The 54699-nt window shown below is 29.1% G+C and carries 57 protein-coding genes, 1 tRNA gene and 1 pseudogene; 23 read left to right on the top strand and 36 right to left on the bottom strand.

Features of this window, described 5'->3' with window-relative positions:
* The 5 genes and pseudogenes from BGS40_RS00340 to BGS40_RS00320 form a co-directional block, all read left to right on the top strand.
* A pseudogene (locus tag BGS40_RS00340) lies at positions 1–688 on the top strand (hypothetical protein); the annotation flags it as partial.
* A gap of 13 nt (positions 689–701) precedes the next feature.
* Complete coding sequence (locus BGS40_RS00335) at positions 702–1526, top strand: hypothetical protein (protein WP_096738213.1); 825 nt, start codon at positions 702–704, stop codon at positions 1524–1526.
* Positions 1527–1955: 429 nt separating this feature from the next.
* A complete protein-coding gene (locus BGS40_RS09310; RefSeq protein ID WP_180753093.1) occupies positions 1956–2480 on the top strand; it encodes a hypothetical protein in 525 nt (174 codons plus the stop codon).
* Between the two features lie 206 nt (positions 2481–2686).
* On the top strand, positions 2687–2995 hold the full coding sequence (locus tag BGS40_RS09305; protein ID WP_180753092.1) for a hypothetical protein: 309 nt from the start codon (positions 2687–2689) through the stop codon (positions 2993–2995).
* A gap of 37 nt (positions 2996–3032) precedes the next feature.
* Positions 3033–3239 (top strand): hypothetical protein, encoded by a 207-nt coding sequence (locus BGS40_RS00320; protein ID WP_180753091.1) that lies wholly within the window; start codon positions 3033–3035, stop codon positions 3237–3239.
* Positions 3240–3387: 148 nt separating this feature from the next.
* On the opposite strand, the gene BGS40_RS09605 is transcribed toward BGS40_RS00320, so the two are convergent.
* The 11 genes from BGS40_RS09605 to pheS form a co-directional block, all read right to left on the bottom strand.
* Positions 3388–3588, bottom strand: coding sequence for a hypothetical protein (locus BGS40_RS09605; RefSeq protein ID WP_251819326.1), 201 nt, complete (start codon positions 3586–3588; stop codon positions 3388–3390).
* 970 nt (positions 3589–4558) lie between these two features.
* On the bottom strand, positions 4559–6490 hold the full coding sequence (gene abc-f / locus BGS40_RS00305; RefSeq protein WP_096738211.1) for a ribosomal protection-like ABC-F family protein: 1932 nt from the start codon (positions 6488–6490) through the stop codon (positions 4559–4561).
* 3 nt (positions 6491–6493) lie between these two features.
* The gene (locus tag BGS40_RS00300; RefSeq protein ID WP_096738210.1) at positions 6494–7783 is read right to left on the bottom strand and encodes a sensor histidine kinase; all 1290 of its coding nucleotides are present in this window, start codon (positions 7781–7783) and stop codon (positions 6494–6496) included.
* A complete protein-coding gene (locus BGS40_RS00295; protein ID WP_052781825.1) occupies positions 7777–8439 on the bottom strand; it encodes a response regulator transcription factor in 663 nt (220 codons plus the stop codon). Before BGS40_RS00295 ends, BGS40_RS00300 begins: the two co-directional genes overlap by 7 nt.
* Positions 8426–10009 carry a phosphoglycerate dehydrogenase gene (gene serA / locus BGS40_RS00290; RefSeq protein ID WP_096738209.1) on the bottom strand — a complete coding sequence of 528 codons (1584 nt, stop codon included), beginning with the start codon at positions 10007–10009 and terminating at the stop codon, positions 8426–8428. Before serA ends, BGS40_RS00295 begins: the two co-directional genes overlap by 14 nt.
* Complete coding sequence (locus BGS40_RS00285; RefSeq protein ID WP_052793844.1) at positions 10006–10494, bottom strand: hypothetical protein; 489 nt, start codon at positions 10492–10494, stop codon at positions 10006–10008. Before BGS40_RS00285 ends, serA begins: the two co-directional genes overlap by 4 nt.
* A complete protein-coding gene (locus BGS40_RS00280) occupies positions 10494–12164 on the bottom strand; it encodes a 30S ribosomal protein S1 (protein WP_096738208.1) in 1671 nt (556 codons plus the stop codon). Before BGS40_RS00280 ends, BGS40_RS00285 begins: the two co-directional genes overlap by 1 nt.
* 131 nt (positions 12165–12295) lie before the next feature.
* Positions 12296–13129 carry a 4-hydroxy-3-methylbut-2-enyl diphosphate reductase gene (locus tag BGS40_RS00275; protein WP_002867459.1) on the bottom strand — a complete coding sequence of 278 codons (834 nt, stop codon included), beginning with the start codon at positions 13127–13129 and terminating at the stop codon, positions 12296–12298.
* Positions 13119–14405, bottom strand: a complete 1287-nt coding sequence (gene aroA / locus BGS40_RS00270; RefSeq protein WP_052793843.1) for a 3-phosphoshikimate 1-carboxyvinyltransferase — start codon at positions 14403–14405, stop codon at positions 13119–13121. The genes BGS40_RS00275 and aroA overlap by 11 nt, the downstream gene beginning before the upstream one ends.
* Positions 14402–16723 (bottom strand): phenylalanine--tRNA ligase subunit beta, encoded by a 2322-nt coding sequence (gene pheT, locus BGS40_RS00265; RefSeq protein WP_096738207.1) that lies wholly within the window; start codon positions 16721–16723, stop codon positions 14402–14404. The genes aroA and pheT overlap by 4 nt, the downstream gene beginning before the upstream one ends.
* On the bottom strand, positions 16720–17712 hold the full coding sequence (gene pheS, locus BGS40_RS00260; RefSeq protein ID WP_096738206.1) for a phenylalanine--tRNA ligase subunit alpha: 993 nt from the start codon (positions 17710–17712) through the stop codon (positions 16720–16722). Before pheS ends, pheT begins: the two co-directional genes overlap by 4 nt.
* Positions 17713–17834: 122 nt before the next feature.
* Between pheS and BGS40_RS00255 the strand changes: the two genes are divergently transcribed.
* On the top strand, positions 17835–18200 hold the full coding sequence (locus BGS40_RS00255) for a histidine triad nucleotide-binding protein (protein WP_002852408.1): 366 nt from the start codon (positions 17835–17837) through the stop codon (positions 18198–18200).
* A 29-nt stretch (positions 18201–18229) separates the two neighbouring features.
* Here the strand turns inward: BGS40_RS00255 and BGS40_RS00250 are convergent, their stop codons facing one another.
* Together BGS40_RS00250 and BGS40_RS00245 are read right to left on the bottom strand one after the other, a co-directional pair.
* Positions 18230–18799 carry a DJ-1 family glyoxalase III gene (locus BGS40_RS00250; RefSeq protein WP_087692058.1) on the bottom strand — a complete coding sequence of 190 codons (570 nt, stop codon included), beginning with the start codon at positions 18797–18799 and terminating at the stop codon, positions 18230–18232.
* Positions 18792–18971 carry a hypothetical protein gene (locus BGS40_RS00245; RefSeq protein ID WP_010891894.1) on the bottom strand — a complete coding sequence of 60 codons (180 nt, stop codon included), beginning with the start codon at positions 18969–18971 and terminating at the stop codon, positions 18792–18794. Before BGS40_RS00245 ends, BGS40_RS00250 begins: the two co-directional genes overlap by 8 nt.
* 82 nt (positions 18972–19053) lie before the next feature.
* Between BGS40_RS00245 and BGS40_RS00240 the strand changes: the two genes are divergently transcribed.
* Positions 19054–19797, top strand: a complete 744-nt coding sequence (locus BGS40_RS00240; protein ID WP_002852595.1) for an amino acid ABC transporter permease — start codon at positions 19054–19056, stop codon at positions 19795–19797.
* A complete protein-coding gene (locus tag BGS40_RS00235) occupies positions 19790–20518 on the top strand; it encodes an amino acid ABC transporter ATP-binding protein (protein ID WP_022552288.1) in 729 nt (242 codons plus the stop codon). Before BGS40_RS00240 ends, BGS40_RS00235 begins: the two co-directional genes overlap by 8 nt.
* A gap of 27 nt (positions 20519–20545) precedes the next feature.
* Here BGS40_RS00235 and BGS40_RS00230 read toward each other — a convergent pair whose 3' ends face one another.
* The 4 genes from BGS40_RS00230 to BGS40_RS00215 all read right to left on the bottom strand — a co-directional run bounded on the left by BGS40_RS00230 (position 20546) and on the right by BGS40_RS00215 (position 24550).
* A complete protein-coding gene (locus BGS40_RS00230; protein WP_052781819.1) occupies positions 20546–22012 on the bottom strand; it encodes an alanine/glycine:cation symporter family protein in 1467 nt (488 codons plus the stop codon).
* A 103-nt stretch (positions 22013–22115) separates the two neighbouring features.
* Positions 22116–22583 carry a tRNA (cytidine(34)-2'-O)-methyltransferase gene (locus BGS40_RS00225; RefSeq protein ID WP_058000649.1) on the bottom strand — a complete coding sequence of 156 codons (468 nt, stop codon included), beginning with the start codon at positions 22581–22583 and terminating at the stop codon, positions 22116–22118.
* A gap of 2 nt (positions 22584–22585) precedes the next feature.
* On the bottom strand, positions 22586–23572 hold the full coding sequence (locus BGS40_RS00220; protein ID WP_052781818.1) for an alanine racemase: 987 nt from the start codon (positions 23570–23572) through the stop codon (positions 22586–22588).
* Positions 23573–24550, bottom strand: coding sequence for a L,D-transpeptidase family protein (locus BGS40_RS00215; protein WP_002870168.1), 978 nt, complete (start codon positions 24548–24550; stop codon positions 23573–23575).
* Between the two features lie 155 nt (positions 24551–24705).
* On the opposite strand from BGS40_RS00215, the gene BGS40_RS00210 reads away from it, so the two are divergent.
* The 4 genes from BGS40_RS00210 (at position 24706) to BGS40_RS00195 (ending at position 26694) form a co-directional block, all read left to right on the top strand.
* A complete protein-coding gene (locus tag BGS40_RS00210) occupies positions 24706–25176 on the top strand; it encodes a hypothetical protein (RefSeq protein ID WP_087692059.1) in 471 nt (156 codons plus the stop codon).
* An 85-nt stretch (positions 25177–25261) separates the two neighbouring features.
* Positions 25262–25681, top strand: a complete 420-nt coding sequence (locus tag BGS40_RS00205) for a copper chaperone PCu(A)C (RefSeq protein WP_002852580.1) — start codon at positions 25262–25264, stop codon at positions 25679–25681.
* Positions 25682–25684: 3 nt separating this feature from the next.
* Complete coding sequence (locus tag BGS40_RS00200; RefSeq protein ID WP_087692060.1) at positions 25685–26137, top strand: hypothetical protein; 453 nt, start codon at positions 25685–25687, stop codon at positions 26135–26137.
* Positions 26134–26694: an SCO family protein gene (locus BGS40_RS00195; RefSeq protein WP_052781815.1), complete on the top strand. Its 561-nt coding sequence runs from the start codon at positions 26134–26136 to the stop codon at positions 26692–26694. The genes BGS40_RS00200 and BGS40_RS00195 overlap by 4 nt, the downstream gene beginning before the upstream one ends.
* A 6-nt stretch (positions 26695–26700) precedes the next feature.
* Here the strand turns inward: BGS40_RS00195 and cysM are convergent, their stop codons facing one another.
* The 3 genes from cysM to ciaB form a co-directional block, all read right to left on the bottom strand.
* Positions 26701–27600 (bottom strand): cysteine synthase B, encoded by a 900-nt coding sequence (gene cysM / locus BGS40_RS00190; protein ID WP_052793837.1) that lies wholly within the window; start codon positions 27598–27600, stop codon positions 26701–26703.
* Positions 27601–27726: 126 nt separating this feature from the next.
* Positions 27727–28023: an HU family DNA-binding protein gene (locus tag BGS40_RS00185; protein WP_002859562.1), complete on the bottom strand. Its 297-nt coding sequence runs from the start codon at positions 28021–28023 to the stop codon at positions 27727–27729.
* A 101-nt stretch (positions 28024–28124) separates the two neighbouring features.
* Entirely contained in the window at positions 28125–29957 is a 1833-nt protein-coding gene (gene ciaB, locus BGS40_RS00180) for an invasion protein CiaB (protein WP_096738205.1), read from the bottom strand.
* A 61-nt stretch (positions 29958–30018) separates the two neighbouring features.
* On the opposite strand from ciaB, the gene BGS40_RS00175 reads away from it, so the two are divergent.
* Complete coding sequence (locus BGS40_RS00175; RefSeq protein ID WP_052797705.1) at positions 30019–30432, top strand: acyl-CoA thioesterase; 414 nt, start codon at positions 30019–30021, stop codon at positions 30430–30432.
* A gap of 39 nt (positions 30433–30471) precedes the next feature.
* Here the strand turns inward: BGS40_RS00175 and kcuS are convergent, their stop codons facing one another.
* From kcuS to BGS40_RS00130, 9 genes are all read right to left on the bottom strand, one after another.
* Positions 30472–30669, bottom strand: coding sequence for a KCU-star family selenoprotein (gene kcuS, locus BGS40_RS00170; RefSeq protein ID WP_096738204.1), 198 nt, complete (start codon positions 30667–30669; stop codon positions 30472–30474).
* Positions 30650–32761 carry a carbon starvation CstA family protein gene (locus BGS40_RS00165; protein ID WP_096738203.1) on the bottom strand — a complete coding sequence of 704 codons (2112 nt, stop codon included), beginning with the start codon at positions 32759–32761 and terminating at the stop codon, positions 30650–30652. Before BGS40_RS00165 ends, kcuS begins: the two co-directional genes overlap by 20 nt.
* Positions 32762–32926: 165 nt before the next feature.
* Positions 32927–33856, bottom strand: coding sequence for a ribose-phosphate pyrophosphokinase (locus BGS40_RS00160; RefSeq protein ID WP_052781811.1), 930 nt, complete (start codon positions 33854–33856; stop codon positions 32927–32929).
* A 107-nt stretch (positions 33857–33963) separates the two neighbouring features.
* Positions 33964–34623 carry an amino acid ABC transporter permease gene (locus BGS40_RS00155; RefSeq protein ID WP_002853290.1) on the bottom strand — a complete coding sequence of 220 codons (660 nt, stop codon included), beginning with the start codon at positions 34621–34623 and terminating at the stop codon, positions 33964–33966.
* Positions 34624–34633: 10 nt separating this feature from the next.
* Positions 34634–35386, bottom strand: coding sequence for an amino acid ABC transporter permease (locus BGS40_RS00150; protein ID WP_002853332.1), 753 nt, complete (start codon positions 35384–35386; stop codon positions 34634–34636).
* Between the two features lies 1 nt (position 35387).
* Positions 35388–36167: a bifunctional adhesin/ABC transporter aspartate/glutamate-binding protein PEB1a gene (peb1A, locus tag BGS40_RS00145; protein WP_002853252.1), complete on the bottom strand. Its 780-nt coding sequence runs from the start codon at positions 36165–36167 to the stop codon at positions 35388–35390.
* A 21-nt stretch (positions 36168–36188) separates the two neighbouring features.
* Positions 36189–36917: an amino acid ABC transporter ATP-binding protein gene (locus tag BGS40_RS00140; protein ID WP_002853259.1), complete on the bottom strand. Its 729-nt coding sequence runs from the start codon at positions 36915–36917 to the stop codon at positions 36189–36191.
* A gap of 135 nt (positions 36918–37052) precedes the next feature.
* Complete coding sequence (locus tag BGS40_RS00135) at positions 37053–37841, bottom strand: CheR family methyltransferase (protein ID WP_096738202.1); 789 nt, start codon at positions 37839–37841, stop codon at positions 37053–37055.
* A gap of 15 nt (positions 37842–37856) precedes the next feature.
* Complete coding sequence (locus BGS40_RS00130; RefSeq protein WP_002855874.1) at positions 37857–38411, bottom strand: CheB methylesterase domain-containing protein; 555 nt, start codon at positions 38409–38411, stop codon at positions 37857–37859.
* A 164-nt stretch (positions 38412–38575) separates the two neighbouring features.
* Here BGS40_RS00130 and rpiB point away from each other — a divergent pair, with 164 nt between their 5' ends.
* From rpiB to ychF, 6 genes are read left to right on the top strand one after another with little or no spacing between them, the layout of a single operon-like run.
* Positions 38576–39013: a ribose 5-phosphate isomerase B gene (gene rpiB, locus BGS40_RS00125; protein WP_002853308.1), complete on the top strand. Its 438-nt coding sequence runs from the start codon at positions 38576–38578 to the stop codon at positions 39011–39013.
* On the top strand, positions 39013–39345 hold the full coding sequence (locus BGS40_RS00120; RefSeq protein ID WP_002853247.1) for a membrane protein: 333 nt from the start codon (positions 39013–39015) through the stop codon (positions 39343–39345). The genes rpiB and BGS40_RS00120 overlap by 1 nt, the downstream gene beginning before the upstream one ends.
* A complete protein-coding gene (gene apt, locus BGS40_RS00115) occupies positions 39342–39890 on the top strand; it encodes an adenine phosphoribosyltransferase (protein WP_002859569.1) in 549 nt (182 codons plus the stop codon). Before BGS40_RS00120 ends, apt begins: the two co-directional genes overlap by 4 nt.
* A gap of 18 nt (positions 39891–39908) precedes the next feature.
* A complete protein-coding gene (locus tag BGS40_RS00110; protein ID WP_004316345.1) occupies positions 39909–40511 on the top strand; it encodes a DedA family protein in 603 nt (200 codons plus the stop codon).
* Entirely contained in the window at positions 40501–41952 is a 1452-nt protein-coding gene (locus tag BGS40_RS00105; RefSeq protein WP_096738201.1) for a leucyl aminopeptidase, read from the top strand. Before BGS40_RS00110 ends, BGS40_RS00105 begins: the two co-directional genes overlap by 11 nt.
* Complete coding sequence (gene ychF, locus BGS40_RS00100) at positions 41949–43052, top strand: redox-regulated ATPase YchF (protein WP_002854108.1); 1104 nt, start codon at positions 41949–41951, stop codon at positions 43050–43052. The genes BGS40_RS00105 and ychF overlap by 4 nt, the downstream gene beginning before the upstream one ends.
* Before the next feature lie 21 nt (positions 43053–43073).
* Here the strand turns inward: ychF and argH are convergent, their stop codons facing one another.
* From argH to BGS40_RS00075, 5 genes are read right to left on the bottom strand one after another with little or no spacing between them, the layout of a single operon-like run.
* Positions 43074–44456 carry an argininosuccinate lyase gene (argH, locus tag BGS40_RS00095; protein WP_087704672.1) on the bottom strand — a complete coding sequence of 461 codons (1383 nt, stop codon included), beginning with the start codon at positions 44454–44456 and terminating at the stop codon, positions 43074–43076.
* Between the two features lie 9 nt (positions 44457–44465).
* Positions 44466–46040: a phosphoenolpyruvate carboxykinase (ATP) gene (pckA, locus tag BGS40_RS00090; RefSeq protein ID WP_096738200.1), complete on the bottom strand. Its 1575-nt coding sequence runs from the start codon at positions 46038–46040 to the stop codon at positions 44466–44468.
* Between the two features lie 12 nt (positions 46041–46052).
* Positions 46053–47852, bottom strand: a complete 1800-nt coding sequence (locus BGS40_RS00085) for a biotin/lipoyl-containing protein (RefSeq protein ID WP_096738199.1) — start codon at positions 47850–47852, stop codon at positions 46053–46055.
* A 31-nt stretch (positions 47853–47883) separates the two neighbouring features.
* Positions 47884–49224: a sodium-dependent transporter gene (locus tag BGS40_RS00080; RefSeq protein ID WP_096738198.1), complete on the bottom strand. Its 1341-nt coding sequence runs from the start codon at positions 49222–49224 to the stop codon at positions 47884–47886.
* 12 nt (positions 49225–49236) lie between these two features.
* Positions 49237–50571: a sodium-dependent transporter gene (locus BGS40_RS00075; RefSeq protein ID WP_002858451.1), complete on the bottom strand. Its 1335-nt coding sequence runs from the start codon at positions 50569–50571 to the stop codon at positions 49237–49239.
* A gap of 233 nt (positions 50572–50804) precedes the next feature.
* Here BGS40_RS00075 and BGS40_RS00070 point away from each other — a divergent pair, with 233 nt between their 5' ends.
* The 3 genes from BGS40_RS00070 to BGS40_RS00060 all read left to right on the top strand — a co-directional run bounded on the left by BGS40_RS00070 (position 50805) and on the right by BGS40_RS00060 (position 52918).
* Positions 50805–51143: a F0F1 ATP synthase subunit C gene (locus tag BGS40_RS00070; protein ID WP_002853683.1), complete on the top strand. Its 339-nt coding sequence runs from the start codon at positions 50805–50807 to the stop codon at positions 51141–51143.
* 34 nt (positions 51144–51177) lie between these two features.
* Positions 51178–51263, top strand: a tRNA-Leu gene (locus BGS40_RS00065).
* Between the two features lie 752 nt (positions 51264–52015).
* Positions 52016–52918 (top strand): hypothetical protein, encoded by a 903-nt coding sequence (locus tag BGS40_RS00060; protein ID WP_002897585.1) that lies wholly within the window; start codon positions 52016–52018, stop codon positions 52916–52918.
* A gap of 133 nt (positions 52919–53051) precedes the next feature.
* On the opposite strand, the gene BGS40_RS09600 is transcribed toward BGS40_RS00060, so the two are convergent.
* Both BGS40_RS09600 and BGS40_RS00055 read right to left on the bottom strand, forming a co-directional pair.
* The gene (locus tag BGS40_RS09600) at positions 53052–53207 is read right to left on the bottom strand and encodes a hypothetical protein (protein ID WP_252366366.1); all 156 of its coding nucleotides are present in this window, start codon (positions 53205–53207) and stop codon (positions 53052–53054) included.
* Entirely contained in the window at positions 53204–53692 is a 489-nt protein-coding gene (locus tag BGS40_RS00055) for a hypothetical protein (protein WP_257841687.1), read from the bottom strand. The genes BGS40_RS09600 and BGS40_RS00055 overlap by 4 nt, the downstream gene beginning before the upstream one ends.
* 472 nt (positions 53693–54164) lie before the next feature.
* Here BGS40_RS00055 and BGS40_RS00050 point away from each other — a divergent pair, with 472 nt between their 5' ends.
* Entirely contained in the window at positions 54165–54392 is a 228-nt protein-coding gene (locus tag BGS40_RS00050) for a hypothetical protein (protein WP_096738197.1), read from the top strand.
* Positions 54393–54699 lie beyond the last annotated feature (307 nt).

Here is a 54699-nt window from a genome sequence, read left to right as displayed (position 1 = left end):
AAACGATACTTATTTAAAAGCAAGAAAAGAACTTTATAAAAGTATTGATGAATTTAAAAAACTTGGCTTTAAAGATTTAGAAAATGCTTATCAAACTTATATGAATTCTTTGATTGTAAATAAAGAAATAAATAGTAAAGACGAAACAATAAATAAAAATAAAAACAAAGAAATAAATAAAAATTTAAATCAAGATGAAAATTCAAATCAAGAAAGTGATACAAAAGAAAATACAAATAGCACAAAAGAACAAGATTTTTATCTTTTATCTTCTCATTCTAAAAACCTAAACCATTTCATCTTAGAAAATAAAGACAAAAATAAAAAAATTATCTTTTTAAATAATGCTTCATCGATGTCAAATTTAATCCATATTTATGATAGTCATTGCGATATTTTTATTAAAAATGAATCTTTACTTGACATTAAAAGAATAGAAAAAGAATATGATATTAAATTTAAAGAATTTAGCACAAGAGTATTTTTTTATGAAAAACTTCTTTTAGGTGCAAAAGAAAATAATGAGTTTTCATTTGAAGATAAAGAAGAAAATTTGCTTTATTATTTTAAATACGATAAAGAGGATTTAAATTCTCTAGGGGATTTGAATATAAAATATAACAATCATAATGCAAAGATTAAAAATTATTCTAGTAGTTATTGTAAGTATTATTGTAAAATAGCTTAATTTAGGATTATAAATGAAAAAACTTTTTTATAGACTTAAAAGATTTTATATACCCTGTATTATATTAATCATAATACTTGCCGTGCTTGCAAAATTACTTTATTCTCCTTTATATACGATTTATTGGGGAATGTATCATCATCCTAAGGCTCAATTAAATTTTAAAAATTTTGAAAAAATGACTTTAAATCCAAGTCCTAAAGATATGATTAAAATTGTAGATGATTATCAGCCTAAACTAGAAGACTTTAAAGATTTAAATGCAAAAATGCAAAAGGCTATTTTTGATTTTAAGGTGGCTAAATTCTTTGGATTTGAAGATAGGTATTGCCAAAATTTTATTCAAAGCAACATTGATATTTTTATCTTTCTACATGGTAGAGAGCAAACCTATTTTAATTATCTTAATTTCATAAGCGATTTAAACTCAAATGAAAAACAAAAATACCTAAACTTAAGAGCCTCTACTAAAGATTTAGAAAAACAAATTTTTGAAGAAAAACTTAAATTTATAAAGCACTATGAAGAATTTTATGATTATTTAGATAGTATAGGTTATTTGGATAAGGGAGCTTGGTATAAAGCTATGGCTCTTTACTCAAAAGTATCAATTCAAGGAATGTTTTTACTTTACAACACCCAATTATGTTCTTTTAAAGACAAATTGACAATATTCAAACAAGTGAAAGAAAGTTATAATATACTTAAAAAATTAGATACACTAGAATTTTCTAATGAAGAAATAAATAAAAAGTGGAAAAGTAATCATAAAGCAATAATAATCTTTATAGGTAATTATTTAAACAAAATCCAAAAGGCCTTAGATGAATGCAAATGAAAATAATACCACTATTAATATTAAAGAAAATATAAAAGAAGCCTTAAGAGAAGGGCAAGAAATTGTAGAAAGTGATATAAGGAATACGATAAATGTCTATTTATAAAGAATGTGAAGTTTGTAAAACAAAAATCAATAAATTACAAAATATTTGGAATATATTCTCAGGCAAATTAGAAATAAAATGCAAAAATTGCAAAAGTAAATATGGTGTTTCTAGTAAAGTTATAGATTGGGTGTATAGTATTTTTTGTGAAAACTTATTACTCTTTCCACCAATTGTATTTTTAAATTTCATATATTTAGGTAGATATTTTTCAAAATATGGATTATTTGAAATGATATGTTATTTATCAATAATCATTCTTTTTAGTAGAAAACTAATAAATATTGTTTTACTTCTTCTTTGCAAATTAAAAAGGATAGAAAATGAGAGATAAATTTTTAAAAAGAGTATTAAAATTATGTTTTTTTACATTTTTTATTTACAACACCGCTTATGCTTTGTGTACTGATGAGTTGAGCGATGAGGATTTAAAATTTATACAAAATACAAATTTCAATCAAGTTAATTTTAAATGTAATATAAACAATCAAACATACTATTACAACAATCTTACTCGAAAAGAATATTTACAAAACTTAGAAGAACTTAAGGCGATTTATTTTAATCTGAACAAAAAAGAATTAAAAACACTAAGCTATATCATCTATATTAATGAAGCACTTTTTTATCTAAAACTTGATTTGAATTTTTTTAAAAACTTTTTTTCTGTGCAAAAAAACGATATTTCAAACCTTGAAAGCTTAAGAAATTCTCATTATAAGCAAATAGAAAATAGTCTGACATTAAATCAGAAAGAAAAATTACAAAACTCTTTTGTTTTAGCAGATCAAATTTTGCAAAAAACGCAATTGCAAAGGATTATATTGATATTTCTTCCAATCTTATAGAGCAGAGCAAACAAGAAAATAAAGAAATTTTAAAGTATATTGAAAGTTCAAACAAAGATATCTTCTCTCTTAAAAATATCAATCAATTAACCTTTCTTTATAATGCAAATTTACTTATAAATGAGGCTAAAAATTATCCACAAAGATCAGCTCTTGCCTATGATAAAAATGAAGCATTAAAACTTTTAGAAACACTTTTAAAAACAATGAATAAAATTTCAAATAAAGAAGATAAACTCGTGCTTTTGCAAAATGCTTTAATTACTTACAATAAAGCAATATCGAGCTTAGATATTGATTTACCACTAAATGAACAAAAATATAAAAAAATAATCAAAAGAAAAGAATATATTATTTTAATGGGACGATTTTTTCAAAGCGATGCGTTTACTTATTTTAACACCAATCTAAAAAGAAAATTTGATTTTAAGGATGATTTTATTCAAATTTTTCCAAAAAGAACGAGTGAAATTTTAAAACTCATTGCAATTTACAATCAAACAAAAAAACTTTAATACTTACAAAAGAAGCTTTAAAATATAAGGAATAAATATGTCAGACAAAAATGACTTAATAATACCCGAAGAGATTAGACAAGCTTGGGATGAAATAGAACCTATTTTAGATTATGGAAATACTATTTTAGAAACTTTCAATTCTTGCGGATTAATTTGCAAAAAAATTCCTATTACTGGCGATATTATCAATTTTATTTTGGTTTGGGATGAAGAAAAAAGCGTATACTACTTTGCCTTATAGTCAAGGATATATTAACCAAGCCCATTTTTGAGGCAACTAGAGTGAGCTACATGCGGTACCAAACAAACTTACAACTAATTTCTCCTTTCTATAGTTTTATTTTTCTTTTTAATTAGTAGGTTTTCTTGTTAAATTCTCAAAATTGCTTTCAATTTTTTTGTATTTTTATAAAATAGTCTTGTATTTTATCTACATTAATACTTCCAATAATATCAGCAATAAATTCACTTAAATCTATTTTACTAAAATCTAACTTTTGAAATTCTTCTGGAGTAAATCCTCTATAATCAGGACTCTTTGGAGAACCCCAACCTCTTTTAATTTGTGGGCGTCCTTGCTCATTAAATATTCTTGCTAATTTTGAGTTAAAACAACAATATGTTTTTTATGCTGAATACAAGTTATGAATTTATTTTTTAGAGCAATATTCACCAACTTCTACACATCTATTTTACTTATTGAGTTTTACTAGCTTTTTTTATCTTCTTTGTAAGGTATAAGCCCTATAAATACTTTATCTTTATCGCAGCAACCACCTTCCTCTCTAGTTAAGCCAAAAAATTTGTCTTTAGAGCGACATCTTTTATCTTTTTTTTATTAAAGATAAAAATTTATCCTCTATAAGAACCATCATCTTCTCAACCATTATTATTTTCATCATTAATACCAACTTAAGTATCTTCATATTCAATATCGCTAGTGCTTTTTAAAACACAACTATTACATTTAGAATAGTTATTGTTTTAAACATACAATATCTTTACTAGCTTCTAAAACTATCTAAAGCATCGCATTCATATTTTATTTTGCCAACATAAACAGGATATAAAATAAAATATTTAATATAGCATAATGTAGAATATAGATATTAGAAAAAAATTAAATGGTAATGATTTTAAAAAATGTTTATAGCTTTGAAAAAAATAGCTAAAATTATACAAGAGGTTAAATCTTTAAAATGAGATTTAACCTACTTTAGCAATTCATATAATAACAAATATTCTATTTTAGAATTTAAATCCACAATATTCTTTCCTTGAAATTCACACTCTAAAAATTTTAATATATCACCTATTTAGCAAAACAATATCACTTTTTAACATTTTTACAATAAAATACAAAGTATGTGCAAATAAAAAAATATTTCATTAAAGTATAGATATTGATGAGTTTGGTTGGTAAATTATATGGCGACCTCGGGCACCACTTATTTTTTGCGGGAATAGCTCAGGGGTAGAGCACAACCTTGCCAAGGTTGGGGTCGCCGGTTCGAATCTCGTTTCCCATTCCATAGAATAAAAAATATAAAATCTCTTTAATTATAAATTCTCGCTTTTTTCTAATACTAAAAAATACTCATTTTCTAGAATTTCAAGTTCTTTTTGCATTACTTCAAGCTCTTGATAAAGCTTGTTAATACCTATTTCTTGATATACATTTGGATCGGATAAATCTTGATTTAATTTAGCTATCTTTTGCTCTAAAAAATCTATTTTTTCAGGATGGTTTTTTAATATCTCATTTTCTTTGTAGCTCAATTTTTTGGAACTTTTTTCTTTTTGGTTATTATTTTGCTCTTGGGTTTGAAGCTCTAAAGCAAAATTATCCAATTCTTCAATTTCTTTTTCATTTTCAAGATATTCAGTATAAAGAGTGTGTAAAATATTTATATATCCATTTCCCTCAAAAGCATAAAGTTTTGTTGCGATTTTATCAACAAAATATCTATCGTGTGATACTAGCAAAATAGCCCCTTCAAAACTAAGTAAGTATTCTTCTAATATATTAATTGTAGCTATATCAAGATCATTAGTTGGCTCATCTAAAATCAAAACATCATATTCTTTAATAAAAAGCAAGGCTAAAGCAACGCGATTTTTCTCTCCGCCACTTAAAAGATCCACGCTTTTATCTAAAAATTCCTTAGGAAATAGAAAATTTTTCAAATATCCATAAACATGCATATTTTTACCACGAACTTCAACCCTATCTCCACCATTGGGACAAAAAATTTCAAGCAAGCTTTTATCAGAATTTACCAAGCTTCTAGCCTGATCAAAATATCCTATCTTAAGCTCTCCGCGTTTTATTTCACCGCTATCTTGTTTTATTTGCCCTAGAAGAATTTTTAACAATGTTGATTTCCCACAACCATTTCTTCCTACGATAGCTATGCGTTCACCTTGTAAAACACGCGTTGAAAAATCTTTAAAAAGATTTTTATTGTTTATATTTTTGCTTATATTTTTAAGCTCAAAAAGCATTTTTTTACGATTGATCGTTTTTTCTCCATTAAAATTTAAAGCTGCTCTTGAAATTTCAAGTTTCAAGCGTTTGATTGCTCCAGGATTTTTTTTCGCTTCTTCACGCATTTTAAAAATGCGTTCTTTTCGTCCTTCATTTCTTTTAAGTCTTGCCTTAACCCCTCTTCTAAGCCATTCTTCTTCGTTTTTTAATTGCTTTAAAAGAGTTTCATGGCTCTTAGCAAGGCTTTGCAAAATTTGTGTTTTTTTCTCTAAATAGTTTGCATATCCGCCTTTAAAAATACTAAGCTTACCCTGCTCTACTTCTACACACTTGTGTGCTATAGCGTCAATAAAATATCTATCATGGGAAATAAAAATCACACACATCTTTGAATTTTTTAGCAATTCTTCCAAAAAGCTTGTCATATATACATCTAAATGATTAGTTGGTTCATCAAGCAATAAAATATCAGGATTTTTTAGTAAAAGTATGCAAAGCCCAACGCGGCGTATTTCTCCACCACTTAAAGTAGATATAATGCGATTTTCATACTCAAGTAAACTAAATTCTTTTAAAACGCGTATTATTTTAGATTCTATACTCCAAGCATCTTTACTATCAATCAAAGTCATAAGCGTATCTATTTTTTTAAGATAATCTTTATTACTAGGATCTTCTTCTAATTTTTTATGCAGTATTTCATATTCTTCCAAGGTATTGTAAATTTCTACAAGCTCTTGCTTGATGGCTTCTTTTACGCTTAAATTTGCATTAAAATCAACGGTTTGTGAAAGCATGGCTATGCTTTTTCCATTTTGTCTTATTATTCTACCGCTATCTAAAGGAAGTGTGCCTAAAAGCATTTTTAAAAAAGTAGATTTTCCTTCTCCATTTTTGCCTATAATAGCAATCTTTTCTCCCTCGTTTGCGCTAAAATTTACTTCATTTAAAACTATTTTGTCTCCAAATTTTTTTGAAGCTTCAATTAAATCTATAAGAGCCATTTTTTATCCTTGACTGAGTTTAAAGCTAAAACTAGAACCATAACCTAAAGTGCTAGAAATTTCAAGATAACTTTTATGTATATTTAAAATTTTCTTTACTAAAAAAAGTCCCAAACCAAAAGAATTATCACTTTTTACATCAATTTTATAAAATTTTTTTGTAATCAATTTTATTTTATCTTCTTCTATGCCTTTTCCAAAATCTTGCACTATTATCTTTTGATCTCTTGCCGTTAAAATGACTTCTTTTTGACTATATTTTAAAGCATTAGAAAGCAAATTTATAATCACTTGCTCGATTAAAAATTCATCGGCCTTAACTTTCGTGCTTTTACCTTGCAATGCAACTCTTTCAAAGCCTGGGTTTTTAGTGATTTTTTCACATAGAGAAAAAAGATCAAATTCTTGCATCTGCAAGGCTTCACTATTAAGATTAAAAACAAAATTAAGCTTATGGGTTAAAGCATTAAGTTTAACGCTTTGACGTGAAATTTTTTCTAGTAATTCCTTTTTTAATTTTTTATCTTCCAATTGCTCATCTTTTAGCATCTCTAAGCTAAGATCAATCACGCTTAATGGATTTTTAAGCTCATGAGAAATAGCAGAAATCACGCTAGCAAGCTGAGTATTTTTTAAAGTGATTTTATCGCTTTGTTTTTTATTTTTTTGGGTATTCTTTAGAATTTTATCTTTAGTTTTTAAAAGTTTCTCATTTAGTAAATTAAATTCTTTAAACATTCCTTTTTCTAATATAACAACTTTATGATCCCCTATAGAATCCAAAAAATCCAAAATTTTATTAAAATTTTTCTCTATTCTTCTACCTAACAACAACATTAAAATAAAAACAAACAGCAAGCATACTCCAAAACCGATTGCCATTTTTGTCCAAAAAAGCTCTAAATCTAAAAAACGAGGATAAACAATAATAATATATTTATATCCTTTGTAAATAAAGCTTTTAGTGAGAATTTTTTTTGAATCGAAATTTAAAATTTCTCCTTCTTTAAGATTAGAAAAAAAATCAGGATTTTTTACAGAACTTATTTTCATATCATTGTTTAGGATAATAAAATCAGCCCTAGTATCTTTAGCAAAATCCTTAATATTAGCATCATTTAAATGCTCTAAGAGGGAAAATTTTAAAACATCATCAAGGCTTTTGATTTTTTGTTCATATTGTTTTATAAGCAAGAAATTAAGATAAGAGTTAGTAAAAGTATAAAAAATAAACCCAAAAATCAAAGCCAATACAACAAAAAAAACTATAAAAATATTTTTAGTTTTTAGCATAATTTATAGCCAACACCCCTAACACTTATAATATGATCTTTTAGTTTTGGAAATTTATTTCTAAGTCTTGTTAGAGCTATATTGATTGTTTTATCACTTGTAGTATCATCTTTCCAAACGCTTTCGCTTAAAAATTGTCTAGTAAGCAAGGTATTTGGATTTTCAAAAAAATATTTTAAAAGCTCATAGTCAAGATTTGAGATTTCTAATTTTTGATTTTTGTAAAAGAATTCATAATTAGCCAAATCTAAAATAAAATCACCAAAAGATAGTTTTTCTTCTTCTTTTTTATGGCGTTTTAAAATTGCTTTAATGCGAAGCAAAAGCTCATTAAAATCAAAAGGTTTACAAACATAATCATCACAACCACTTTCAAAGCCTTCGAGCAAATCTTGATGCAAAGCCTTGGCTGTAAGAAAAATAACTGCTTCTTTATATCCTTGCTCTCTTAAATCTTGAATTTTTCCTAAAGAATCTCCACTGGGCAAATTTCTATCGACTATTAAAAGATCGATTTGCTCATTATCGAGCAAATCTTCAACTCCAAAAAAATCCGCTAAAGATATAACTTCATAACCACTAGATTTTAACTTTAAAACAAGCAGTTCGTTTAAATCTATATCATCTTCTATAATTAAAATTTTAAATTTCAACATATTGGACAAATACACACGCCTCTAATTGTTTTAGTTCATCTAATACTTCTTTTTGAACTTTTTCATCAATCAAAACAACAGCCAAAGCATACCCAAAACCATCTCTACCAAGCCTAAAATCAGCTATGTTGATATTTTTAGCTGCCAAAACGGAACTGATTTTAGCTATAACTCCTGGTATGTCTTTGTTTTTAAAAATAATCATTTTTCCCTTTGGCTTAAAATCAGTTTTAAAGCCATTTAATCCAACTATGCGTTGTTCATTTTCATTAAACACTGTTCCTGAAACACTGGTATTTGAATTTTCGGTGATAATTTTAACGCTAAGTTTATTATTATAACCACTATTTGGAAGAGTTTCGCAAGATAATTCAACTCCTTTTTCTTTGGCAACAAATTCTGCATTAACATAATTAATTTTCTCTCCTAAAATTCCACCCAAAGCACCAACAGCTGCAAAAGTTAGCATAGAATTTGCATACTCACCAATAATTCCTTCAGCCTCTAATTTAATACTTTTTATAGGATTTTTATCAATTTGAACAGCTAAAAAAGCCATTTTAGAAACAAGTTCTATATAAGGAGCTACAAAAGGTGGTAAGTCTTCAGTTTTAATTGGTAAATTTAAGGCATTAGGATAAGCCACGCCTCGTGCTGCACTTAATGCTTGCTCACAAGCTTCTCTTGCGATATTGTCTTGACTTTCTAAAGTATTTGCTCCTAGGTGAGAAGTAACTGAAATATTTTCAAAGTCTAAAAGAGGATGATTGGTCGCGGGTTCTTTATCGAACACATCTATACCAAGCCATGCTATTTTACCACTTTTTAAACCTTCATATAAAGCCTCTTCTGTGTATAATCCTCCGCGAGCACAATTTATTAATCTTATTCCATCTTTCATTTTTGCAATTTCTTGCTTTCCTATTATACCATTGGTTTCTTTGGTTTTTGGTGTGTGAATAGTAATAAAATCACTTTTTTCTAAAATTTCATCCAAATTTTTTGCTTGCTCCATATCTAAATCTGTAATCTTAGAAGCAGAAATATACGGATCATAGGCTAAAATTTTCATACCAAATACTTTAGCACGGATAGCTACTCTTGAACCTATATTTCCAAAACCTATAACCCCTAGCGTTTTATTCATCAATTCAATGCCATACCATTTTTCTCTTTCCCATTTTCTTTCAATTTTTAAAAAATTATGAGCATTGACAAAGCTTCTAGCTGATGTTAAAAGATGTGCCATTGTTAGTTCAACTGCGGCAATAGTATTTGCAGTTGGGACATTCATCACAATCACTCCTCGTTTAGAACACTCTGGAATATCAACATTATCTACGCCCACCCCAGCACGCACAAGCGCTTTTAATTTTTTGGCATGATTTAAAAAATTTACATCTACATCCGTAGAACTTCTAGTAATTGCAACTTCAACATCGCTTAGCATTTGCATAAGTTCATCTTTTGGAAATTTTGCAGCTTCTATAAGCTCAATATCTTCAGCTTTTCTTAGAATATCGACACCTTTATCCAAAATAGCATCACACACTATAATCTTTTTTTTCATAACCAAATTTCCTTTACTTCTGTATTTATTTTATATTTTTTTAATTCTTTGATAATATCATCTATAAGTTTTTCATTGCCTGTATCCAAGAAGATTTCTGGACTATCGCCAGATTTAAGAAGAAAATACTTCACATTAAAAGAATTTAAAGTCTGCCTTAAGCAAAACATAGAATAAATATCATATTTTCCAACTATAAGCTGATAATATTTATTTTTCTCCTTAAGCTCGCTAGTATCTACATCAAAATATAAGGTAAATTTTTCTGCTGCTGGGGTAAAATCTCTTGTAGGCCATTTTGCTAATTCTTCTTGCCATGAAAGATCTTGATTTTGGGTTTGAATGCTTGGCTGCGTATTTGTATCTTTAGCAAATTGTGGAATAAAATTTACATTAGCTTTAAATTGCCAAAGCAATGTAAAAACAACAGCAAGCAAAATGAGTAATAAAATACTCAAAATGCTTATTGTAATGTATTTTTTCATTAAGCTAGCTGATCTTTAATGATATCACCTAAAGTTACTTTATCATCATTATTGATTTCATTAAGAACTTCTCTTTCTTTCATTCTAACAAGATTTTTGACACTTAGGCGAATTCTATTTTTCTTTTCATCAATAAAAACTATAGCAGCTTCAATATCGTCGCCAATTTTTAAATTTTCAAGCATAGAAGTGCTTATATCTTCTTTATGAATTAAAGCATCAACATTTTTACTTAGCTCTACAAAAACACCAAAATCTTTAATATCACGAATAGTGCCTTTTACAATATCGCCGACTTTATGAATTTTGGCATATTCTTGCACTGGAGAACTGTTTAATTCTTTTGTGCTTAATGATATTTTTTGGTTTTCTTCATCTATTTTGATAATTTTTACCTTGATTTTATCCCCTTGAGAGAATTTATCTTTACATTTATCGTTTCTATCCCAAGAAGCATCTTCATTATGTAATAAACCTTCAATACCGCCAAGTTTAACAAACGCACCAAAAGAAGTTACCGAGGTGATCTCCCCTTCAACCACATCTGCAATTTTGTAAGATTTCATAAATTCATCAAAAGGTCTAGAAAGTAAATTTCTTAAAGAAACTCTTAAGCGTCTTTCATTTGGATTGATTTCAATTACTTCAACATCAATTTCTTGACCTTTGTTGATATAATCTTTTGGATTTTTAATATTTTTATCCCAAGAAATTTCACTGATATGTAAAAATCCTTCTATATCATTTCCTAAATCCACAAAAGCACCATAAGGCTCTATATTTGATACTATTACTTTAATGGTATCACCTACATCAAGAGTATCTTTTATCTCGCTCCATGGATCAGGTAAAGCCGCTTTTATAGACAAGGATAAATGTTTGCGTTCTTTATCATACTTTATAACTTTAACTGGAACCTTATCACCCTCTTTATAAAGTGTTCCAGGATTTACAGGTCCTTTGTAAGAAATTTCGCTGTAATGAACAAGACCATCAACACCTCCTACATCCACAAACATACCATAAGTAGTAATTTTTTTCACAATACCTTCAATTAAATCTTCTTGTTGTACTACATTATTGATCAATTCTTTGCGTTTTCTTCTCTCGTCATCTAAAGTTTTTTTACGAGAAACAATGATACTTTGCTCATCTTTGTCGATTTTAATAATTTTAACTTTAAACGTTTTGCCTATAATATTATTTGTTTCTTTGAAGCCATATTGAGATTTTGGTAAGAAAAATTCAACATCATTTTCATCAACAACTATCAATCCGCCTTTATTTTTTCCAACTACTTTTACGGTAAAAATATCATCTTGATTTTCTTGATAGTTTTTAATAAATTCGATAACTTTTTCTTTTCTCAAAGCTTTTTTATGAGAAAGTAAAGATCTGCCACCACGAGAACCCATAACAGCAACTTTAATACCATCGCCTACATTAAATAATAGCTTAGAATTGTCATCTTGTATTTCGCTAAGAGCTAAAATACCTTCAGATTTTTTACCTATATCTACATAAACTTCATCATTTTTAATCTCTACAATCACACCCTCTGTTGTAGCCTCTTCTCTTGATTTATCAAAAGCTTCTAAAAGCTGTCCAAAATCTTCTTCCTCAAGATAATCATCTACGCCGCCTTGAACTTTTTTGTTCACCTCGCTCATTATGGTCCTTTTAAATAATTTTTAGAAATTGATTGATTTTACCTTATTTTTCTTTAATTAGTGTTAAGTTTTTTTATTTTTGTTAATTTTTTTTAAATTTTTGACTTTTTTATGCTATTTGAAAACATTTTTTAATTAATTTTAAAATTTTTTATTTTGGCGATAACTTTTTGTATGATCCAATCAGGAGTACTAGCACCTGCACTAATGCCGCAATGTTTTTTATCTAAAAACCATTCTTTTTTTAACTCTTCTTCGGTTTCAATTAGATAGCTATCTTCACAATTGGTTTTTGCAATTAAAAAAAGTTGTTTTGTATTGGCTGAGTTTTTACCCCCTACAACAACCATAACATCACTTTTAAGCGAGAGTTCTTTAATGGCATCTTGATTTTTAAAGGTTGCATCACATATAGTGTTAAAAACTCTTACTTCTTTGGTTTTAAGTATTAAAAAATTTACTATCTCCATAAAATGCTCAGGCTTCTTAGTTGTTTGGCTTACTACAGCTATTTTATTAGGAAGTTTTATATTTTGAAGTTCTTTTTTATCCAAAACTACATAAGCTTTTGTACTTACATAACTTTTTACTCCTTTAACTTCGGGATGATTTTCATCTCCAAAAATAACAACTTCATAACCCTCCTTACTCATTTGCTCGCAAATTTGTTGTGGTTTTGTAACAAAAGGACAAGTGGCATCAAAAATTTCTATATCTTTTTTTCTCAATTCTTCTAAATCTTGCTTTGTAATACCATGGGTTCTTATAATAGCCTTTTTTTCATTACTTAAAGCTTGTATATTTTCCAAAGTTTTGACATTAAAATTTTTTTGCAAACGAGAAATTTCTTCGTTATTGTGAATAAGAGGGCCTATAGTTGCGGCATCTTTTATTTGTTCTGCTTTTTTAATAGCTCTTTTAACACCAAAACAAAAACCATAGTTTTTTGCTAATTCAATAATCAATCCTAGCTCCTAAATTTGATAAAATCTCTATAAAATTTGGAAAAGAAGTTTTTATACAATCACTATCATCAATCTCGATTCCACAAAGCAAACCTAAAATAGCAAAACTCATAGCAATACGGTGATCTCCATAGCTTTTAATTTTTGAAGATTTTAGTTCGCATCCACCTTCTATTTCAAAACCATCATCAAGTTCTCTAGCTTCAACACCACAAAGCTTTAGATTTTCAACCATCACAGCAATCCTATCGCTTTCTTTAACACGTAATTCTTTAGCATTTATTAAACTAGATTTACCCTTAGCCAAAGCAAAAGCTATAGCCAAAGCAGGCGCTTCGTCTATTAACCAAGCGATATTATCTTTAACTTCTATGCCATTAAGCTTGCTAGACTCCACCCTGATCTCACCAATAGTTTCAAAATCATTTTGAGTTATTGTCATTTCAAGCTTGGCACCCATTTTTTGCAAAATTTTATACGCCTCTATACGAGTAGGATTAAGCAAAATATTTTTTAAAATAATTTGAGATTTAGGCAAAATAATAGCTGCTAAAACAAAATAAAAAGCCGAAGAAGGATCATTAGGAATGATTATATTTTGAGCTTTTAAAGGTTTTTTTAAAGGATTTATTTCAAGACTTAAGCCATCATTACTAACCCTTATTGGAGCTTTCATAGCCTTTAGCATGTTTTCACTATGATTTCGACTAAGAGAAATTTCACTAAAAGTGCATACATTATCAGCTCTAAAAGCAGATAAAATCATAGCTGTTTTAACTTGAGCCGAAGAAATTTCGCTTTTAAAATTAAAAGCTTTTAATTTTTGACCTTCTATACAAAGTGGAGCTAAATTTGCCTCATTTCTTCCATAAATTCTAGCGCCTATTTGAGTAAGTGGTTTGCTTATCCTTCTCATAGGACGATTGTTTAAATACTTATCTCCACTTAAAACAAAAAAACCAGAAATTCCTGCTAAAAATCCTATCATCAAACGTATAGCAGTTCCTGAATTTCCACAGTCTAAAATACAATTTGGAGATAAAATTTCTTTAGGGGGTATAATTTTGACGCAAGAATCTTTTTGTTCAATTTTAGCTCCAAGATTTTTTATAATTTCAAGAGTGTTTAAAGTATCTTGAGCTAAGAGATAATTTTGAGCCTTATTTTCTTCTTGTGTTAAAAGCGAAAATATAGCAAAACGATGAGATATGCTTTTATCTGCTGCTATATTTTCAAGTATAGCATTTACAGGGGTTTGCAATTTGTAAATTTTCATCTTAAATCAAGACCCAAATTTTTAAGAGTGTTTAAAATTTTATCCATACATTCATTCACTTGATTATCTTCTAGAGTTTTATTTATATCCCTAAAAGAAAAACTTATAGTAATGCTATAAAATTCTTTAAGGTTTTCATCACTATAAATATCAACTAAACGAAAATTTTCAAGTATTTCTAAATTCAATTCTTCGATACAATTTTTAATCTGATTGTATTCAAAACCTTTAGGTATTAACACGCTAAGATCTCTAGTGATAGCTGGGAATTTGGAGTAAGGCTTAGCTATTTTAAAATCTTGCCTGATTAAATCTAAATCAAGTTCGCAAATATATGTTTTTGGTAAATCTCTCTCATTTTCTATTTTTAAATGCAAACGGCCTATAAAACCTACTTTAATATCCGATAGATAAATATCTGCTTGTTCATAAGGGCTTAAAATATTATATTTTGATGATTTTAGTTTAAAATCACCTATAATATTTTTAATGTCCAAAAGAAAATCATAAAATTGCACCGATTCAGGTTTGGCCTTGTTGGAAATTTTAGCTTCTTCTTTTAAGCCAGAATGGATAAATGCGATACGATTTAATTCTTGATTATTAACATTGAAAACAACCCCTAATTCAAAAAGTTTAATAATTTTTTTAGAATTTTTTGCATTTAAACTTGCTGCATTTAACAAATGATTTAAAAGGGTTGTTCTTAAAGTATTAAGTTCTGCTGTAATTGGATTGATTAGTTTTAATTTAACAGAATCAAAACCCAATCTTTTAAGTTCTTCTTCATTATCCAAAACATAATGTAAGCTTTCAAAATAACCACTAGCTACTGCTCTTTTCCTTAAATTCAAAAACTCAATATAATTTTTATATGCAGAATTTAAACGATTTTTTTCTATAAATTCTAAACCCTTAGAAGCAATATTATCAATACCTATAATTCTTACAACTTCCTCGCAAATATCTGATAAATTTTTAATATCAGGACGATGTAAAGGTGCTTTAACATTTATAAGCCCTTCACCTGAAAGTATGAGTTCAAAACCTAATTTTTTCAATATTTTTAATACTTCATCTTTATCAACATTTTGCCCTATTATATCGCCAATACTTTCAATGCTTATTGGTATGATTGGTAATTCTTTGTCGGTTAAAATTTGTTGAGAAGAACTATAAATAACAAGATTTGGAATCTGCTCAAAAATACCAAGCAAAAAATCCATTCCTAAATTTAATTTAGGTTCACTTCCCCTAAAACTTCTATAAAGCATTTTTTCATCTTGATCTTTATGATATATTTTAGCATCTGCAATTACCAATGGATCGGTATAATTAGCCTCAATAATAATTATTTTAGAATCATCTTTACATCTACTTTCATTATTTTGGAAAATTCCGCTAAAGCTTAAAAGTTTATCTTTGTAAGATACTTTTGTTTCTCCATGCACTTGCTTGCTTAAATTAATGGTAAATTCTTCATCTTTTTCAGAAAAACTACTTAAATCATAAGCATTAAAAAGAACACCAGTTGAATGCGTTGCATAATTTAATAAATTTTCTATGGAATTATTTCCCAAACCTTCAATTTGAGCAAGTCTTAAACTAAGCAATAAATTTGTTTGAATTTCTTCTTTTAGCTCTATGGCTCGATAATTATAAAGTCCATTAAGTTCTTTCTCAGCTGCTAAGCGCAAAATTCTACCGATACCTAAAACATTTTCACTTTCTTTAAATGGTTTTGGTTCTTTTAAATTTAAATTTAAAGCTGCGGCTAAATCACGAGCTATACCATAAATACTTAAACAATCACCCCTATTAGGAGTAAGTTCCACTTCTATTAGCTCATCATTAAAAATTTCATAAGTATTTAAAGGTCTCCCAAGTTCTAATTTCCCTATACTCTCATCTAAAAGCATAATTCCTTCATTGATTTTTTCAAAACCCAGTTCTAAACTAGAACAAAGCATACCACAAGAATCCACTCCTCGCAATTTTGCTTCTTTTATTTCCATACCGTTTGGCATGATAGCACCTTTAGTTGCAACAGCTACAAATTGTCCTACATCAACATTCGCAGCACCGCAGACAATTTGCAAGGTTTCACTTCCGATATCAACTTGACAAATGCTTAATTTATCTGAATTTTCATGTTTAATTTTTTCCTTAACATAGCCTACAACAACTTTATCTGGAGCCTTTAAAGCGCCAACCCTATCAACTTCTATACCTATAGAGTTTAAAGTTTTAGCTATTTTATCTGAACTTATTTCTTCAAGTTCTAACCAATCATTCAACCAACTTTTAGTAATTATCATCTAAACTGCTCCAATAATCTCAAATCACCTTCAAATAAAGATCTTAAATCTGGAATTTGATGCAAAAGCATTGCAAAACGTTCTACTCCCAATCCAAAAGCATAACCACTTACATTTTCATAACCAACAAAATTATAAACATTAGGATCAACTATTCCACATCCTAAAACTTCAAGCCAACCTGTATGTTTGCAAACTCTACAACCTTTTCCTTTGCAAAATACACAAGAAATATCAACTTCAGCAGAAGGTTCTGTAAATGGGAAAAAACTTGGACGAAAACGAACTTTCACATCTCCAAACATATAACGCAAAAAATCTTCCAATACACTTTTTAAATTTGCAAAGCTAACCTTTTGCCCTTCTTCCACCACAAGGCCTTCAACTTGATGAAACATAGGAGTATGCGTAATATCAAAATCTCTTCTAAATACAGCACCAGGGGCTATCATTCTAATAGGAGGTTTTTGCGCAAGCATTGTCCGTATTTGCACTGGCGAAGTTTGTGTTCTTAAAAGCCTTTTATCATCAAAATAAAAGGTATCTTGCATATCTCTTGCAGGGTGAGATTTAGGTAAATTTAACGCTTCAAAATTATGAAAGTCATCTTCTATTAAAGGCCCTTTTTCTATGCTAAAATTCAAAGCTATAAAATATTCTATGATTTTATCCATGGTGCTCATAACAGGATGCAAGGCACCTGTTGTAATACTTTCATCAAAATAGTTAAAATTTAAAGCATCTTGTTTCATTCTTTCTTCTAGAGCAAGATTTTCCAAATCTTTAAATTTGGCTAAATAAGCCTCATTAAATATTTCTTTTTGTGCATTTAGTTTAGCAGCAAATTCTTTTTTCTCCTCATCTTCTAACTCTTTAAGCTTTGCAAAGCCTTCTGTTAAAATACCTTTTTTTCCAAGAACGGAAATCCTAATGGCTTCCAAATCATTTAAATTCTCACATTTTTGAATCTGTTCTATAAAATTTTGCAATTTTCTTACCTTAAATAAAATATTTCAAGTTCTAATTCTATTAAAAACTATTTTAAATTCAGCATAAAAACCAAACTTTAAAGATATAATTGTATCAAACTAACAATAAAAAAGGATAAATAATGCAAGAAAAAACAATTTTTGAACTCATAGTTGAAGGTAAACTTCCATGTAATAAAGTGCTTGAAAGTGACGATTTTCTAGCATTTCATGATATTGCACCTAAAGCACCTATACATATACTTATAATCCCTAAAAAATATTTTAAAGACTTTCAAGAATTTGATCCTGAACTTATGGCCAAAATGACAAGTTTCATACAAGAACTAGCTGTTCTTTTAGGCGTAGATAAAAGTGGATATCGCTTGGTAACAAACTGTGGAAAAAATAGTGGACAAGAAGTTTTTCATTTGCATTTTCATATGCTTGGAGGTTTTGAACTGCCTAAGGAAAAAACTAAAAAAGAAAATCCTCAAGCTTTATTTTAATTTAAATGGTAGAAAAACTACCATTTAAACTATTTTGTCAAAGATAGCAACATTCCCTCATATAATTTTTGATAAATTTCATCACCGCATAACTTTTTAGCTAGTTCTAAACCAAAAAGAATTGCCGTAGCTGGACCTGCTGAAGTTATAACATTTTTATTTACAACTACAGCCTTGTTAACACGATTTCCATTAAGTCCAACTTCACAACTAGGATAACAAGCAAACTCGCCCTCTAAAACACCTGCTTCATTTAAAACTATAGGAGAAGCACAGATTGCGGCAACAATTTTATTTTTGCTATGAAGTTGTTTAATGATATTTAAAATAACATTTGAATTCTTAAGATTCATCATACCTTCAAAGCCACCCGCCAAAGCAATAGCATCTAAATTTTCTATATCAACATCCTCTATAGAACAATCTGCTTTTATACTAATGCTATTAGCACCTTTTACCAATAACTCACTGTTTAACGAAGCTATAACAACTTCCAAATCTGGATTTAATTCTTTTGCTCGTTTTAAAACATCCGCAATTCCTATAAATTCAGCTTCTTCAAAACCTTGAGCCAATGGAATTAATACTTTTTTACTCATTTTGTTCTCCTTTTTTATATTTTTTAAATCTTTCTTCTCTTTCTTTGTTTTTTTGCATCATTTGATGATTGAAACCTATGACCAAAACAATCATTAAAAACACAAAAATAACTATTAGAATGAAATCTAAAATTTCCATAAATACAACCTTATTTTTGGGAAATTCTAACACATTTTTTTAAATCTTTAGAGAAAATTCAAAGATATTTCTATAAAATCTTTTTTTAAATAATTTCTCTAAAAAGGTTTACAAATTGAATCAGAAAAATATAAGAATTTTTGTTTTTTTTGTTATTATTATTTTATGGGGCTATTTTTCTTTCCCAATAGAAATATTAAAAATTCAAGATCCTAGTGGAGTTGTAAGCTATGGCTATACAGAAAATGCAAAAGCTTATTTAAAAAGTTATCTTATTACACTTTTATTAACTGCTTGTGCTGTTATTATCGGAGTGATTATTGGTTTTAGTTTAGCTATTTTACACTTCTCTAAATTTAAAACGCTTAATTTTATTATAGATGAATATATAGACATTATACGAGGAACACCAGTAATTTTACAATTGATGATTTTTGCTTTTGTAATTTTTACTTTTATAGATAACCTTTATGCAGCCATTCTTGCACTAGGACTTAATAGCTCGGCTTATATAGCAGAAATTGTAAGAAGTGGCATTAATAGTGTAGATAAGGGACAAATGGAAGCTGCAAGAGCAATGGGACTTGATTACAAAACTTCAATGAAAGAAATTATTCTTCCACAGGCTACTAAAAACATTCTACCTGCATTAGCTAATGAATTTATTTCTTTATTTAAGGAAACTTCTGTTGTAGGATTTATTAGTGTTATTGATATTACCATGCAAAGTCAAAGCCTGCAAGCCGTACTTTACAATCCAAAACCTATTATTTTCACTGGACTTGTTTATTATGTAAGCGTAAAAATTTTTAGCTATTTTGCAAAAAAACTTGAACTTAGGATGAATAAAAATGATTGAAGTTAAAAATTTACAAAAAAAATATGGAGAATTAGAAGTTTTAAAAGATATTAACACTACAATCTCAAAAGGCGATGTAATAGCTATCATAGGTCCAAGTGGAGGCGGAAAAAGTACATTTTTACGCTGTATCAATCGCTTAGAACTAGCTGATAGTGGGGAAATTTTAATCAATAAGCAAAACATACTTGATAAAGAAATTGATATTAATAAGATCAGGCAAAAAGTTAGCATGGTATTTCAGCATTTTAATCTTTTTGCTAATAAAAATGTTATGGAAAATTTATGTTTAACGCCCATTAAAACAGGAATTTTAAGTCAAGAAGAAGCCATAAAAAAAGCAAAATTACTTCTTGCTAAGGTGGGTTTAGCAGACAAAGAAAATATAATGCCCCATAAGCTCTCTGGCGGACAAAAACAACGCATAGCTATTGCTAGAAGCTTGATGATGAATCCTGATGTTATTTTATTTGATGAACCTACTTCAGCTCTAGATCCTGAAATGATAGGCGAGGTTCTAAGCATTATGAAAGATGTTGCAAAAGAAGGTTTAACTATGCTTGTAGTAACTCATGAAATGGGCTTTGCTAGAAATGTTGCCAATCGTATATTTTTTATGGATAAAGGAAAAATTGCTGTTGATGCAAGCCCTAAAGAAGTATTTGAAAATCCTAGCAATGAAAGATTGAGAGAATTTTTAAACAAGGTTTTAAATCATTAATTCATAAGCCACTAAGGCTTATGAATTTTAATCCCAACATTCAGCGTTTTTAATTCCAAGTTTGCTAGCATTAAATTTAGGATCTATACCAGATTTTTGTTGCGTATTAAAATCTTTTAAAACTTTATTTACTATACCACCTAAAAGCAATAAAGATATAATATTTGTCGTTGCCATGAAAGCCATAGTCAAATCAGCCAAATTCCAAGCAAGTTTTAAATTCATTTGCGAGCCTATAAAAATCATAGCCACAGCTGTAATTCTAAACAAATTCATTACAAATTTGGAATTTGTTAAATATTTAACATTAGCTTGAGCATAATAATAATTTCCTATTAAAGAAGTTATTGCAAAAAGAACAATAGCTATAGTAATAAAATGGATTCCAAAGCTACCGTAATACTCACGCATAGCTTCTTGAACTAAAGGCATTCCACCATCAATTTTACTTTCTCCAAGTCCCAAATATGCCATAGAAAAAAGAACTAAAAATCCAGAACTTGTACAAACAACAACATCAATTAAAACTGAAAAGGCTTGTATAACACCTTGTTTAGCTGGATGACTTGTCAAAGCTGCTGCAGCTGCATTAGGTGCCGAGCCCATACCCGCTTCATTTGAAAAAAGTCCTCTTTTAATCCCTATAACCAAAGCAGAACCAGCAAAACCACCAAAAATCGCTTTAAAATCAAAAGCACTTTGTAAAATCATATGAATCACAGAAGGAATTTTATCAAAATTCATTAAAACAGCAATCACGGCAAGTAAAACATAAGCTAAAGCCATAAAAGGAACAATTAAAGAACTAATTTTACCTATTTTAGTATGGTGAGAAAAAAACATCCATGCACCAAAAATAGTTAAAACAATACCAATAATCATTGGCCAAGAACTTGATGCAAAATCTACAGTAGCATTTGGATTAAACATATCATAATAAACTTTAAAAGACGAAGTCATTGTTTGACTTTGAAGTCCATTAAATCCATAAGCATAAGTAATAATAAGAATAAAAGCAAAAAAAGCTCCAAAAAAATGTGAGCCTAAGGCTTTTTTTATATAATAAGCTGGACCACCTTTAAACCCGCCTGTATCATCTTTTGATTTGTAAACTTGAGCTAAGGTACTTTCAGCAAATGCTGAGGCACCACCAAAAAATGCCATAACCCACATCCAAAATAAAGCACCAGCTCCACCTGTAGCCAATGCCAAAGAAATTCCAGCAATATTTCCTATACCAACTCTAGAAGCAGTTGAGATCATTAATGCTTGAAAAGGTGAAATATGTTCTTTAGCGTGTCCTTCGTTTTTTTCTGTAAGAATTTTAAATACAGAACTCAACATACGAAACTGAACAAAGCGAGTTAAAAAACTATAATAAAGCCCACAAACAATAAGTAAAACTACCATAATAATGTCTGTATTTGGGACAATCTTATTAGCTATAATATCAGACGCTTTATTGGCAAAATCTAGCATAATATCTAAATTCATCCAAACTCCTCAAAAAATAATCTAAATTTTACTTTAACATAATTTTTATAAAAAGGACTTTATGATTTTATTTGTTTTAAGCTATTGTGTAAATTTGAAACTTTTAAGAAGCAAAATTTCTAAAATTTTGTCTTAAAGCTTCATAAGAGATTATACCAACGCTTGTAGCTAAATTTAAACTTCTTCCATAAGATTTCATAGGTATAGTTATAGCATTTTCCCAATTTAATTGCATTAATTCCATAGGCAAACCATAACTCTCACTTCCAAAGAATAAGAAATCATTTTTTTGAAATTCTACATCAAAATAAGCTTTTTGACTCTTAGTTGTTGCGAAAAAAAAGCGATTTTTATAAATCATATTTTCATTCAAAAATTCTTCAAGATTCTCCCAAATAATAGGCTCTAATTTATCCCAGTAATCAAGTCCTGCCCTTCTAACAGCCTTTTGTGAAATATCAAAAACAGTTGGTTTAACAATATGAAGTTTAAAACCAGCATTAAAGCACATTCTACCTATACTACCTGTATTTTGCGGTATTCTAGGGTGAACTAAAACTATATTAAACATATTTATACTAGAACTCTTGGAATATTAGGATTTAATTTTACTAAAATTTCATAGTTAATAGTATGAAAAAAATCAGCCCAAATATCAGCATCTTTAAACACGCAAATTTCCTCACCAGAATTTTCACAAGAAAAACTATCCATTGACATCTTTCCAAGCATTGTTTTTCCATTTCCAAGCACCAACTCCCCTTTTCCATTGTAACGGAAAAGACCATCAGCATAACCCAAATCATAAGTTGCTACTTCCATATCCTTTGCAGCAGTAAAAATGCCTCCATATCCTATGCTCTGTCCTTTTTGTAAATTCCTTTGACTTAATCTATGAGCATACAAACTTAAAACTCTTTTTAAATTTGAATCCCCATATCCAAATTGAACAAGCCCAACTCTACAATATTCATCTTCAGGAATTTTCCCTCTAAATAATGCTGCAGAATTATACGAATGAAATAATAAATTTGAAAAATATTTTTTTACTATTTTTTTAGCTTTTTGAAAATTTTCTTTTTGAACAAAAAAACTTCCATCCATTTCATCTGCACTAGCAAAATGTGTAAACATTCCAGTAAGTTTTAAATCACTACTTTGAATAAGATTTATAGCATGCTCTAAATTTTCTACACAAATTCCATTGCGATGCATGCCTGTATCTATTTTTAGATGTATTTTTATATCTTGCTTGTAATTTTTTACTTGAGAAATGTCATTTAAAGCATAAATAAATCGAGAATTTTCATTACCATGAGGACGATGTGATAGTATTAATATATTCTCAAAAAATTCTTCGATTTCTCGAGCTTCTTCTTCACTCTTAACAGCAACAAAAGAAACTCCTAAATTTTTGGCTAATGGAGCTAAAAGCTTAGCTCCATGTCCATATGCATTATCTTTAAAAACACAAATTAATCTTTGAAAACTCCCTATTTTTTTAGCAATATGTCTTAAATTGTATTCATAAGCTTTTTGATCAATTTTTATTAAAGACATTTATTGCTCTGCTAAAATTTTCATTTTACCTTTACTATCTATCTTAACGTATAAAATTTTATCGCCTCTAAACTGATAGTTTTTAGTGTAATAATCCTCATAAAATGAAATTCTATACATAGTTTCATTTTCTAAATTCGGATAAGGGCTGATATTAATATCTGAAAATTTAATCTTTTTATCTTCTTTACGAGAAAAAATAGATTTTTTCATGGAAGCAAACTGTTCAAATTTCATTTTATCAAAACGTTTAAATTCTTGCTCATCATAAAAACTTAAATAGGCATTAGTGTCACTATTTGTCCAAGCTAGTTTCCATGTAAAAAGATCAGCCAATAAACTAGCGATTTGATCCTTTTTAGCTCTAATTTTTTCTTTTTCTTCTGTCATAACAAAAACTTTTTTATCTTGCACAACTTTTGCAAATTTCTCCAAATTATTATTAAATAAAGCAATACACCCTCTTGTTTTAAATTCATCAAGTCTAGAACCATCTAAAGGATAGCCATGGATCCAAATACCACCACCTGTTTTTCCTTGTACTTTATCAAGTAAATTTGGATAAGTTGTGGCAAAAGCAAAGGGACCATAATAAGGATCACCTGGATTAAACTTACGGCCTAACTCATAAAAACCTACTGGCGTTTTCAAATCTCCTTCTATTTTTTTATCACCCATTAATCCAGTTATTATTTCTTTTTGTTCAAAATCTTTTCTTATTTTTCCGTCCTCGTAAGAATAAACACGGAGAATTTTATCTGTTTTATTTGTAAGCACGATAGCAACATTATCATCATAGTATCCAAGTGAAATATTTTTATCTCCTATTTCACTTAACCAAAAATCCTTTTGAGTTAATTCTTTTTCAATCGCTACACCAACAGCATCTAATCCTTGATTAAGATAAATTTTAACAAGATCTGAGGCATGCAACATCAATGAAGAAAGTGCAATTAATAAAGCAAGTCGTTTTAACAATGTTTTTCCTTAGGTATTTCAAATTTTTTAAGTCAAAAATGTTTGTGATTATAATATTTTTTTTCTTAAAAAATATTAATTATATTAACAATGCAGCCTTATTTATGATATAATTTTTACAAATCATAAAGGCTTGTTTTAAAAGGTTGTCTATAATGATAAGAAATTTTTTTATAGGAATGTCTTTTTTAGGCATTTTGTTTTTAGCTTTTTATACATTATATGATAAAAAGAAAGAAAGTATATTTAGCTTAAATACATGCCAACCTCTAACTTGTGACTTAAATTTACAAGATTGTGTTTTTTCTTTTAATAAAAAAAATATTGAAGTTTCAGCCTACCCAAAACCTATAAAAATTTTCAATAAAACTACTATAAAAATTAAGAATTTTCCTCATTATTCTAATTTAAAGATTAAAATTTATAGTTTAAATTCCTATATAGGCGATATCATTCCTAAATTTAATATAATTAATGGTGATATTCTTATAAATTTTATAGGTAGAAGCATTACCGATGATTCTAGATTTAGGGTTGAATTTTTAAACAATAATACTCCAACTGGTTTTTTCTTTGATTTTGATGTTACTATGCAAAAAAATTTTCAAACAGGTAACACACATTGAAAAATTTTCAAAATTTTATATTCAAATAAAAATATTTTTTGATATAATGAACAAATATTTAATATTATAAAAATAAGGATACAATATGAAAAAAATTCTTCTCTTAGGTGCTCTTTTTGCTGTAAATCTTTGGGCTGTTAATGATATAGAGGTAAAAAATGCCTTTGTAAAACAAACTCCACCTCATGCGCAAAATAGTGCTATTTTTCTTACTATTTTTAATAATACTAATAAGGATATTGCTCTAATAAGTGCCAAAAGCGATATCAGTGAAGTCAGTGAACTGCATACACATATACATAAAGATGGAAAAATGATGATGCAAAAAATTCCTGAAATTATTATAAAAGCTCATTCAAGCACAGAGCTTAAATCTGGAGGTTACCATATAATGCTTTTAAAACTAAAAAAACCTATTATTAAAGACACGAAGGTAAATTTAGATTTAAAATTTAATAATCACAAAACCATAGAGTTAAAAAATATTGATTCTAAAGAATTTTAATTAATGAGAAAAATTATTTTTATCCTAGCTTTTGCTTTTGTTATTGCTATTTTATATATTATTTTTGATTTTTATGTAATAAAAGATTCTCAAAAAATAACAAAAGCTGATTTTTCTACCCCATTGACTTGCGATCTTAATGTTAAAGACTGCACATATAGTTTTAACAATAAAAAAGTCTTAATTTCCCTAAATCCCAAACCCTTACAATCTTTAGATGTTACAAATCTAAAGATTGTAAATCTAGGAAATTATAACAACTTAGGAATTAAAATTTATGGATTAAATATGTATATGGGTGAAATTAAACCTAAAATACATCGATTAAATTCAACAGATTATGAAAGCAAAATAGTTCTTGCTACTTGTGTTTTGGATACTATGCGTTTTAGGGTAGAATTTATGGATAATAATAAACCCATAGGATTTTATTTTGATTTTGAGCTAAAAAAATGAAAAAAAATATTATTTTGTTTATAGTGATAGTTGCCATTATTTTAGGTGTAATATTTTTCCTTAAAAATCATCAAAATTCTTATGATTTTATCTTAAAATCAGATTTAAAAGAGGAAACCACCCTAAAAGATTTTAAAGGAGATAAGCTTATTATCTATTTTGGATACACTTATTGCCCTGATGTTTGTCCAGCAACTCTTAGTTTAGTAGGCAAAGTCTTAAAGCAAATCAATAATCCTAAAGCTCACATTCTTTTTATTTCTTTAGATCCAAATAGAGATAATAACTTAAGCAATACAAACGAATGGTTACGATACTTTTACCCAAAAGCAGATGCCTTAATTGCAAAAGATGAAAAAACTCTTCAAAAAATAACAAAACAATATAATGTTCAATATCAAAAAATAGATCTAAATGATTCTTTTATGGGTTATTCTATAGCACATAGCAATATGCTTTATCTTATTGATGAAAAAGGTCATTTTTATAAAGAAATTAGCGATTTAAATCCACAAGAAATTTTAAGAGAACTTAGAATTTTTCTAAATTCTCAATAATTATACTTAAGCAAAAAGATCAGTTGAAAGGTATCTTTCAGCCGTATCATTTAACATAGTTAAAATTCTTTTATCTGGAAATTTCTTTGCTAACATACTTGCGGCAAATACATTTGCTCCACTTGATATACCTACCATTAAACCACTTTTGGCAAGTTCTTTGGCTGTATTTATAGCATCTTCATTGCTTACCGTGATCACTTGATCTATAACTTCTTTATTTAAAATAGCAGGTATAAAATTCGCCCCTATTCCTTGTATTTTATGGCTTCCTGCTTCACCTTTACTAAGCAATGGAGAATTTAGAGGCTCGACTCCAACAATATGCACTTTTTCTAATTTTTCTTTTAGTATTTCCCCAACTCCACTGATAGTACCACCAGTTCCAAAACCAGCTACAAAAATATCAAGTTCATTATCCAAATCTCTTAAAATTTCTAAAGCCGTACTCTTACGATGTGCATTTTTATTTGAGATATTTTCAAATTGAGAAACCATAAAAGAATTTGGAGTATTTAATAATATTTCATTTGCTTTATCAACTGCTCCTTTCATTCCTAAATTTGCAGGAGTTAATTCCAACCTAGCACCAAAGAGTGTTATCATTTGCCTTCTTTCTAAACTCATAGATTCGGGCATTACAGCAATAAATTTAAGTCCCAAATCTGCACAAATCATAGCCAAAGAAATTCCAGTATTTCCACTAGTTGCTTCAACTATTGTAGCATCTTGATTAATTTTTTTGCTATCTAAAGCATCTTTAATCATTTCAAAAGCTGCTCTATCTTTTATAGAATGACTAGGATTTAAAAATTCACATTTAGCAAAAACATTAATACCAAATTTTTTCAAATGTATAATAGGAGTATTTCCTATAAGCTCACTTACTTTTTCATATACTTTCATAATTTTAATATCCTTTTTTATTTAATAATGATAGTTTTATAAAAGTTTAAAAAAATAAAGTAAATAAAAGATATAAAATATCTGGATCAATTAAGAAAGAAGGCTAGAATTTATCTAGCCGAAGTTTTATTTTTTCTTTTTGCCGCTTGCTTTTGCAACAGCTTCTTTAAGGTTTTTACCTACCTTAAATTTTGCAACTCTTGTAGCAGGAACTTTGATTGTTTTTCCTGTGCTTGGTACTCTAGCTTCTCTAGCAGCTCTTTCTTGAGTTGAAAAAGTACCAAAACCAATAAAACTGATGCTATCACCTTTAGCTAAAACATCAGTAATAGTAGAAATAACTGCATCAGTAGCAGTAGTAGCGTCTTTTTTTGTTAGCCCAGCTGTTTGAGCAACTAATGAAATAAAATCTGCTTTAGTCATAAAAGCTCCTTTGTTTTAATTGAAACGCCTAATTTTAGCATATTTAAAAAACAATATCAAGTAAAAAACAGCTTTTTTTAAGTTTTTTTCAAAAAACTTTATTATTTTTTCTTATATCTTTCAAATTCTCCACTATTATCAATTTCATTACCAATTTTCTCGTATAAATCATAATAAAATTTAACAAATTCTTTACACTTAGGCATAATAGGAAGAAAAATATTATCTTCAATTTCACAAAATCTACTTAAAAACTCTTTTGCATCAAGTCTTAAAACATAGTGTTTTGCCAATTCATGATAATTTTTTAAAGTTAGCTCTTTAAATTTTTCATAATGCCCTAAATCAAAATTTATCTTCAAATTATTATTTTCAAAAATCAATACTTCGCTTTCAAAAAGCAAGCTAAGATGAATAAGTCCTTCCGTATAATAAGGTCTAACTTCATCAACCCTTTGCCAAGAAATAAGTCCAATAGCTCTTTTTATAAGTTCATGAAAAACAGGCATTATCAAGTCATCTTGTTCATGATAAAAGAAATTTATAAGTCCACCTGTAGTAGCTTTATATTCTTCTATATTTTTAAAAAAACCACTCTGATTCATTGTTTTTTCGGTATCATTAGCAATAAAAAATATATGACCAAATTCATGACCTATAGTTGATACTTCATAAACCCTTTTCCAAATTTTTTCCTGATAAAATAAAATATTTCTTCCAAAATCCAAAAATTCTTTATCAAAAACCTCGCTAGAAATTTTCATAAAAGGCTTTGTTTTAGCATTTTCATATACAAAATTTATAAAGGCAAATATTTTTTTACCTGCCTTAGAACTTACAAACTCATCATTTGGAACGACTTGAGCTGAGAATAAACCTTTAAGTTCAGCACCATAAAATATCATCGGAGTGCAAATATAAAGTTGAGTTTTTTCTATATTAGATAAAACTTCTTTTTCTAATTCACAATCTTCAAGTCCTATATTTTTATAAACATGTTCAAAACTTTCCTTAATTTCACTACCAAATTTCAAAACATCAAAATCATTCTCATCTTCTATTCTTATATCCCATTCTAATGCTACCGCATGAGTATAATTATCTTCATAATATTCTAAAGGATGTCCCACTTGCAAAGGTGATTTTACTTTCATCCAAGCAAATTCAGCTTCTTGCCAAGTTTTTATAACTCTATCTTCATCTTTTTCACAAAACGCTAATTTTAATTTTTCAAAATATTCTATATAAGCTTTTTCCTCTTCGTTGCTAGCAAATATTTTAAGCTGATCAATCATATTTTCAAAAGCAAATTCTAATTTTAAAATTTCATTTTCAAAAAATCTCGCATAAGGAACAAATTTCCATAAATTTCCTATTCTAACTAAAACACCATAGCTTCGCTCACAAATTTCTCCTTCTGGAGTTTTTTGATATAAATGATTTTTACGTAAAAATTCCATTGCATCATCTAAATTTGGAAATTGAGTAGATAAAATTTTATTATTTTTTTCTATAATTTCTTTAGTCCAAGAAATTTCAAAAATATTCATAATTAAACCTATATTATGCACTCCTTGTATTAAAGACTGATAAAAATTATTTAAAAGTTTTTTCTCTTTTATTTCATTAATTAAATTTTGATGTTCTTTTTCATAAAACTTTCTAACCTCTTCATAGAACTTATGTTTTAACTCTATAATCTTATCTTCCTTAAAGTTGTTTTTTTTCCACTCTTGAACTAAATTTTCTTCCTTTAAATCAACCAAACGCCTAAGTATGGCTAGCATAGTTGTTTTATCTTGTTTTAATTCACTTAAAGAAATCGAAGATCTAAAATACTCACCCACATCTTCTTTGTCTAAAAACTCATATAACGCATTATTTCTTTCTTTATACTTTCTAACCAATTTAGCTATTTCTTTAAAATTATTCATACTTTTGTTCTCCTTTTTAACTTTTTTAATTATAATTCATTTTTTAAAATAAGGAGTAAAAATGAGAGATATGGGAGAACCAAAATTAAAAATTGTAGCTATGCCGAGCGATACAAATCCAGCGGGAAATATTTTTGGCGGATGGATACTTTCACAAATCGATTTAGCAGGAGCTATCGCAGCAAGAGAACTTTCCCCTGAACGCGTTGTAACCATCTCTATGGATAAAGTAGTTTTTAAAGAACCTGTTTTTATAGGCGATATAATTTCTTGTTATTCTAAGATTGTAAATGTGGGCAATACTTCAATCAGCGTTGAAGTAGAAGTCACAGCTCAAAGAGTGGATTCTCAAGGTTGTACTTCTTGCATTAATGTAACTTCGGCTTTAGTAACCTATGTAAGTGTTACAAGAGATGGAAAGAAAAAGCCTATTAGTGAAGAACTTAAAAGAATTCATGGCTTTTTAAATGCTTAAAGCTTATTTTGTATGATAAAACTTTATCCTTTAAACTTATCAGCATTTATTTAAACCGCCGCTATTGTATTTTTTATCTAGACATTCTTTGAAAAATTCCCCTCTGGTTTTTGGAATTTTTCCTGGATGTTTTTGTTTCATGTGTTCTAAATACTTATCATAACTAGAAAGTCCCACCAAGGGATGAAAAAACCTTTCGGCTTTTTCATAAAAATACTTAAATTTTTTGAAATTCATCAATCTTAATATACTTAGTTTCTTTAAGAGGAATTTTAATTTTACCTAAACAAATTCTTATACAAGAAATTATAACAAATAAGGTAGCTATCATAAAGAACACACAAAGAATTACATTAAGCAAATTTCCAACTTTACTTTGAGTGGCTATTGAAATTTCTTTTTTAATTGTAGAAATTTCTTTTTCATCTTTAGTATTATTTAATTTAAATTCTAAATCTTTAATTTTTTGACTTTGTATGCTAACGGCGGCTACATGACTTACCGCATTTGCTATTTTATTGCCTTCTTCATAAGGCATAATTTTTTGAATTCCTCCATACAGAGTTGCCACTAAGACAAATACCGCAGGTACTAAAGTAACCCAAGTATATCTTGCCTTGCCCATTTTTACAAGTATAGTTGTAGCAAGAAGCAAAGCCATACCCGCAAGCATTTGATTGCTCACGCCAAAAAGAGGCCAAAGTGTATAAATTCCTCCCTTAGGATCAATGGCGCCTTGATAAAGAAAATATCCCCAACCTACAACACTTAAAGCCGTGGCCAAAAGTCCAGCTGGATAATTATGAATATCTCCTAAAGGTTTATAAACATTACCCAATATATCTTGCACCATAAAACGACAAGCCCTTGTTCCAGCATCTACCGCTGTTAAAATAAATAAAGCTTCAAACAATATAGCAAAATGATACCAAAAAGCCATCAAATCCACGCCGCCAAAAAGTTCATGCAAGATCAAAGCTACACCTATAGCAAAAGTTGGAGCTCCACCTGTTCTTGAAAGTATAGTATGCTCTCCTATATTTGTGGTTAAAGTAGTAATTTCTTCAGGAGTAATACTAAATCCCCAACTTGAAATAGTTTGTGCTACATTTACAACATCTGTTCCTATCAAAGCAGAGCTTGAATTTATAGCAAAATAAAGACCTGGATGTAAAATACAAGCACAAATTAAAGCCATAATCGCCACAGCACTTTCAGCAAGCATAGAGCCATATCCAACAGTCAAAGCATGAGTTTCGTTTTCAAGCATTTTAGGAGTAGTTCCGCTAGAAATCAAAGCATGAAAACCACTGATCGCACCACAAGCAATGGTAATAAATAAAAATGGAAACACTCCACCTGCAAATACTGGACCTGTTCCATCAAAATACTGAGTATTTGCTTTTGGCATTTGCAAATCAGGAGCAACCAAAACAATAGCTATAGCCATTACCACAATAACACCGATTTTCAAAAAAGTTGAAAGATAATCTCTTGGAGCAAGTAAAAACCACACAGGCAAAACAGAAGCAATGAAACCATAAGCCATCATAACAATTGCCAAAGTTGGAGCTTCTAAAGTAAATATTTTAGCCAAATAAGGATCAGCAGCTATAACGCTACCATAATGAATAGCCAAAATTAAAAGCACAAAACCTATTATAGAAGCCTCCCCTACTCTACCTGGACGGATAAAACGCATATAAATTCCCATAAATATTGCTATAGGAATAGTCATTGCGATAGTAAATAAACCCCATGGAGATTCTGCTAAAGCTTTTACAACCACCATAGCTAAAATGGCAATAATAATAAGCATAATGCCAAAAATCGCCACCATAGCAACTCCACCTGTAAATTTACCCATCTCATCCTTAATCATCTCGCCAAGACTTCTACCTTTTCTACGAGTAGATATAAAAAGAACAACAAAATCATGCACAGCACCTGCTAAAACTCCTCCTACTAAAATCCAAAGCATAGAAGGCAAATATCCCATTTGAGCAGCCAAGATAGGTCCTACCAATGGACCTGCTCCTGCAATAGCAGCAAAATGATGTCCAAATAATACAGCTTTATTTGTAGGCACAAAATCATGTCCATCATTTTCTACAAGTGCTGGTGTTGCACGATTTTTATCAAGTTCTAAAACCTTATAAGCTACAAAACGCCCATAAAATCTATATCCTAACATATAAATACATACAGCAGCAACCACCAAATAAATGGCTGATACACTTTCGCCATTTTGCAAAGCTAAATAACCAAAACAAATAGCGCCTAAAGTTGCAACAAACAACCATAAAATTTTAGTACTTAACTGAGTCATATTTCTCCTAAGAAAATAAAATATTTTCAAAGAATAGCAGATTTATAAATTAAATTATGTAAAAGATGTTTAGTTTTTTCACATTTTTAAAAAAATATATGCTTTTTGTTTCTTTAAGTAGCATAAAAATGAAAAGCTTAAAAATAATCTTTAAGCTTTTTTAATCTAAATAAAGAGAGAATTTACACTTTCGTTATGATAAACACGACGTATTACTTCAGCAAAAACAGGTGCAACGCTTAATACTTTAATATTTGCTAATTGCTCTTTTAAAGGTATAGTATCTGTTACCACAAGCTCATCTAAAACTCCGCTTGCTATTCTCTCATAGGCTTTTCCGCTTAAAACCGCATGAGTACAGCAAGCCATAACAGATTTTGCACCTTTTTCTTTTAAAGCTTCTGCAGCTTTAACTATAGTGCCAGCAGTATCAATAATATCATCCACTAAGATAACTTCTTTATCTTTTACATCTCCAATAATATTCATTACTTCACTTTCATTAGCTTTTTCGCGACGCTTATCAACTATAACTATATCAAGTCCTAAATGCTTTGCAACACTCCTAGCTCTTGCAACACCACCTATATCCGGACTTCCTATAATAGTATTTTTAAAATGTTTGGCTTTAATATAATCATTAAAAACTATACTTCCATAAAGATTATCTACTGGAATATCAAAAAAACCCTGAATTTGGCCTGCATGCAAATCTATCGTAGCTACACGATCAATCCCAGATGCTTGAATCAAATTAGCCACAAGTTTAGCAGTAATTGGTACTCTAGGGTTTGCTTTTCTATCTTGTCTCGCATAGCCAAAATATGGTATAATAGCCGTAATTGAATTTGCACTTGAGCGACGTAAAGCATCTGTAAGAATTAAAAGCTCCATTAAATTATCGTTTGTAGGAGCACAAGTACTTTGAATAATAAAAACATCCTTTCCGCGTACACTCTCATCAATTTGAACACTAATCTCTCCATCACTAAAACGTTTTACTCCAGAATCGCTTAAAGGTAGGGAAAGATACTTAGAAACTTGTCTTGCAAATTCCACATTAGCTGAGCCTGAAAAAATTTTATAACCTCGCATAAAAAACCTTAATCAATAAAATTCTGAATTTATACAAAAGATTTTAATAAAAAAAATGTTAAAAACTGCTGTAAATTTAAAAAGCTTATATAAAAATATAAGCTTTTTTAAGAAATATAAGCTGTCTTTTTAGCATAATATCTTACCAACATAGAAAGTGAAAAACATATTATAAAATAAATTCCCGCAACAACACCTATCATCGCTAAAATTTCTTCAAAACTTGTTAGTTTAGCCAATATAGTTTTAGAATTATAAGTAAGTTCAGCTATACCTAGACCTGCTAAATAAGCTGTATCCTTTACAGTGGTTACAATTTGAGATAATAAAGCAGGTATTATTTTTCTAAAAGTTTGTGGTAAAATAATATAAAAAAGAGTAAAAAATTTACCAAAACCTTGTGAATAAGCTGCTTCAAACTGACCTTTTGGTATAGAATTTAATCCGCCTCTAATAATTTCAGCCATAACCGAACTCGTATAAAGTGAAAATCCTATAGTACCCCAAAAAGCTTGAGGAAATTGTCCAAAAAATACAGGCAAAACAAAACAAGCTGCGAGCATCCATAGCAATAAAGGAGTATTTCTAAAAATATCTATATAGCAAGCTGCTAAAAATTTACTTAATCTATCTCCATAATTTTTAGTTATAGCTAAAAAAGTTCCAAAAACAATCGAAATAATACAAGTTGCCAAGGCTATTTTTAATGTCAGAAATAAACCTTGCATTAAAAATTCAATATTTTGCGCATTAAAAACATTTTCCATTAACAACCCTTTATCTCGTTAAATGTGCTTTTTTTAATTTATTTTCATAAGCTTTTGCAAAATAAGCCAAAGGATAGCAAATTATAAAATATAAAACCGCTGCAAATATATAAGCTGGCGCATAATTTCCATAATCAGCTGCATAACTATCAGCAGAATGCATTAACTCAGCTCCACCTACAATAAGCAATACAGAGGTATTTTTAATTAAATTTACCATTTGATTTGTCATCGGTGGTAAAATGATTCTAATGGTTTGAGGTACTATAATATAACGCATTTGTTGAATATAAGTAAACCCTTGAGACGCAGAAGCTTCAAACTGACCTCTTGGCACAGCCAAAATTCCACTTCTAACCACCTCGCTTACATAAGCTCCGTGATACGCCCCAACACCCAATACACCAATAGTAAATATATCAAGCCTTATACCTAAAACAGGCAAGGCATAAAACAAAAAGAAAATTTGTATTACCAAAGGAACATTTTGAAAAAGCTCTACGTAAATTCTAGTGTAGGCTCTGATAATTTTAAATCTACTTGTAGCCATAACTCCGCCTATAGTTCCAAAAATTGTAGCTATAAGCAAAGCAAGAATGCTTACTTCTAAAGTATAAATAAAACCATTAATAAAAGCATCTTTATTATCCAAAGCATCTAAAAATTTCCATACCGCAAAAGGGCTTATACTATTTTCATCATATAAACCCCAAGAAGTAAGAATTTGTCTTAAATGTTCAACAAAACCTACACTTTCATTCATATTATAAACCCCATTTTTTCGCTAAAGCATCAATTTCATTTTTATGTTCTTTTACAAAATCATCAACATATTTTGCAAAAGCTGGATCATCTTTTTTGGTTACAATACCATAACTTTGTGGTTCAAAACTATCTGGCAAAATTTCACTTTTATCATCCACATAACCTAACAATATTGATTTGTCTACAGAAAACGCATCAACTCTTTTAGCATCTAAAGCAGCTTTTATACTTGGATAATCAGGAAATTCACTAAATTTAACATCAATGCCAATTTTTTTAGCAGCTTCACCTATAGCTTTTTTTGTAGTTGCAGCTTGAGCCACTCCAATATTTGCACCTTTCATATCAGCTAAAGATTTATATTTTTTTTCTTTTAAAACCAAAAGCCCTATAGCATCTTGATAATAAGGCTCTGAGAAATTATAAATTCTTTTTCTCTCTGGAGTAATAGTAAAAGTTGCTATCACTGCATCTACACTACCATTATCAAGCAAAGGGCCTCTTGTTTTAGCATTAACTGCAACTAGTTTTATTTTTTTATCATCACCTAATATACTTTTAGCTAGCAATTTGGCAACATCTACTTCGAAACCTTTAATTTCACCTGTTGCTTGATCAAGTAAAGCATAATGTGGAACATCATTTTTAACACCAACTATTAATTGTCCTTTAGATTTAATAGACTCAAGTTTACCTTCTGCTGCATTAGCATTACTAAATGCAACACAAGCACCTAGAGCAAAAACTGCCAACTTTAACAAAGATTTTCTAAAAACCATTTTTTCTCCTTTCAATTTTGGTTAATTTTTAAGAATTTTCCCTAAAAAGAGTCGCGCTCTTTCAGTTTTTGGATTTGAGAAAAATTCGCTAGGAATATTTTCTTCCACAATAGCACCATCTTCCATAAAAATAATCCTATCTGCTACTTCTTTTGCAAAACCCATTTCGTGTGTAACAACCACCATGGTAGTATTGCTTTGATGTGAAATTTCTTTCATTACATCTAAAACCTCTTGTATGGTTTCTGGATCAAGGGCTGAAGTAGGTTCATCAAATAAAATATAGGGTTTTTTAGTACAAAGTGATCTTGCTATAGCAACGCGTTGTTGTTGTCCACCTGAAAGGGTTGCTGGATAAACATTTGCTTTATCCAGCAACCCTACAACTTTTAAATACTTAAAAGCTGTTTCTTCAGCTTCTTTTTTAGATTTTTTTTGAAGTTTCATTGGAGCTAAGGTCAAATTTTGCAAAACCGTCATATGTGGATATAAATTAAAATGCTGAAAAACCATTGCACAATATTTTCGGCAAATTTCAATTTTATTTTTATGATTTAAAACAAGATTGTTAACTACGACCTCTCCTGAACTAACTTCTTCAAGCCCATTCATGCAACGGATAGTTGTACTTTTTCCACTTCCACTTGGACCTATAATAACAAGCTTCTCACCTTCTTTAACAGAAAGATTAATATTCTTTAGAACATGATGAGTTCCGTAGTATTTGTTTACATTTTTTAATTCAATCAAGTTTTTTCCTTTATTTTTAACTAAATATAAAATTAATTGAAATTATTTTATCATTAAATAAAGAAAACTACTTCAAAATGTAACTTATTTTTACTAATAAATTTCCAAAGTGTAACTTTTAGTAATTTTTAGAATTTATACTTTTTCATAGTAAACACCTCTTGGAGAGAAAATCTTTTTAAAATAAATAGTCTCTGGAATTAAATCAGCATTACCAACATAAAGCCTTCCTTTATCATTTAAAATTCTATGAAATCTCTCCATAAGTTTTAGTTTTGATTCATGATCAAAATAAATAATCATATTTCTAGAAGCTATAATATCAAATTTTCCCAATCTTGAAAATTTTTCTTCAAAAACATTGCAAAGTTCAAATTTACAAGTACAAAGCTCATTTTTATTAATAGTATAAAATTTATCTTCGCTTTCTAAAAAAAACCTTCTTTTTTCATTCTCGCTCAATCGCTGTAAAGTTCTTCCTTGATATTTTCCAAGTTTTGCTTTTTCAATCACACTTGAATTAATATCAACGCCTAAAATATACATATCTTTAATAAAATTCTGTGCAGCCAATAATGCCAAAGAATATACTTCTTCTCCACTTGAACAAGGGGCGCTTAGGATATTTACTCTCTTTTCTAAGCTTTTGGCATAATAAATTATTTCTTTCAATTGAGCCAATTCTCTTAAAAAATAAGTTTCACCTATGGTTACAAAATCTAAAGTTTCTTGTTTAAGTTGTCTATTGCTTTTTAATTTTCCCAAAAATTCGGAAAAATTTTTAGTATTAGTTCCTTCAAGAAATTTATTCAACTTTAAAGCTAGTATATTTTTTTTATCGGTTAAATCAATACCACTCATTTCGTTGATAATTTTTATAAATTCATTAAGTTCCAATTCGCTAGGAGTTATTTTTTTTTCCATGCAATTTTCCTTTTATTAATCCTGATCAATAAAATTTACAATTTCTTTTTTAATTTCTTTTAAGCTCATAGGTTTTAAATGCGGATTCATATCTTTTGCTCTTTTTGGCATACCATAAACGACGCTATCTGCTTCATTCTCACATAAACATCTAACTCCTGTTTTATAAAGCTCAAATAAACCTTTTGCGCCATCATCTCCCATGCCCGTTAAAATAATAGCAAGTATTTTATTTGTTTTTGCCAAAGAAACAGCGGAATGAAAAAGTAAATCCACACTCGGTTTAAAGCTTGAAGCCACATCTTGCCAAGCGGCTACAATATTTAAATTTCCAGATAAAATAGTATTTTTAGGGCAAATATAAATTTTATTGCTTAATATCTCTTTATCATTCAATAAGCACACTTCACTAAAAGCTTCTTTATTAAATTGCCCCACAAAAGATGGAATAAAACTGGCACTCATGTGTTGAGCTATAACTACACAAGTATTTTTTATATCAATATCCTTTAAAAGAAATTTAAGCTGATTAGGACCGCCTGTTGAAGATCCTATGAGTATGAGCTTCATTTTCTTCTCCCCTTAATTTATTGAAATTTTATTTTTCTTGTCACATGATTCTAACATATATAAAGAAAAATAAAGCTTATTTTTAAAAAAAGAAAAGCTGTTTTTATGATTTAATATGATAAGATTAGGTTTTTATCTTATTTTATATAGTAATTAGGAAACCAATGCTTAGGGAAAAAATTTATATTGCTAGTGATCATGCTGGTTTTGAATTAAAAGAAAAAATTTGCGTATTTTTAAAAGAAAAAAATATAATTTTTAACGATTTAGGAACAAACACTTGCGCAAGCTGCGATTATCCTGATTATGCGCATTTACTTGCCGAAAAAATAAACAAACGGAGCTTTGGCATTCTTATTTGTGGAAGTGGAATTGGAATTTCTATTGCAGCAAATCGTCATAAAAACATTCGTTGTGCATTATGCCACGAAAGCTTAAGTGCAGAACTTGCAAGAAGGCATAATGATGCCAATGTTTTGGCATTAGGCGGAAGATTAATTGGGGTTGAATTAGCTATAGATATTATAGAAAAATTCATTCAAACTCCTTTTGAAGAAGGGAGACATATGCAAAGAATTCAAAAAATTGAGGTAAAAATATAATGTTTACAAACTGGCTTGTTTTAACTATATTAATTTGTGCAACTATCTATCTTATTGTAATGTTGTTTTACTATAAAACTCTACTTAATAAAGAAAAAACATCAAAAGATTTTATCAAAAACAATCTTGATGATACTGAGATTGTCATTAGAAAACTACAAATTCAACTTCAAAGAAGTCTTGGAAATATAGATATACTCACAGAAGAACTTAATAAAATCAAAGCAGACCTTACATCTTTAAGAACCAGAAATTCTCAATATCGCTTGGAAAATGACAAACTAAGACAAAGAATTAAAGAATTAGAAGCAAAAATCGAGGCATTATTATGATAAAACTAACACAAGAAGAAAAAAAATATCTGCTTGATAGCATTAGGATTATTCCTGATTTTCCAAAAAAAGGAATTATTTTTAGAGATATCACCACTCTACTAAATAACAAAGAAGCTTTAAATTTTCTACTTAGACATTTAAAAGAACGCTACAAAGATTACAATCTAGACTTCATAGCAGGAACAGAAAGCAGAGGATTTATCTTTGCATCTATGATTTGTGCAAAACTTAATCTTCCTTTTGTGCCTATTAGAAAACCTGGAAAACTCCCTTTTGAAACCTTTAGCTGCGAATACGATCTTGAATATGGCAGCGATAAAGTAGAACTTCATAAAGATGCATTTAAAAATATTCAAAATGCAAGAGTTTTACTTGTAGATGATTTAATAGCAACTGGCGGAACAGCTATAGCTTCATATGAACTCATTCAAAAAGCTGGAGCTAAATGTGTTGAAGCTTGTTTTTTAATGAATCTTAAAGATTTAAATGGAGCAAATAAACTTGAAAAACTTACTTCAGTTTATAGTGTTTTAGAAATTTAAAACTATAGAAAGGTACAAATGGAAGAATTTTTAAAAAATTTACTTTACCAATACAAAGACCTAGCTTATATTATTATTTTTTTATGGTGCATTTTAGAAGGAGAGTTAGCTTTAATTTTAGCAGGTATTTTTGCTCATCAAGGACATGTAAATTTAGGTTTTGTTATATTTATAGCAGGACTTGGTGGTTTTGTAGGTGATCAAATTTATTTCTATATAGGAAGATATAATAAACGCTACATACAAAAAAAATTAAAAACTCAAAGGCGTAAATTTGCAGTAGCACACCTACTTTTACAACGTTTTGGTTGGCCTATCATTTTTATACAACGCTATATGTATGGCTTTAGAACCATTATACCTATGAGTATAGGAATCACGCGTTATAGTGCAAAAAAATTTGCTATTATCAATCTTTTTAGTGCTTGGGTTTGGGCATCAATCACTATACTTCTAGCTTGGTATTTTGGAGAACAAATTTGGAAGATGGTGACTTGGGCTGAAGAACATTGGTATTATGCAGCCATTATTATTATAGCTTTTTTATCCCTTTTATTATTCGGTTTTAAACAAATGGAAAAAGCTATACTTAAAGACAAAAGGAAAAATCATGAAATTTGAATTAAATGATAAAAAACTAGATGCTATAAAAGCAGACTTTGAACTTGTTTTTATACAGGATAAAAATTTAAAAATTTTTAACAAAGAAAAAGATTTTTTTAAACTTAATAATTACAAAGGCGAAGGTGTATTATTAGACTTAAACAATAAAAAGCTTTATTTAGAGCTTAAAAGTCTTACTTATGAGGATATAAGATTAAGTCTCTGTACAGCATATAAAACTCTTGAGAAACTTAATATTAAAAGCATAAAACTTCCTAGCATAATAGGAGATTGTGTAGTTAGAAGTTTTGCATCTTTAGTTGAAGGCGTACTTTTTGGAGCTTATAAATTTGACAAATATAAAAGCGAGAAAAAAACAAGTACTTTGGAAAAATTTATTATTTCAAGCAAAGAATTAAATGGTAAGAAATTTAATAAAGATGAAGCTAAGATAGGTTTAGAGCGTGGAGAAATTTTAGCCAATGCTACAAATTTTACTAAAAATATAGTCAATGAAATTCCCGAAATTTACACCCCTTTAAAAATGGCAGAAGATGCGCAAAATTTAGCTAAAGAAAATAAAAACATTATTTGTAAAATTTATGATGAAAAATTCTTAGCCAAAGAAAAAATGAATGCCTTTTTAGCAGTAAATCGCGCCTCGATACACCCACCACGCCTCATTCATTTAAGCTATAAAGCCAAAAATGCAAAAAAACGTGTTGTATTTGTTGGAAAAGGCTTAACTTACGATAGCGGTGGATTAAGCTTAAAACCAGCTGATTTTATGCTTACAATGAAAGCTGATAAAAGCGGTGCAGCAGCAGCAATGGGAATCATAAAAGCCGTAGCTGAACTTGCTTTAGATTTAGAAGTACATTGTATTTTGGGTGTAACTGAAAATATGATAGGCGGCAATGCTTACAAGCCTGATGATGTGTTAATCAGTCGTGAAGGCGTAAGTATAGAAGTAAGAAATACAGATGCAGAAGGACGCTTGGTTTTAGCTGATTGTCTTTCTTTTGCACAGGATTTAAAACCTGATTTACTCATCGATATAGCAACTCTTACTGGAGCTTGTGTTGTAGGACTTGGAGAATTTACAAGTGCTATTATGGGAAATAATGAAGAATTGCAAAATGATTTTTATCTAGGCTCTAAAAAAAGTGGAGAATATACTACAATCTTACACTTCAACCCCCACTTAAGAGAACTTATAAAATCAAATATTGCCGATGTTAGCAACACTGCCTCTAGTCGCTATGGAGGTGCAATTACCGCTGGGTTATTTTTGGATAAATTTATTCGTAAAGAATATAAAAACAAATGGTTACATCTTGACATAGCAGGACCTGCTTATACGGAAAAATCTTGGGGATATTCTAGTTTTGGCGCAGGTGGAGCTGGAGTTAGAATGTGTGTTAATTATTTAATTCAAATTTCAAGGAAAGCTAAATGAGTTTAAGCGTAGGTATAGTAGGACTTCCAAACGTTGGCAAATCAACGACTTTTAATGCTTTAACTAAAGCACAAAATGCCCAAAGCGCAAACTATCCTTTCTGCACTATAGAGCCTAATAAAGCCATGGTTGAAGTTCCTGATTTAAGACTTAATGAACTTGCTAAAATAGTAAAACCTGAAAGAATTATGCATTCTTTAATAGAATTTGTAGATATCGCTGGACTTGTTAAAGGCGCAAGTAAAGGCGAAGGCTTGGGAAATAAATTTCTTTCAAATATACGTGAAACTGAGGTTATTTTGCATATAGTACGTTGTTTTGATGAAGAAAATATTACCCATGTTGAAGGTGGAGTTGATCCTTTACGTGATGTAGAAATTATCAATACAGAGCTTATTTTAGCAGATATTGAGCAACTGAGTAAAAAAATAGAAAAACTCACCAAAGAAGCCAAAGCCAATCAAAAGGGTGCTAAAGAAAGTCTCGAACTTGCAAATTCCTTACTTGATCATTTAAACAAAGGCTTAGCTGCAAGTTCTTATCCTGAAAAGGAAAGTGAAATTTATCAAGCCCTAATCAAGGAATTAAGACTGCTTTCTGCTAAAGAGGTGATTTATGGTGCAAATGTTGATGAAAATGGTATTAGTGAAGATAATGATTATGTAAAAGCTTTAAAAGAATATGCTAAAAAAAATGATCATGAAGTTATCAAGCTTTGTGCAAAAATCGAAGAAGAATTAGTAGGATTAAGCGATGAAGAAAGTCATGAATTTTTAAGTTCTCTAGGAGTTAACGAAAGCGGTCTTGATCAAATCATACGCACTGCTTTTGCTAAGCTTGGACTGATCAGTTATTTTACCGCTGGTGTAGTTGAAGTGCGTTCTTGGACAATCAAAAAAGGCTGGAAAGCACCAAAAGCAGCAAGTGTAATTCACAATGACTTTGAAAAAGGCTTCATAAAAGCTGAAGTTATTTCCTATGAAGACTATATTCAATACAAAGGCGAAAATGGCACCAAAGAAGCAGGAAAGCTACGCCTTGAAGGAAAAGACTATATCGTTTTAGATGGCGATGTAATGCATTTTAGATTCAATGTTTAGGCAAAATAGCCTAAACAATATTTATAAATTTTGAATAAAGCCTTCCAAAATTTGAATTTGCTTTTCTACACTTGCAATAGAACTTGAGCCTTCACTTTGCTTAGAATTTAAAGAAAATTCAAAATTTAAAAGTTCCATAGCTTTTTCATCAAATATAGGATCTATTTTTGAAAGATCTTTAATTTCACTTATATCAATACCTTGTACTTCAGCTTGTGCAACAACATTTCCCACTATAAAATGTGCTTTTCTAAAAGGAATATTTTTTTCACGCACCAAATAATCTGCCAAATCGGTAGCCAATAAATGACCTTTTTTACAAGCATTAAGCATATTTTCTTTATTAATTTGTATTTCTTTTAGCATTGCATTTAAGATGATTAAGCTATCTTTAGCGGTTTTTACACTATCAAAAATCCCTTCTTTATCTTCTTGCATATCTTTATTATAGGCTAAAGGTAAAGCTTTCATTATAGTTAAAAGAGAAATCAAATTTCCATAAACACGCCCTGTTTTTCCACGTATAAGCTCACAAACATCAGGATTTTTTTTCTGAGGCATAATAGAACTTCCTGTTGAAAAGCTATCACTTATAGTTATAAAAGAAAACTCCGAACTTGAAAATAAGATCATTTCTTCGCAAAGTCTTGATGTGTGTGTAAAAATAACTGCTATATCATAAAGCAAATCAAGAGCAAAATCCCTATCACTCACTCCATCCATAGCATTTAGCATAATATCTTTAAATCCTAAAATTTCAGCACTCAACTCACGATTGGTTCTATAGCTTGTTCCTGCACATGCACAAGATCCAAGTGGCGAAAAGTCTGCGAGTTCTAGGCTATTTTGCAAACGCTTAATATCTCGCATTAACATAAAAGCATAAGCTAAAATATAAAAAGAAAAACTCACAGGCTGAGCGTGCTGTAAATGTGTAAAACTTGGCATAATAGTTTTTTTATGCACTTTAGCATGTTCGAGCATGGTTTGAATCAATTCTTTTAAAAGCTTTATAAGTTCAATATGAGATTTTTTGACAAAAAGTTTAAAATCAGTAGCCACTTGATCATTTCTACTTCTTGCAGTATGAAGCCTTCCACCAATTTCACTACCTATAATCTCGCTTAAACGCTTTTCTACAGCCATATGAATATCTTCATCTTTAATATCAAAAATAAATTTACCTTGCTCTATTTCACTTCTAACCTGCTCTAAACCTTTTATAATAGCATCTAATTCTTCTTTTTTTAAAATACCACAACTTTCAAGCATTGTAGCGTGTGCTATAGAACCTTGTATATCTTCATTGAACAAAGTTTTATCTACATTTAAACTTGCATTAAATTCTTTTAAAAGCTCATCACTTGCACCACTAAAACGTCCTGACCACATTTCATTTTTCATTTAAATGCCTTAAATTTTTGGTCCAAATTTGCCAAATTCAATGCCTTCTTTGACATCTTCATAACGTTTAAAATTTTGTATAAACATATGTGCTAATTTATCTCTTGTTGCAATATAAGCATTTTTATCTAACCAAGTATTTATAGGATTTAAAAGTACACTTTCTACACCTTCTAAAGCTTTTGGAATAGCTAAATCAAACACTTCAAAATTTTCAAATTCGCATTTTGTAATACTTCCATCTAGAATGGCATTAATGCAAGCCCTAGTAGCCTTAATGCTCATTCTTTTACCCACACCGTAGCTTCCGCCACTCCAACCCGTATTAACAAGATAAACATTAACTTCATGTTTTTCAATCTTTTCACCAAGCAATCTCGCATAAACCGTTGGATGTAAAGGCATAAAAGGTTCTCCAAAACAAGCTGAAAAAGTTGCTTGAGGCTCTGTTATACCGCGCTCAGTTCCAGCTACTTTTGCTGTATAGCCACTTAAAAAATAATACATAGCCTGCTCTTTGCTTAGTTTGCTCACCGGGGGTAAAATTCCAAAAGCATCTGCACTTAAAAATATAATATTTTTTGGATGCCCTGCTTTTAGACTAGGCTCATGATTTTCAATATGCTCTATAGGATAAGAAACTCTCGTGTTTTCTGTTTTTGAGGCATCAGCATAATCAACACTCTTATCAGCTCTTAAAACTACATTTTCTAAAAGTGCATTTCTTTTAATAGCTCCATAAATTTCAGGCTCATGTTCAGGATCAAGATTGATTGTTTTTGCATAGCAACCGCCCTCAAAATTAAACACACCTTCATCATCCCAGCCATGCTCATCATCACCTATGAGTCTTCTTTTTGGATCGGTTGAAAGCGTAGTTTTTCCTGTACCGCTAAGTCCAAAGAAAAGTGCCACATCGTCTTTTTCTCCGACATTTGCACTACAATGCATAGAAAGTTTATTTTCTAGTGGCAACCAATAATTCATCATAGAAAAAATACCTTTTTTCATTTCTCCACCATACCAAGTTCCACCAATAACCGCTATATTTTCTTCAACACTAAAGATCACAAAAACCTCTGAATTTAAACCATCTTGTTTGTAATCTTCATTGATGCATTTGCAAGCATTATAAACAATAAAATCTGCTTTAAAATTCTCAAGTTCCTCTTGACTTGGGCGAATAAACATATTTTTAACAAAATGCGCTTGCCATGCAATTTCAGTAACAAATCTTACTGCTTTGCGACTTTGCAAAGAAGCACCGCAAAAAACATCTTGAACATAAATTTTCTTTCCGCTTAATTCTTGCTTTGCTTTAGTTAAAAGTTTATCAAATAATTCTTTTGTAATAGGCTGATTTACCTTTCCCCAAGCTATATATTTACTAGATGGATCTTGTTTTACAAAATATTTATCTTTAGGACTTCTACCTGTAAAAATCCCTGTATCTACACAAAAAGTATCATTATCTGTGCTTAAACCTTCATTATTTGCTTTTTCATGAGCATTTAATTCATCATAACTTAAATTATGAAAAATTTCCTTTATATTATCCAAACCTAACTTATCAAATTTTTTCATTTTTCCCTCACTTTAATTCTTGTAAATAGCTAATACTTCGCCTTCATTAACAGTATCACCTATTTTAATACAAAGCTCTGAAATAATTCCATCTTTTGGGGCATTAACCTCAATCTCCATCTTCATTGCTTCTAAAACCATGATAGCTTGACCTGATTTTACTTCTTCGCCTTCGTTAACATAAATTTTAAAGACATTACCTGAAATACCTGCTAAAATTTCATTTTCAGCATCGACAGAACTTGTTAAATTTGAAGAAATAATATTTTTATTTTCTTCTACTTTTTTTACACTCTTAACATTAACATCTTTATCAAAACCATAACTCACTTCCACATGATATTTATTACCATTTACAGCTACAGTAAATTTGTTTTCATCTACACTCATAGGCTTTGGCATGCTAGCTAATTTGCGTATATTTACCTTTGCCTCTCCTTTTAAAAATGCTATACCTTTTTCTTTACAAGCTGCTGCAATAAATATATTTTCTTCACTCGTTTCTATACCCTCTTTTTCAAGCAAGGTTTTAGTATAAGCTATGCTTTTACTCTCATCTTTATCGGCTATATTAATAGCAAGCTCTGTAGTAGGTTCTAAATTAAGCTGTTTTGAAGCAAGTTCAATAATGTTTGCATCGGGTGCAACTGGAGTTTTTCCAAAATAACCAAGCACCATTTTTCCATAACCTTCTGCGATTTTTTTCCAAGGCCCAAACATAACATTATTAAATGCTTGTTGAAAATAAAATTGAGAAACTGGAGTAACCGAAGTACCAAATCCACCTTTTTCCACAACTTCTCTCATAGCATGAATGACCTGTGGAAATTTATCTAAAATATTATTATCCCTCATCATTTGTGTATTTGCTGTTAAAGCTCCTCCTGGCATAGGAGAAAAAGGAATAAGTGGATTTACCATAGTAGCTTCAGGTGGTAAAAAATACTCTTTTAAACAATCTTTTAAAACTTCTTCGTATCTTAAAATTTTTTCTTCTTCAAGTCCGCCTAAATCATAATCTTTGCCTTTTAAAGCATGCATCATGGTTAAAATATCAGGCTGAGAAGTTCCACCACTTACAGGAGCTGCAGCCAAATCAATACCATCAACCCCTGCTTCAAGCGCTGCAAGATAGCAAGCTATACTCACCCCTGCGGTTTCATGCGTATGAAGTCTAATATGTGTATCTTGAGGTAAAATTTTTCTAGCCATTTTAATGGTTTTATAAATTTTATTTGGATTAGAAGTTCCACTTGCATCTTTGAAACAAATACTATGAAAAGGAATTTCTGCTGTTAAAATTTCTTTTAAAATTTTTTCATAAAAAGGCACATCATGAGCACCTTTGCAATTTGACGGTAAATCCATTAAAGTAATAGTAATTTCATGCTTTAACCCATGTTTTACTATACATTCACCACTAAATTTTAAATTATTTACATCATTAAGGGCATCAAAATTTCTTATCGTTGTAGTACCGTGTTTTGCAAAAAGTTTTGCATGCAAATCAATAAGTTCACTATTTCCAGTATCTAAAGTAACGGTATTGACTCCTCTTGCTAAAGTTTGAAGATTAGCATCTTTTCCTACAATAGCCCTAAATTTATCCATCATGGTAAAAGCATCTTCATTAAGATAAAAATACAAGCTTTGAAATCTAGCACCACCGCCAAATTCAAAATGTGTAATGCCTGCTTCTTTTGCTGCTTCTACTGCAGGAAAAAAATCATCCATTAAAACCCTAGCTCCATAAACAGACTGAAAACCGTCCCTAAAGCTTGTATCCATTACATCGATGAATTTTTTAGCCATTATTTTTCCTTAAAAAAATATTTTTTCATTATTATACAAAAATTTGATAACACATTACCAAAATTATTGCTATAGGCGATATAAAACGAATAAAAAACAACCAAACTAAGAAAATTTTTCTACTTATAAATTTAGAAAAAATTTTATAAATTTGTTTTTTATTCATAAAAAAACCTACAAATATAGAGCATACTATAGCACCAAGTGGAAGTAGAAAATTTGAAGTTAATTTATCCAATAAAGTAAAAAAATCTTTGCCAAAAAAACTAAACATAGAAAAAAAATTTAAATTTAATGACAAGATACAACAAATTCCAAAAACAAAAACAAATAAACCTATTAAAAATAGAGCTTTAACACGAGAAATTTGATAGTTATTAATCATATAAAAAGTTAAAGGCTCTATCATTGAAACAGCTGAAGTAATACCAGCAAAAAAAAGCGCTAAGAAAAAACAAAATGCAAAAATATAGCCTAAAGCTCCAAGTTGATTAAACAAACTCATCAAGGATACAAAAACAATTCCTGCTCCTTGAGTATGCGGATCGGCTCCAAATTCAAAGATAAAAGTAAAAACAATAAGTCCCATAATAAAAGAAATCAATAAATTAATCAAAACAATATACACTGAACTTTTTATAAAATTTGTTTTTTTATCCAAGGCCGATGAATATGTAACTATACAACCTATTCCCAAGCATAAGGTAAAAAATGCAAGCCCTAAAGCTTCGGCAATAGAGCTGAATTTAAAATGTGAAAAATCGGGATAAAATAAATAAGAAAAAGCATTTGCAAAACCTTGCCTAAATCCCATGCAATAAAACAACATAAAAACAAGCATTAAAAATAAGCTAGGCATTATAACAACGTTTAATTTTTCAATCCCTTTGATTAAACCTTTAGATACTATCAATAAAGTAAGAAAAAAAGATAAAGTGAAGAAAAAAACAGAACTTGTCAAATTTGTAGTAATTAAATTCTGAAAATTACTTGCTGCTTCATCTAAAGTTTTAGGAAGATAATAAAGACTCACTACAGTATATTTTAAAACCCATCCCATGATAACTAGATAAAAAGAGAGGACAAAAATACCACCTAACATAAAAACGCCGCCATATCGCCATCTATTGCCATATTTTATGGCAAGATTTGAATAAGCATTTGCAAGATCACTTTTACTTAAACGTCCCATAGCCACTTCAGCCAAAAAAATACTAAATCCTATAGTTAAAGTAAAAAATAAATATAAAAGCACAAAAACAAAACCACCATTTTCTGCGCTTAAAGTTGGAAATTTCCAAGCATTACCTAAACCAACGGCTCCACCAGCAACAGCCAATACAAAACCGATTTTTGAAAAATATGTTCTCATTATTTTTCAAACTCACTTTAAAAAAGCGGCTATCATAACTATAACAACAGCCAAAGGGGAAATAAATCTCAAAAACACATACCAAAGTTCAAAAAATATACCCCTCATATAAGGTTTAAATAAAATTTTTAAAGCTTCTTTTTTCATCACAAATCCCACAAAAATAGCTGCCAAAATTCCACCTAAAGGCATAATAACCTTGCTTGAAACACTATCAAGCAAATCAAAAAAACTCATTCCAAAAAATCCAAACTGAGTACTTTTTAAAGAAGATAAAATACACAACATTCCTAAAATATAAACAACAATTCCTATTAAAATCAAAGCTTTTTTACGGCTCATACCAAAAGTATTAATAAGGTAAAAAGTGAAAGGCTCTATCATTGAAACAGCTGAAGTAATACCAGCAAAGATTAAAGAAATAAAAAACGCTGCTCCAAAAATACAACCAATCACTCCAATTTTTTCAAATAAAGTAGCTAAGGAAATAAAAACAAGTCCTGGTCCTTGCTGATTAGGATTGTAACCAAATTCAAAGATAAAAGTAAAAACAACCAAACCCATTAATAAACCAACTAAAAGATTGATAAAAATAATATTTAAAGTACTGGTAATAAAATTAGTTTTATCAGGCAGACTAGCAGAATAAGTAATAATCGTTCCAACGCCCAAAGAAAGACTAAAAAAAGCAAGTCCTAAGGCTTCAAGAACATTTGAAGTGTTGATTTTGGAAAAATCAGGTACAAAAAGAAATTTAACCGCCATTATAAAACCATCTTTGCTAATAGCATAAACAAGCATCAAAATAAGTAAAATAAACAATGAAGGCATCATCCAAACATTTAACTTTTCAATCCCATTCTTAACACCTTTAGAAACAATATAAAAAACACATAAAAAAACCAAAGTAAAACAAATAAACTGACTTAAAAAATCCTCACTTATAAAAAATCCAAACTGTGCTTTACTTACTTCTAGATCCATAGGCAAATTTCCAGTGATACTTAAAAACACATATTTAACTATCCAGCCAATCACCAAGGTATAAAAAGAAACTATTAAAATCGCCCCCACCATAGTAAAACCAACATAAGACCAAGCTTTTTTATTTGAAGGTGCTAACTTTTCATAGGCATTAACCGGATCTTTTTCACTAATTTTTCCTATGCTAAGCTCAGCTAAAAATATCACAAAACCTACACCCAAAGTAAGAATTATATAAAGCAAAATAAAAGCAGATCCACCACTTTGACCTACTAGTGTTGGAAATTTCCAAGCATTACCCAAACCCACTGCTGAACCTGCTACCGCTAAAATGAAACCTATTTTTGAAAATTTAGAACTCAATGTTACAACCTTAAACTTAAAAAATTATTTTAAAATATTATTAAAGCAAAAAAACTTTTAAGCTTTATTGAAAACAATCAAATTTAAATCAAAAATGTGAATTTTTGTAAATTTCAATAAAAATAAAGATACTTTTGGTTATAATTCGGATTTATTTTTAAGTCTTAAGTAGGGATACGCAAGCCGAACTGATTTAAAAATTGAAAAATATTTTTTATAGAAAGGTTAAGATAATGAAAAAAGTTCTTTTTTTATTATTAGCATGTGCAGCAGTAGCTTTTGCAGCTGAAACTAATGCTCCAGTAGAGCAAGAAGCTATTAATGTATGGATTAAAGCATTTTCAGTTCTTGCAGCAGGCTTAGGTCTTGGTGTTGCAGCACTTGGTGGTGCTATCGGTATGGGTAATACTGCAGCGGCAACAATTGCAGGAACAGCTAGAAACCCTGGCCTTGGACCAAAATTAATGACAACTATGTTTATCGCTTTAGCGATGATTGAAGCACAAGTGATCTATGCTCTTGTTATCGCACTAATAGCACTTTATGCAAATCCTTTTATAGTTTTACAATAAAACTTATCAAAGCCCTTTTTGGGCTTTTTTCTATGCGGTTATGGTGGAATTGGTAGACACGCCATCTTGAGGGGGTGGTGCGCTCCGCGTGTGCGAGTTCAAATCTCGCTAACCGCACCATTTATACTAAAAACTAATATAAACTATTATAAATTACTATAAATATCATACTTGTAAAATATCGATAAAATAGGCGTTTGTGACTATATAAAGCCTAAATTAAAGTTTTTCCATTAAAATCCAATTTGAAACTTTTCTCCTAACTTTTCATTTTTTACCCTAAAAAGTTAGGAGAAATTAGCTTAAAGAGTTTATTTTAAATGCTTACACAAAAAGACATAATAAAAAAAGATAAAAACTATTTTTATTAGTTTATCCTAGCGATAAGAAGTTTTTGTATTTGATTATAAAGATCCAAAAATAAGAAATTAACAAGAGACTAAAAGTATTAAGGTGCATTGATTTACGGTAAGGAAATTCTATCACACAAATAATCAATAAGATAATAAAAATTCATTTAAAAATACTATAATTAAAGCGTATTAAGTATGAATTACAAATAAACCACCCTTAGTCTTAGCTTAATACAATTGTAACAAAAAACATTGAACCGAAAGAGGCGTGGCTTTTGGTTTGCATTATTTTGGATTTGAATGCTTTTTAATTTCCTATTCTAATTTACCATACAGATGATAAAACTATTATTTATATGTACATGCAAACTTTATTCCGTAAAATATAGTTTATGTTAATTATACAAAATACATAATTTTTATATAAATATTATGTATTATATATAATTATTTATACATTTATATATCTATTAACTTTATATGATATAATTAACAGACTATTTTATTAAAGGAGTAAAAATGAAGTTGCACGATATTGTATGCAATGAGCTTAGAATAAACAGAAGCGAACTTGGAAACATTTTAGGAGTTTCTAAAACAACAATTGATGCTTGGAGTGATCCAAGTAGAATGTCAAAAACGACAGAAATTGCGTTAAAACAAATGTTAGAAAATCACAGACTTAAAGAAATTTTTGAAGCGCAAGCAAATGCTTATAGAAAATTTTTAAAATATGCAAATGAAAATAGTAGTATTGAAATTTCAGACACACACAGGACGCTTATAGATAAGATTCGCTATGTTTTAAAAGAATACAATTTAAATTCTCTAACTGCGGCTAAAAAATTAAAAATTAGCTTTGAAGAACTTGATCGAATAATGTTGCTTGTAAAATATCCAAATTTTGATTTTTTAAGTCACTTTATCGAATCTTTTTTTATTTCGGAAAAGTGGTTGCTTGAAGATTTTGGAAAACCTTTTAGCAGAAATTTTATAGAATCTAAAAACATGGAAAGTTTTACCACTGAGGCAAAAAAATATGAACAAATTTACATTATCCATTGCAATGATAATTCAGAATATACAAAAATCATAGTTAAAAACAATAAAGATTTATTTAGCATATTTGATCAAGATTTTTGCATAGGCAATTTTATCATGGAGAATCAAGAGCAAAAAGGATTGTTCGAATTATATAATTTTTATAATGAAAATCAGCGTAATACTACTTGTTATATCTTCGACAAGGAAGATTATCAAAATATAATCTCAGGAGACTATTTTATAAAAAACTGTTTAAAAAAAGGAAAAATATCTTATCAACTAGAAGATCTATTTGATTTAAATTCAAACAGCAATTTTTATCAAAATTGTAAATTTTACAAGGAATGCGTAGATATTTTAAATAAATTCATAAATTAAAACATAGACATTTTATATAAGAAGCCCACTTGCCTTAGCGAATGGGCGATACATTTAAAATATATTACAAAAGCCAGTCAATCAAGCATAGAGCGTTACAATCACTCAATTGCAAAAATTTATAATAAATAATTTACTTTGTTTTTTTATCTACATTGGAATGTTCTACTTTGGAATGTTCAAGATTGTTTGTCTTGTCTTCATGAGTTATAAAAGAAATGATAAGCATAAAAATAAAAAATAAAACAATATATGTTAAACAGCCTATTTTTTTCTTTTTACCGTTCATTTTTTGATCATTTTCCTTATCTTCTTTTCTTCTTTTTGAAGTTTTTCTGAAAGTAATGAGATCAATCTTTGTTCTAAGTCATTTTCAGATTCTAGTGTAAAAATTATTTTTTTTGATTTAAAAATAAGATCTGTAATTTTTTCTTTCGTTTCAGTTGATAAACTTTTTGAAAAACTGACTTTTTCTATTAATTCGGATATGTTTGAAAAAATATCCGATATCTCAGACATTTTTTTAGAATTATTTTCCGTTAATATATCTGTAATTTCTATTTGACAATTTTGTTCTATAGCAAATTTAAAAGTTTCTTGAGATATATTTAGTTTATTGCATATTTCTTGAAATAGATTTTTAATTTCGCTTAAAACCTTTGAAACAAATTCTTCTCTATCATTATCTCTTTTTGAAGGTTTGTTATTATTAAGATTATAACCTATACCGATTCTAAATCCATTTCCTAAATTTTTACTAAAACCAACAAACATAAATCTTCCTAATAAAATTTTATATAAATAATAAAAGAACTTAATAATATAAAAAACCTTTTATTTCGCTATAATAAAAAATCCGCTTTGAGTTGCAGCTCTAGCGGAAAATTGCAACAAAGGCTAACTATGAAACGACATAGTAAGCGTTTTGTGAGATTATATCTAAATTTTAGGTTTTTTAAGCTTAAAGTTGAAGTATTTTTCTAACAAAACCGCAGGGGCAGAGAAGTCCCTTGCCTTTGTTAGTACATGAAACTACAAATTCTCATTCATTTTTCCAAGTCAAATAAAAAAGAAATCCGTTTCAAAACACAGCTCAATAATCCCAGTCTTAATACTTTTAATTAAATATACAAAGGCAACAAGATTAAGAGAAGTGCGTTCGGTTTATAAGTGATACTTAATAAAAAGCGTGTATAATACATACTCATATCTATTAATTTATATTCCAATTATTAGAGAGTAAGTAATGACTGCAGAAGATATTAAAAGAATTTTTGAAAATAAATTAAATGAGAAAATAAAAAATCAAAAAGTAATATTTATCAAGAATGAAAATGAAAAACCAAAAAATGGCAGCAGTAAAGAAATCGTAGAATTTCTTGAAAGTTTAAAAGATAATACTGTCATGAAAAAAGTAGTAGAAAATACTAGCAATCAAGCAATATCACTTGCGAGAGAATACAAGTATCTATAATTATACAACCTTGTTAAATATAAAAAAGAAATCCGTTTCAAACCCCTAAAAAATAGGCATTTTATAGCAAAAATACTTGCAAAATTTATTAAAATATGGTATAATTTTATTAAAAATATGAATAAGTTATAATTGAAAGGAATAAAGATGGATAAAGCGCACTTAATTATTTATTTAGCAGTGCTTGCATCTATCGTTAGTGTTTTAATAACTTGTTGTCTTTTATATCTAATCAGAGATAGGTTAAGCAAATTGTTTTCTAAAAATACATTATTGAAAATCAAGAAGTTTTTAAAAGAGAATGTTA

This window comes from Campylobacter sp. 107 (assembly GCF_002383835.1).
Lineage (GTDB): Bacteria > Campylobacterota > Campylobacteria > Campylobacterales > Campylobacteraceae > Campylobacter_D > Campylobacter_D jejuni.
This window is presented reverse-complemented; position numbering and strand designations above follow the sequence as displayed.

Bases quoted from the DNA above. Each gene is read 5' to 3' on its own strand.
- BGS40_RS00335 (WP_096738213.1), top strand. From the start codon at position 702: ATGAAAAAACTTTTTTATAGACTTAAAAGATTTTATATACCCTGTATT.
- BGS40_RS09310 (WP_180753093.1), top strand. From the start codon at position 1,956: ATGAGAGATAAATTTTTAAAAAGAGTATTAAAATTATGTTTTTTTACA.
- BGS40_RS09305 (WP_180753092.1), top strand. From the start codon at position 2,687: ATGAATAAAATTTCAAATAAAGAAGATAAACTCGTGCTTTTGCAAAAT.
- BGS40_RS00320 (WP_180753091.1), top strand. From the start codon at position 3,033: ATGTCAGACAAAAATGACTTAATAATACCCGAAGAGATTAGACAAGCT.
- abc-f (WP_096738211.1), bottom strand. From the start codon at position 6,490: ATGGCTCTTATAGATTTAATTGAAGCTTCAAAAAAATTTGGAGACAAA.
- BGS40_RS00300 (WP_096738210.1), bottom strand. From the start codon at position 7,783: ATGCTAAAAACTAAAAATATTTTTATAGTTTTTTTTGTTGTATTGGCT.
- BGS40_RS00295 (WP_052781825.1), bottom strand. From the start codon at position 8,439: ATGTTGAAATTTAAAATTTTAATTATAGAAGATGATATAGATTTAAAC.
- serA (WP_096738209.1), bottom strand. From the start codon at position 10,009: ATGAAAAAAAAGATTATAGTGTGTGATGCTATTTTGGATAAAGGTGTC.
- BGS40_RS00285 (WP_052793844.1), bottom strand. From the start codon at position 10,494: ATGAAAAAATACATTACAATAAGCATTTTGAGTATTTTATTACTCATT.
- BGS40_RS00280 (WP_096738208.1), bottom strand. From the start codon at position 12,164: ATGAGCGAGGTGAACAAAAAAGTTCAAGGCGGCGTAGATGATTATCTT.
- aroA (WP_052793843.1), bottom strand. From the start codon at position 14,405: ATGAAAATTTACAAATTGCAAACCCCTGTAAATGCTATACTTGAAAAT.
- pheT (WP_096738207.1), bottom strand. From the start codon at position 16,723: ATGATAATTACTAAAAGTTGGTTGAATGATTGGTTAGAACTTGAAGAA.
- BGS40_RS00255 (WP_002852408.1), top strand. From the start codon at position 17,835: ATGCAAGAAAAAACAATTTTTGAACTCATAGTTGAAGGTAAACTTCCA.
- BGS40_RS00250 (WP_087692058.1), bottom strand. From the start codon at position 18,799: ATGAGTAAAAAAGTATTAATTCCATTGGCTCAAGGTTTTGAAGAAGCT.
- BGS40_RS00235 (WP_022552288.1), top strand. From the start codon at position 19,790: ATGATTGAAGTTAAAAATTTACAAAAAAAATATGGAGAATTAGAAGTT.
- BGS40_RS00230 (WP_052781819.1), bottom strand. From the start codon at position 22,012: ATGAATTTAGATATTATGCTAGATTTTGCCAATAAAGCGTCTGATATT.
- BGS40_RS00225 (WP_058000649.1), bottom strand. From the start codon at position 22,583: ATGTTTAATATAGTTTTAGTTCACCCTAGAATACCGCAAAATACAGGT.
- BGS40_RS00220 (WP_052781818.1), bottom strand. From the start codon at position 23,572: ATGTCTTTAATAAAAATTGATCAAAAAGCTTATGAATACAATTTAAGA.
- BGS40_RS00210 (WP_087692059.1), top strand. From the start codon at position 24,706: ATGATAAGAAATTTTTTTATAGGAATGTCTTTTTTAGGCATTTTGTTT.
- BGS40_RS00205 (WP_002852580.1), top strand. From the start codon at position 25,262: ATGAAAAAAATTCTTCTCTTAGGTGCTCTTTTTGCTGTAAATCTTTGG.
- BGS40_RS00200 (WP_087692060.1), top strand. From the start codon at position 25,685: ATGAGAAAAATTATTTTTATCCTAGCTTTTGCTTTTGTTATTGCTATT.
- BGS40_RS00195 (WP_052781815.1), top strand. From the start codon at position 26,134: ATGAAAAAAAATATTATTTTGTTTATAGTGATAGTTGCCATTATTTTA.
- cysM (WP_052793837.1), bottom strand. From the start codon at position 27,600: ATGAAAGTATATGAAAAAGTAAGTGAGCTTATAGGAAATACTCCTATT.
- BGS40_RS00185 (WP_002859562.1), bottom strand. From the start codon at position 28,023: ATGACTAAAGCAGATTTTATTTCATTAGTTGCTCAAACAGCTGGGCTA.
- ciaB (WP_096738205.1), bottom strand. From the start codon at position 29,957: ATGAATAATTTTAAAGAAATAGCTAAATTGGTTAGAAAGTATAAAGAA.
- BGS40_RS00175 (WP_052797705.1), top strand. From the start codon at position 30,019: ATGAGAGATATGGGAGAACCAAAATTAAAAATTGTAGCTATGCCGAGC.
- kcuS (WP_096738204.1), bottom strand. From the start codon at position 30,669: ATGAATTTCAAAAAATTTAAGTATTTTTATGAAAAAGCCGAAAGGTTT.
- BGS40_RS00165 (WP_096738203.1), bottom strand. From the start codon at position 32,761: ATGACTCAGTTAAGTACTAAAATTTTATGGTTGTTTGTTGCAACTTTA.
- BGS40_RS00160 (WP_052781811.1), bottom strand. From the start codon at position 33,856: ATGCGAGGTTATAAAATTTTTTCAGGCTCAGCTAATGTGGAATTTGCA.
- BGS40_RS00155 (WP_002853290.1), bottom strand. From the start codon at position 34,623: ATGGAAAATGTTTTTAATGCGCAAAATATTGAATTTTTAATGCAAGGT.
- BGS40_RS00150 (WP_002853332.1), bottom strand. From the start codon at position 35,386: ATGAATGAAAGTGTAGGTTTTGTTGAACATTTAAGACAAATTCTTACT.
- peb1A (WP_002853252.1), bottom strand. From the start codon at position 36,167: ATGGTTTTTAGAAAATCTTTGTTAAAGTTGGCAGTTTTTGCTCTAGGT.
- BGS40_RS00135 (WP_096738202.1), bottom strand. From the start codon at position 37,841: ATGGAAAAAAAAATAACTCCTAGCGAATTGGAACTTAATGAATTTATA.
- BGS40_RS00130 (WP_002855874.1), bottom strand. From the start codon at position 38,411: ATGAAGCTCATACTCATAGGATCTTCAACAGGCGGTCCTAATCAGCTT.
- rpiB (WP_002853308.1), top strand. From the start codon at position 38,576: ATGCTTAGGGAAAAAATTTATATTGCTAGTGATCATGCTGGTTTTGAA.
- BGS40_RS00120 (WP_002853247.1), top strand. From the start codon at position 39,013: ATGTTTACAAACTGGCTTGTTTTAACTATATTAATTTGTGCAACTATC.
- apt (WP_002859569.1), top strand. From the start codon at position 39,342: ATGATAAAACTAACACAAGAAGAAAAAAAATATCTGCTTGATAGCATT.
- BGS40_RS00110 (WP_004316345.1), top strand. From the start codon at position 39,909: ATGGAAGAATTTTTAAAAAATTTACTTTACCAATACAAAGACCTAGCT.
- BGS40_RS00105 (WP_096738201.1), top strand. From the start codon at position 40,501: ATGAAATTTGAATTAAATGATAAAAAACTAGATGCTATAAAAGCAGAC.
- ychF (WP_002854108.1), top strand. From the start codon at position 41,949: ATGAGTTTAAGCGTAGGTATAGTAGGACTTCCAAACGTTGGCAAATCA.
- argH (WP_087704672.1), bottom strand. From the start codon at position 44,456: ATGAAAAATGAAATGTGGTCAGGACGTTTTAGTGGTGCAAGTGATGAG.
- pckA (WP_096738200.1), bottom strand. From the start codon at position 46,040: ATGAAAAAATTTGATAAGTTAGGTTTGGATAATATAAAGGAAATTTTT.
- BGS40_RS00085 (WP_096738199.1), bottom strand. From the start codon at position 47,852: ATGGCTAAAAAATTCATCGATGTAATGGATACAAGCTTTAGGGACGGT.
- BGS40_RS00080 (WP_096738198.1), bottom strand. From the start codon at position 49,224: ATGAGAACATATTTTTCAAAAATCGGTTTTGTATTGGCTGTTGCTGGT.
- BGS40_RS00070 (WP_002853683.1), top strand. From the start codon at position 50,805: ATGAAAAAAGTTCTTTTTTTATTATTAGCATGTGCAGCAGTAGCTTTT.
- BGS40_RS00060 (WP_002897585.1), top strand. From the start codon at position 52,016: ATGAAGTTGCACGATATTGTATGCAATGAGCTTAGAATAAACAGAAGC.
- BGS40_RS09600 (WP_252366366.1), bottom strand. From the start codon at position 53,207: ATGAACGGTAAAAAGAAAAAAATAGGCTGTTTAACATATATTGTTTTA.
- BGS40_RS00055 (WP_257841687.1), bottom strand. From the start codon at position 53,692: ATGTTTGTTGGTTTTAGTAAAAATTTAGGAAATGGATTTAGAATCGGT.
- BGS40_RS00050 (WP_096738197.1), top strand. From the start codon at position 54,165: ATGACTGCAGAAGATATTAAAAGAATTTTTGAAAATAAATTAAATGAG.